The sequence below is a fragment of the Nonomuraea sp. NPDC049624 genome, from assembly GCF_040675255.1.
Taxonomy (GTDB): domain Bacteria; phylum Actinomycetota; class Actinomycetes; order Streptosporangiales; family Streptosporangiaceae; genus Nonomuraea.
The window spans coordinates 1-55292 of sequence record NZ_JBFAOR010000024.1; the positions used below are offsets into that span (position 1 = coordinate 1).

Here is a 55292-nt window from a genome sequence, read left to right on the forward strand (position 1 = left end):
CCGTTCCGGGACACTGTGGGCACCCTGCTGGTGGACGACGTGCGGCCGTACTACGAGCGGCTGGTGGCTGAGGGCGCGGAGATCGTGTTCCCGCTTCAGGACGTGCCGACCGGAGCCGGTTTCAACGCCCGGCACCCCGACGGGACAGTGGTGGAGTACGTCCATCACCGTCCCATCTAGAACGGGCGACCAGCGCGCTTCAGCTCGCGGCCCGGGACGAGGTGGCCTGCGTCCTCACCGACCTGCAGAAGGCAGGCCCCTCACCCGGAGGTCGCCGAGTACATCGAACGGCTCCCCGCCACCTTCGAACCGTACGGCGGACGCCACCTCGTCCAGGCCACCCGCCACGAGGTGAAGGAGGGCAGCTGGCCCGGACATGTCGGGATGCTCGGCTTCCAGGATCGCCGAGGCGCGGGCGTGGTGGGATTCTCCCGCGTACCGGGAGATCGCACCGCTGCGCTCACGCCCCATCGAGACCGACCTCATCCTGGTCGACGGCGTGCCCGAGAACTACGTCCCAACGACGGTCGTCACCGCCCTACGGGAGGCGACGACCCCGCCTGCATAGGTCATCGACGGCTGCTTGAGGAGTACCAGTGGACATGTCTGCGGGCGGAACTCCTGTCCTGTGTTCGGCATACCGCGTCGCCGTGGCCTCCTGACCACCGCGGGTCGTGAACACAGACGGCACGAGCCCCGTCGACTCCTTCCTCCAGGGCCTTCGCCGTGGGGCGCCATCCCTCTGACCCGCAACTTGAAGGCGGGCAGACGCGGAGCCTGTGGCGGGATGGCGGAGGTTCACTTCAGGACTTGTGGATGGGGACCGCGCACGTAACTCCGCACCCGCCGCGGCCCCGCGGATCAGGAGTCGGGGATCGACGACTTGCCCATCGCTGCTATGCGGGCGGGGTTGCCGTCCACGTCGACGGGGTTCAGGGTGAGTTTGATCTTGTGCGAATCGGACCGGCCCTTGGCCTTCTTGGCTCCGACCGAGATGACGCTGATCTTGACGCCGCCCTCGCCGCTGACCTCGTTCTTGACGTCCACGAGGAACTCCAGCTCCACGGGGCCCAGCCCGAACAGCAGTTCCTGACCCTCGCCCTCGTGCATGGCTCGGGTGAGCTCCCGCCTGATCTGCCTGATGGTGGCGCTGAGGTCGGCGAACTGGTCGTCGGTCATGGGGCTCCAATCGTGGTCAGCGGCCGACATGGATATGTGCGGCCCACAGCGAGGGGATGTGCGGGTAACGTTCACGCAGCCGGCGCGCGGCGGCGTTCAGGGCTCGCGCCGAGCGGTCCACGTCAAGGGTTCCGTTCGCGTCCGCGAGTTCCTCGTAGAAGGCTTGTGCGAGGTCGGCGTAGGCGCGGTCGTCGACCTCCCACAACGTGGCGATCGCCTGCTGGGAGCCGCTGAGCTGCGCCGCCACCGCCAGGTTGATGGGCTCGCCGGCGGCGCCCGGCGCCGCCGTGGTGCAGGCGGACAGATACGTCAGGCGGCTGGGCGCGGCCATGTCCCGCAGGCGTAGCAGCCCGTCCGACAGCAGGAGCGAGCCGGCTGTGGCGTCGTCGGCGTCCGTCCTGCTGTGGCCCGCGAAGTGCAGGACGTCGGCGCCCGGCAGCTCTTGCAGGAGGTGTTGCCTGGTGGCCTGCTCTCCCTCGAGGATGACGGCGGGGTCGAGGAGGCGGGCGACGGTGAGCGCCTCCCGCTCGGCCCCCGGCATCCGCATGGGGCTCTCCGCGGGCTGCGGCAGCACGACCAGGGCCGAACGCGGTCGGCCCGCGGGCGTGGCCGAACGGGAGCGCGTCAGCGCGCCGATCGTCGCCGTGTATGAGGAGACGACCGAGTCGATGGCGGAAGTCTCCGGGAGCCACCCAGCCGCGTGCAACGGCAGTACGCTCAGGGGCCCCGTCGGCACCCACCACACGCGCGGCATGCCCTCGGCTGCGCGCAGGTGCGGCCGCAGCGCCTCCAGTACCGGGCTGACCACGACTTCCGCCAACCAGGCCAGCGTCTCGGCCAGCGACTGCTCCCGGCCCAGCCGGTCACGCAGCGGCCGGTAGGCGGTGGTGAGCTCGGTCAGGAAACGGCGTGCACGCTCGGTGGCCGCCGCACGATCGAGGCCAGGCAGGCGGATGACGAGAAACCCGTCCGTCGTCACCGCGATCGCGTCGCAGCGGTGTCCGCTCATGTTCAGAACCACAACGGGCCCCTCGGCCGCGGCCTGGAGGAGATCGCCGACCGCCGGCGGGCGCAGGAACCCCGCCATGCCGGGCAGGGCGCGTGCCTCCTCCACCAGCCGCTCGAACTCCTCCGCCTCCCGGCCTGCGGGTTCACGTGACGATGGCTCGTCCACGGCGATCCGCAGCGCCGACAGCCGCTCCGCCAGCTCAGGTGCGCGCGCACGCAGCGTGCGAAGATCCTCCTGTACACCCAGGGCCTGCGACAGCAGCAGCCCACGTCCCTGCTCCAGCAGTGTGAGCGCCTCCTGCGGCCGTCCCGTCTCCAGCGCGCACGCGGCGGCGTCGCCGGCCAGCTCGGTCAGGCTGTCCTCGCGCCTCCCCCTTGCATGCCAGAGCCGGTCCGACATGGCCAGCGGGACCAGCTCGATCGCGGCGCGGAACGCGCCGAGCGCGCGCTCGTAGGCGCCGCCCGCCATGGCGAGCCGCCCGTACTCCTGCCAGGCCAGCACGCGCTCCGCGATCGGCTCGTCGAGCCGTCCGGCGATCGCGGCGAGCGCCTCCAGCGCCCCTTCGAAAGCAGCCGGGTCTCCCGAGCGCTCCCAACGCCCGCGGTGCTGCGCGGCGAGGTCGGCGAGGTCACGGGTGAGCCGGAACCGGGCTTCGCGCAGCGTGTCGATGAACGCCTCGTGCTGCCGGCGCGCCTGCTGAGGGGCGATGGCCGCCGCCAGCCGGATCAGCGCCTCGGCCTCGTCCAGGTCGTCCGCGATGCCGGCGGACCACGAGCGTCGCAGCAGGACCTTCGCGAGCAGGGCGAGGGCCCAGTGCCGGTCCGGGTCGCCCTCCGGCATCGCGCGGACCGCCCTGCGGGCCACGTCCACGGCTTCTTCGAGATCGCTGGGGTTGTCGAAACGCTCGAAGCGTTCCTCCAGGGCGTGGCCGAGCTGCACGAGGGCGAGGGCTCCGTGGCTGCCCGGCATGTCCAGGCCGACGAGCCGGCGCGTCAGGTCGAGCAGGAAGTCGAGGACGGCCGGTTCCCCGGTCGCCTCGTACGTCCGCAATACGGCGTGACGGAGCCGATCGAGCGCTACGGCATATTCGGGCGCATCAGCGGAGGTGACGGACAGGCCTTCCCCTGCAGCCGTCAGGTAGGCGCGCAGGTCATCGCTCTCGCCCGACCGCTCGAAGCGGGCCCCCAGCATGTCGGCCAGACGGCCGGCGACCAGCGGGGCGTCCGCGGAGTCCGCCGGCATCGCCGCGGCCACGCCTCGCATGATCTCGATCGCGGCATCGACGTCGGCCTGCTCGCCGACCGCCAGGAACCGGTGGAAGAGCAGCAGTCCGAGTTCGGCGGGGGCGCTCGCGCCGGCCGACAGATCCAGGTTCGCTCTGACCAGGCTGATGGACTCGTCCAGGTCGGCGAGCGACCCCGATCGCTCGTACCTGAGCCGCAGCGCCCCGCTCAGACTGATCCACAGGACGTCGCGCTCCGGCTCGGCCTCGGACACGACCGCGAGCCCTTCACGCAGCACCCCGATGGCCGTCTCGAGGTCTTCGTCCATGCCGAGACGCTGGAACCGGTCAACGAGGAGATCGCCGAGCGTCGCGTAGACGAACAGCGAGTGGGTCGCGAGGCCGTCCTGTTCGTGCATGAGCCGGGTCAGGACGGTGATCGCGGTGTCCGGCGGCTGCTCGACGGCCGCCGCCACCAGGAACCGGGCGCGGTCCTCGTGGTCGTTCGGCAGCAGCTCGGCGGCCTCGATCAGGAGAGCGGCGACCCGGTCGAGCCCGGGCCTGTCATCGTCCCTGTCATCGTCCCTGTCCTCGTTCCTGTCGTCGTCCGCGACGACCGCCCGCTCGAGTTCCGCCTGCGCCGCCAGAGCGTAGGCGAGAGGAATCCGGTAGGGGTCCGGTTCCGCTTCCGCGAGCCGCCGATGGACGTCCACGATTTCGCGGGCCGTCGCGAGAGCGCCCTCATCGTCGCCCTGGCTCCGCTGCCTGCCGCGGCGTTCGGTGAGCGCCGCGGCGAGCGCCGGCAGGGCCGACTCCGGGGTGTGCTCGGCGAGGCCACGATAGAAGGCGACCGCCTCATCGGGATATTGGTGAGAGAAGGCGGCGTCGTGAGGGGGATTGCGGGATTCGTCCAGTTCCTCGATGACCTCCGCTGCCTCGCCGTCACGTCCGAGCAGGCCCAGCGCCTGCGCTTTCAGCGCGGAGAACTTCGCCCCGCCGGCCCTCCTGCGGCTCCTGGACCCGGCGAGCAGCTCGAGGCCGGCTTCGGCCGTGGCCAGTGCCTCCGCTGCCAGGCCCGCGCGGAGCTGGACGTCGGCCAACAGGAGGAGCACACGCAGCTGGGCGTCCCGCAGAACGGGCGTGCTGCCCGTCTCGGCGACCGCGTCCCACAGGACGAGCAGGGCGGACGGTGCGTCGGCCATGGCGTCGCCGAACCGTCCGAGCGCGGCGGCCGACTCCGCCCGCACGGTCAGCGCGCGAGCGAGCCCGAGCGGTTCGCCGCGCAGCCGTTCGTAGACCTCGACGGCCTCCCGCGCCGCGGCGGACGCACCCGCGTGCTCCTCGACCTCCATGAGCTGCTCGGCGTAGCTCACGAGGTTGGCGGCATACTCGGGGAGATAACCGTGGTCAGGACGCATGAGAGGCTCCTCCCGCCGCGGCGCTGCCCCGGCCGGTCAGCTTGCGGTACAGCTCCAGCGCCACGGCCCTGGCGGCGAGCGCCTCATCGTGGCGCTGGGCCTCCCGCATGTGATCGCTCAGGTTCTGCCACGCCCTGGCCAGCTCCGGTCGGTAGTCCGTCCTGCCCTCGCTCACCAGCCTGCCGTACACCGATATGGCGAGTCTGGTCAGTGGCTCGACCAGCAGGTTGAGCGCGGGCGCGCCGGCGGGGAAGGAACCGGCCAGCGCGACCAGCGCGGCCTCGTCAGAGGCGGAGACGCCGGCCACGCCGTCCTCCAGCGCCGCGATCAGGTATCCCGGCTGCTCGGTCTCGATGACGACCTGCAGGGCGACGGGGCCGTATCTCGCTAGTTGCCCGACCACCTGCTCCTTGAGCAGCCGCCCGACGTGGGGGTGGTCGCCGCTCGCCCGGGCCAACACGTGGAAGGCCTGGTGGAGTTGGGTGAGGGAGGCGGCGGCCAGCGGTTCGTCGATCAGGTCGGGCCACTCGCGCAGATGTGTTCCCACGAGATACTCACCCAGGCGGTCCGGCTCCAAGGGGCCCCACTCCCCCTCCTGGGACGGATAGAGCGTGCTCAGCCACTGGTGGACGACGAGGAGTTCGTTCTCCCCGAGATCACGCAGGCCGAGGACATGGCTGAGCAGTGCCACGGCTTGGGACTTGCTCGACGCCCCGAACAAGGTGGCGATCGTCACCGTGTTGCGCAACGTGTCGTCCGACAGAAAGGCGAGGCCCATCGCGTCCGCCGTACGCCGCCAGTAGCGGTTCTCATGCACCATGAGGATCTTCTCGTGCGGCGTACGGCTGCGCGCGGCGGCCGGTGCGGGGCCCGCCTGCAGCAACCCCACCAGGGCACTCAGATGAAGGCGCATCAGCGATCCGTAGCCGGGACCGCCCAGATCGGGCGGCGCCACCTGGGCGGCCAGGTCAGTCCAGCACGTCTCCTGCAGGCCCGACACCCGATGGAGCTGGGCGGCGATGTCGACCACCGCCTCCCTGAACGCCGTCTCACGTGCTCCCGTCCACGCCGGCAGGCCGGTGATCGGGTGGAGCTCGGCGAGTTCGAGGGCGTACTCCATCAGGTCGGACTTCGCGGTCAGCCGCTGCCACCACTGCCCGGCCGAGCGCGCCAGCATCAGCACGCGCACTGCGCTGCCGTCGTCGATCCCGACGTTCTCGATCAACCGGCGGACGACGTCAGGCCGCGTTTCGGCGTAGTCGACCACGAGCAGCAGGGGCAGGTCACACGCGCGTAACCGGCTCAGAGGCTCCTCCGGCAGCGCCGCCGCGTTCTCGGCCACCACCTGTCCGGTCACCCAGCCCTCGCGGCGCAGGTGGGCGACGAGCTGGCGCGCGAGCCGCGTCTTGCCCAGCCCGCCGGCACCGAAGACGAGCCGGGCGTCGAAAATCTCGTCCGTGGAGCACCAGCCGATGAGTCTGGCCAGCTCGTCGTCCCTCGGAGTGAACCACCGCACCGCCTCGGCGTCGGCGCGCAGGAGCGCCGCGGGAGAGCGCGGGCGGCGCCGGTCGGCCGGAGGGGAGAACAACCTGGCCAGCTCGGCTGGTTCGAGGACCGCCGGCACCGCGATCGCGTCGAGGAAACCGGGCTCGGCGAACAGGGCCTCGGCTCGCGTGGCGAGCAGCCTGGCCCCGCCGTATCCCTGATGGTCGGCGACCACCACGCCGATCAGCATGTCATCGGCGAACAACGCGGCACCGGACATCCCCGCCCAGGGCGACCCGGCGCCTGTGCGCTTGGGCGGGTTGAGCACCTGGAGGTGATAGCGGCGCTGCTTGGCGCCCGCCTCCGGGTTCACCCGGCCGCCGGCCTGATCGCGCTCGCGCACGCCGTCCGGCTGGGCCAGCACCTCAGGGAAGCCCGAGGCCTGGCAGACCACCTCCGCCCGGCGGCTGACCAGGCGTCCCCAGCGCACGGGCGCGACAGGTGGATCGGCCCAGTCGTCGTCGGTGATCTCCAGGACAGCGACGTCCACCTGAGGGTCGGGCGACGACCAGGTGCACGCGGCGGACCACAGGCGCGTCTTGTCGGCGGTCCTGACCTTGATCTCGGCCCCGGGCCCGGGGCGGCCCGTCGCGGACAGCACGTGCGTGGAGGTGATGAGCAGGCGCGGGGCGATCAGGTAGCCGGAGCCGGACGACCAGGACGCGTCGGCCTGCCGGGACCATACCTCGGCGACGCGTTCGACCGTGGTCGGCATCTGTTCTCCGGCTGCGGGGGGAAGCTGACAGCAGAATACGGGCTACCGCATCAGCGCCGGTAGGTTCCGGAGAACCAGGAGTCGCCCTGGCAGCGCACACCGAGGCGCTGAGCGACCACGCCGACGCCATGGACAAGATGCGCGTGGCATGGCTGCCACCGCACTTCAACGTTCCCCGGGCAGGACGTCCCTGCTCGCCCTCTGCCTGGGCTACTTCCTGGACGTCACGGTGGTCACTGTGGCGATCCCGCCGATCGGCGACGACCTGCGTGCCAGCCTGCCGGTTCTGCAGTGGGTCGTGGACGGCTACACGCTCACGTTCGCCCCTTCGGTGTTCTTCCTGGACGTGTCGTTCGGCGTGCTCGGGCTGGTTCTGACCGGCCGGTACGTCTCCGCGCCCGCGGCGGGCGATCGGCGTGCCGGGTTGGACGTCGGGGCGCGGGCGATCGGGGCGCTCGACCTCGGCGGACTGCTGGAGCGCCGCTCACGGGCTCCCATGGTGCCGCTGGGACTGTTCCGCGAGCGCGGCTTCTTCGGCCCCGTGGTCGTCGGAGTGCTGCTCAACCTGGGGTTCTGTGGGCTGCTGTTCGCCGTGCCGCGGTACTTCCAGCGGGTTCACGGGCTCGGCGCCCGGCCGGCGGGGCTGGCCATGCTGCCGATGTTGTCCTCGCCGCTCGGCGGCCGGCTCGCGGCTCGTTCGGGGGCGTGGGTGCCAATGGCGTACGGGCTGGTCATCGGCGGGGCCGGGCTGCTCGGCCGGCTGGCGCCCGGGACGGGAACCGGCTACTGGGCGCTGGTCGCGCCGCTGGTGCTGGCCGGGTTCGGGACCGGCCTCACGCTGCCTGCCGCCACCTCGGCGGTCATGGAGGCCGCGCCGGCGGCGCTCGGCGGGGCGGCGTCCGCCGTGCTGAACCCCGCCGGACGGCGCAGCGGCCTCACCCGCCGGGCGCCCGCGCCGGGCTGGGCGCCGCCCGAGGGGATCCGGACCGGCTGATCAGGCGCCGTCCCAACCGCTGCGCCGGTAACTCCACCCACCTCCAGGTCAGCGCGCACAGCCCGAGCAGCGCCGCGTACACCGCCGCCAGCAGCGCCAGGCGCGCCGCCACCGGCACGGCCGGCGGGTCCGGCAGGAAGAACTCCACGCTCTCCAGCAGCAGCGGATGCATGAGGTAGATCGAGTAGGACACCAGCCCCAGCCAGGTCAGCCACGACGGCATCGGACGGCGGCGCAGCGCCGTCGCGGCGGCGAACGTCAGCCAGGCCGCCGCGGTCGCCACCTGGGTTCCCGGCTCGGCGCGCGCGAGCCATAACCCCGCCACCGGTACCAGCGCCACGGACGCGAGGTGCCGGTGGCCGAATTCGCCGGTCTCGACCCGGTACAGCGCGGTGCCGGCGAACATGGTCGCCAGGATGAACAGCCCCTGCCACGGACCGGGATAACTCTGGTTGACCGCCAGCAGCAGGAGGACCGTGGCCGCGACGGCCACAGCGCCCGCCTGCCGCGTCCGCCTGCCGCCGGACAGCACCGCGGCCAGCCCGGCCCCCAGCACGGCGCTCACGACGACCACGACGGTGAGCATGCGCCCCGCCCCGCCGGCCGACAGGAGCGTCACCGGCAGCATCCCGGCGCCGAGCACCGCGGCCGCCGCGAACGTGAGCGCGGCTGCGGTGCTGCGCCGGTGCACGCGCAGGGTGAACATCGCCGTCAGCAGCAGGTAGAAGGCCATCTCGTACGACAACGTCCACAGCACGTTGACCAGGTTCGGGACGTACAGCAGGTTCTGCAGCATGCCGGCGTGCGCCAGGGCCAGCGCCACCGTCCGGGTGCCCCACCAGACGTGCAGGTCGTCCCAGCCGGCCGCCACGAGCAGCAGCATGCCGGCCACGCACACGATGAAGAGCGGCCACAGCCGGAAGATCCGCGAGATCCAAAAGGCCCGCAGGCTGCCTCGCCGCTCCAGCGACGCCGGCACGATGTAGCCGCTTACCAGGAAGAACACCAGCACGCCGTACCAGCCGGGATCGAAGACGGCCTTGACCGGCAGCCGCGCCTCCGGCCACAGCGGCTTGAGCGCGTGCTCGAAGACCACCACCATCGCGGCCAGCCCGCGCAGCGCGTCCAGCCAGGCCAGACGCCGGGCGGCCCGGGGACCGTTCAACGCCACCCCCACCTGACCTCCAGCGCGTCCCGGCCCGGCGCGCCGCTCAGTCGTACCACTGGGGCTGCGGGTACGGGCTGGGGGCGGGACCCGCGTCCGCGCCGGGGATCACGTACAGGTCGACGGTGTCGGAGCTGTGCAAGCGGGTGGACGCCACGATCCAGTCGTCCTTGACCCGGCCGGTGGGGACGGCCTCGTCGAACCATGACATGCTCCCGTCGTCCTTTTCCGCGTACTTCCAGAACAGCCGGTAACCGGCCTTCAGGCCGCGCCGGCCCAGCTCGGCCCGTACGTCGGCGACCGTCCTGCCGTGGCTGGTGTAGCCGGGCAGGGCCTCGTCGTCCTCCGGGTCGACCGGGCCGTCATCGGCGTACGGCTCGCCGGGCCTGGCAGGGCGGCCGATGCCGAACACCACCCGCCCGGGGAAGTCGGCCGGCATCCAGACCTTCCCGCAGAACGCCGACGAACACGGCGTGATCCCCTGGGTGCCGATGCTGCCGTGCCACTTGAAGCCGTCCGGGACGACGGGGCCGATCAGCTTGCCCACCTCGGACGGCGCCACCGGGATCACCTTGACCGTGACGTTCAGCCCGACCGCCCGGAACGCCTCCTCGAAGCGGCGGCGGTCGGCCGTGGGGTCGGTGATGGTCACGCTGAAGTACGGGCCGGCGTTCTCGATGGAGACGGCGGCGTTGGCGTAGCTGGTCACCGGACCGCCGACCACGCTGGTGCCGACGGCGACGGCCGCCGCCGCGGCCACGGTCGCGAGCCCCAGCACCAGCCGTCGGCGTCGGCGGCGGGGTGTGGTCACGACGGCGGGCTCGCGCTCCTCCGACATGATCGCGTGCATGAGCTCCTGCGTCTCCGGCGCGGACGCCTCTCCTCTGAGATCCTGGTCATCGACGCGGGCGAGATCGGCGAGGTTCACAACGGGCTCCCTTCGAGGGCGACGGCGCGAGGGTGGTCGAAGCCGGCCTTGGCCAGATCCCGGGCGAAACGCCTGCGGGCGCGGTAGAGCCTGATCCGTACCGCGTTGCGGGAGATGCCGAGCACGCGGGCGATCTGCCCGTGGTCCAGCGCCTCCCAGGCGACCAAGGAGAGCAGCTCCCGGTCGTCGTCGGACAGGCCGCGGAAGACCTTTCCCATCTGGGACATCTCGTCCTCCGGCGAGCGGGCCAGCGCGGGGAAGGCGGCGAGCCGCTCGCGCAGGGCCGCCGTGCGCTGCTCGTGGCGCTCCTCGCCGCGCCGGTGGTTGGCGAGCACCCGCCGCGCCACGCCGTACAGCCACAGCCGCGCCTCGTCCCCCTCGGGCAGTTCCTCGATGCGACGCCACGCCGTGGTGAACGTCTCGGCCACCACGTCGGCCGCGTCCTCGGGGTGCGGGCAGCGCCGCAGGACGTACCCGAGTATGGGTTCGTAGGCGGATTCGTAGATCTCCACGAACCGGCTACGGGGATCGGCTCCCATCCGGTCTCCTTACCTGGATCATCTGTCACTTAAGTTCATGTCCAGGACTTTGGGGGCATTTCCCCGGCCGTATGCCGCGATACGCCGACGTGAGCGGCGGGGGGGCCACCTCTTCCTGCGCAGCCTTCTGGATTGACATTGCTAGCTATTTCAGTCATGTTTGAAATAACTAGCCAATGGATGCGGAGCAAGCCATGGAACACGTGACCTTCAACAGCGTCGGCACCCGCTGCGCGGGTGATCTCTACCTGCCCGAGACGAGCGAACCGGTCCCCGGGCTGGTGCTCGGGCACAGCGGGGTGATGGTCAAGGAGGCGCTGGCGTTCTTCGCGCCGTACTTCGTGAAGGCCGGCTTCGCGGTGCTGGCCATCGACTACCGCACGGTCGGCTCCAGCGAAGGCGAGCCGCGCGGCCTGGACTACCCGGAGCGGCAGGTGGAGGACTTCCGCAGCGCCGTGTCCTACCTGCAGACCCGCCCCGAGGTGCAGCCGGAGCGGATCGGGGTGTGGGGGGTGAGCATCGGCGGCTCGGTGGCGGCCCAAGCCGCCGTGCTCGATCGGCGCATCAAGTGCGTCGTCGTGCAGAGCCCCAGCGTGTGGGACGGATGGCGGTACATGGAACGCCTTCTGGGCCGTGCCGGTGTCCACGCGCTGCGCGACCAACTGCAGCAGGACTGGCAACGGCGCTACGAAGGCGGGCAGAGCGCTCGCGTGCCGCACCTGACGCTGGAGGGCGACAGCGTGAAGGACACCCCGGACATGTCGACCCGCCTGTTTCCCACCTACCGCAACGAGAAGACCCTCGACTCAGCCGAGCACCTGCTCACCTTCGCACCGGAGAATCTCATCCACCGGCTCGCGCCGACGCCGCTGCTGATGATCGCCAACGGTGGCTGGGACCCGTACCACATGCTCGAGGAGGCGCAGAGCGCCTTCGCCAAGGCGGGCGAGCCCAAGCGGCTCGCGGTGCTGCCCTACGACGTGCTCGGGCTCTACACCGGCCCGGGCCTGGAAGAGGCGATGGCGCTCGCGATCGACTGGTTCGACCTCTACCTGCGCAGGACCCGGCTCGCGGACATCACCCCGACACCCACCTACGAGTCGGTGGCCGCCATGACACAGTGAACCGGCACACGATCAACAAGGAAGGACGCGACGATGACCGCTGGGGAACAGCAGGACCGGCTGCTTCGATGGGTGGAGCGGGTGGCCGCCTTCTGCGTCGAGGAGTGGGGGCTGCCGCCCATCACCGGACGCATCCTCGGCTGGCTCATGATCTGCGATCCGGCCGAGCAGTCCGCCGGCCAGATCGCGGACGCGATCCAGGCCAGCCGGGCCTCACTCACCTCGAACATGCGCTTCCTCACGGCCATCGACCTGGTCAAGAAGGTGAGAAGGCCCGGAGATCGCGTCTCCTACTACCGCATCGAAGACGACGCCTGGCAGAAGGTCATCCAGCGCAAGCTCGACAGCCTGAGCGCGTTCGGCGAGATCGCCGACGAAGGGCTCGACATCGCGGGCGGCGAGGGACACCGCACCGAGCGCATCAAAGCCGCCCACGACTCCCTGACGTGGCTGCAGAACCTCGCGGCCCGTCATCCGCTACGCCGTTAAGGAACCCCCATGCACCGCTGGCAACCCAAGCTCGGGCTGATCCAGGAAACGCTGCTGCTCACTCTCCACGCCAGAGCTCTGGACGCCGGACTGCCCAGCCCCATCCTCGGCGACACGCTCTCCGCCGAACTGGCCCGCAGAATCGATTACGACTTCGGCAAGCTGAAGGTCAAGCCCAGCCTCGTCCTCACCACGGCACTGCGCGCCAAGAAGCTCGACGACGTCGTCCGCGCCTACGTCGCCGCTCATCCCGGATGCGTGGTGCTCGACCTGGGCTGCGGCCTGGACACCAGGATGTCCCGTTGTGATCCCCCGCCCGGCGTCGACTGGTACGACATCGACTTCCCCGAAGTGATCGACCTGCGATCGGAATGCCTGCCCGGCCGTTCCCACCTGGTCGGAGCCGACCTCACCGGCTCCGACTGGCTCACAGCCATCCCCGGTGACCGGCCGGCGATGATCGTCGCCGAGGGGCTGCTCCCCTTCATGCCCGGCGACTCCTTCCAGGTGATGACCCGCGCGCTGACCGGCCATTTCCCTTCGGGGGAACTCGCGCTCAACGGCTACACCCGCTTCGCCGCCTGGGCCATGAAGTACCACCCGACCATCAAGGCACTCGGCATCAAAGCCGCCCAGGGCTTCGACGACCCGCACGAACCCGAGTCCTGGGACGCCGGCCTCGAACTGGTCGAGGAGCAGATTCTCACCCGCGCTCCGGAAGTGGCCCTGTTCCCGCAACCGCTGCGCGCACTGACCCGGCTCACCGCCGGCAGCACGGCCCTGTCCCGCCAAGGGGCGCGCATTCTCCGCTACCGGTTCTGAGCGCGGGCGGGCGGCGACAAGCCGCGTTCCCTCAGCTTGTGGACGTGGCCAAGGGGCCGATGGCGAGCCATGCCCCAGCCGGCAGGGCTCGGCTCGGATGGACCTGCTGGTCACCCAGCACGCTCACTGACCCTTCTGAGCCGTGACTAGGGTGCTGTGGTGAGCACATCCCGATCCTCCTGGCGCAACACCACCCATGACTGGGCGGCCGACGTCGACCTCGGCCACCTCGCCGACATCCGAGGAAACCCGGCCGAGTTCGCGCCCGGCGGCGTCCGGCACCTGATCCTCGAAGTCCTCGCCTACCCGGCCGACGAGGCGGCGAGCACGGGCGCCGGACGCTGCACCGTCACCCTTCACCCCGACGGCTCGGTGTCCGTGGCCGACGAAGGGCGAGGCACCGACACTCGTCTCGATGAACGAAGGCGGCCGGTGAAGAAGCCCGTCATGGCGTCCAAGGACCTGCGTTTCTTCGACGACCCCGGCGCGGAGACTCTCCCCGACGGGCATCCGCGCCGCGGCATGTCCGTCGTCGCCGCGCTCAGCGAGTGGCTCATCCACACCAACCGCCGCCTGAATGGGTCCTGGACCCAGCGGTACGAGCACGGCGTGCCCGTCACCGGCCTGGAGCCCATCGCCGGCGACGGCGCCACAGGGACGACTGTGCACTTTCTGCCCGGCGTGCACCTGCCCCCACTTGCCGACGACCTGGGCCGCTTCGCGAATGCATGGCCTGGCCTGGTCATGACCGTCGACGACCGCCGTGGTGGCTGACTGATTCTGATTTGGCCGTCCACCTTGGCCGAGAGCAGAACCAGCACCCGGCACTTCTCGTTCAGCTCTCCTCGCCCACACCGATCGTCCGGCACGTCAGGGGATCTGGGCCTCGATGTGGGCGAGTTGGGCGGCGAGGGTCTCCTCGAATGCGGCGCGGCGGTCTGCGCCGAGGGGGCGGATGTCGCGGGCGAAGTGGGCCAGGGCGGGGAAGCGTTCGGGGTCGGCGCCGAGCACCGCGACGCGGAACTGCTCCATGGCCTGTTCGTACTCTTCGGGCGTGATGGTGCTGATGCCGGCCTCGGAGGCGATCAGCGCGGCAAGGAGGATCACGATGCGGTGGTATCGCACCGGAATGTCCTCGTCGGGCAGGCCGGACGTGCGCAGGGCCTGCAGCAGTTCCTCCATGACCAATCGGGATCCGGCGCCGCCGGACCCATAGCGTCCCCACACCGTGGCGAGTTGGAGTTGCTCGCCGAAGGCCTCGCGAAGGCGCAGGGCCAGGGCGGTGATGCGCTGCTTCCAGTCGCCGTCGGGGCGGTAGCCGTCCATGGCGGCCAGCAGAATCCGGTCGGCGACCGCGCGCAGCAGTTCGGTCTTGTTGCGGAAGTGCCGGTAGAGGCTGGAGGAGTCGGTCCCGAGCACCGCTGCGAGCTTGCGCACGCTGAACGACTCGGCGTCACCCGTGCGCAGCAGTTCCGCCGCCGTGTCCAGGATCTCCTCGGTCGACCATCGCCGTCGGCCAGTCATCACGCCCCTCTCGTCCGGGCTCAGCCTACCTTATGCACTTGGCGATGCACGCACCGCGTGCATAATGGGGGCAACACACGGCCCAGCCACAACGGCACACCCGGCATCCGGCCGGGAGGGGGAGAAGGGCACATGAGTGAGACCACCATTGCGACACGGCCGCCGGAGCCGGACTTCTCGGCAATCACGACCGAGGAACTGCGCGCCTACCGCGACGCAGAGAACCGCTGGCGGGCGTCCGGCACGGCTCGGGTAATCCTCGGGGAACCGAATCCCGGCGCCGCGATCGTCTGGCAGCAGGTGGCACTGCCCGGCCGCTGCACGGAGGCGGCTTCGTGGGCACGGCGGCGCAGTGCGACTGGACCAACAGCCACCTCGCCGTGGGACTGCCCGCCCTCGTCGTCTCGGTCGAGCACCGCCTGCTCGCCCCCGGCAGCCCGCTCGCGAACGCCGCCGACGACGGTTGGGACGTGCTCCAGCACGTGCTGCGGCACGCCGCGCAGTGGGGTGTGGACCCGGCGCGCGCAGCCGTCTTCGGCGAGAGCTGCGGCGCGCTGATCAGCGCCCTGACGGCCATCCGGGCCAGGGAGGCCGGCCTGGAACTCAAGGCGCAGGTGCTGGTCAACCCCGTGGTCGACATGACCGGAACGATGTTCGACCATCCCTCGATCACCGAGTACGCATACAGCCCGGCCCGGGCCCTGCCGCAACTGCAGCTCATCCAGCGGCTCGCCGTCCCGCCAGGAGCCGACACCGGCCCGGTCTCGCCGCTGTACGCGGGCGACCTGAGCGGGCTCGCCCCGGCGCTCGTGGTCGTGCCCACCCGGGACGCGCTCGCCGACCACGGCCGCCGCTACGCCGAGCAGCTGCGCGAGGCAGGGACCCCCGTGCGGCTCACCGAGTACCCGGGAGCAAAGCACGCGTTCCTCACCTTGCCCGGCGTGGAACCACAGGCCGAAGCCGCCCGGGCGGAGATCCTCGCGTTCCTCCGCGCGGCCCTGGCAAAGTGACGGAGGAACAATGCTCTCCACTCTTGGACCTGACGGCCCGGCGCTCTCCCGACTCGGCCTCGGCTGCATGAGCATGACCGGCACCTACGGCCCCGCCGACCCGCACGAGGCCTCAGCCACCCTGCTGGAGGCCCTCGATTCGGGCGTCACCATGTTCGACACCGGCGACTTCTACGGCGACGGAGCGAACGAGGAACTCCTCGGCCAGACCCTCGCACCGCACCGCGACCGCGTCGTGCTGGCCACCAAGACCGGAGTCCGCCGCACCGCCGAAGGCCTGGTCCCCGCCGGCTCACCAGGCGATCTGCGGCGGGCCTGCGAAGCCTCGCTGCGCCGGCTGCGCACCGCCACGCCGAATCTCAAGACCACCTTGCCGCCGAGTACCAACCTCTCGCCTGACCTGAATACGCCCCCTCGGAGGCGACGTGACCCGGCCCCGGACGCCTCCAGCAAGCATCCAACTACCAGCACCGCCGAGAGCCCCGGCCCCCTTGAACTACGAGGGGGCTGGGGGTCTCTCCGTGCGCGGCTCTCTCCCGCCAGGAGCGGGGGGTTCCCGGACTTTCCCGACAGGCCCACGCACGCGTACGCGAGGGGAGTTTCGGGACTTTCCGGCCCGGCTTACGCGCGGGCGCGCGCGAGGCCGGAGATGTTTGTGACCTGCAACGCAGCTTGACCGGGGAATCAGCAACATTATTTGGCCGCATCTCACCCGTAGCGACGGGGCTGGGACCTGATACATCGGAACCGGGTCGTGCGTTAAGCCCCTTGTCCGCGCGAGTCTCCGGAGAAGCGCTTGCGCGCTGCCAAGCCGGACGCGATTCCGCCGCCCGCAGGCGCTGACAGAAAGGAAGGTGGTGAGCGTGCGTGCCCGGGGCGGCCCGTCACGGGAGCGGACGGTCGCTGAGCCGGCAGCCGCGTGGCCGCTCGGGGCGTTCGCTGGTCCAGCCCGCCTCAGGTGCCCATGCCTGATAGTCCATGAACGTCCCCTTGGCGAGCCCCTCCGTGCTCTCGGCCGCGATCGCGACGTCTACCGCCAAGACGGTGCCGGTCCGCGGGTCGAGGATGGTGGTGTACCGCTGCGCCACCTCGTCATCGGTACCGAATCCGGCCGTGAAGCCCTCGCTCTTGATGAAGGTGACCTCGATTCCCGTCCGTCCCAGAGGGTCGGTGATCGAGCCGCGCACCTTGGTCGTCGGCAGTCCGGCGAGCAGACGCAGGGTGGCCGCCCTGACCGAGGGCTTGACCGGGAGCTCCAGAAGGTGGGAGGAGGTGGAGAGGAATTCTTCGAAGCTCTCCTTGGGCCGGCTGGCCTTTCGGGTCTTCCAGTAGGTCCGCAGTTTCTCCCGGAGTTGCTCGGCGTCGCCGGGCAGCGCCGCGAGGTCGGCCAGCGTGAGCTCACCGAGCCGTCTGTCACCGAGCACGCCGCCCGGCTCGGCCGCGCGCGTGTAAACACACTGTGACGGCTTGAACCGCAGCTGGACTTTCGCGCAATCGCCCGCCATGCCGCCCGGCGTGCACACGCGCTGGACCGTGACCGGAGAACCCGCCGCTCGCCACGCACGCTCGTCGGCTTCGGTGGCGGGACGGACGAACTGCTGCCGCTGCTCCGCCTGAACGGGGTCGCCGGGGTCGCGCGGTTGCCAGAGGTCGATCCGTGACGAGGACAGGACGTTGAACGTTTCGCCGCCCGCCCGGACCCTTATCAGCCCATTGTTGAGCAGCGGCCTGCGCCAGTAGTCGCCGCGTTCGTCCGGCAGTTTCGCGACCCGGTCCGCCAGCTGGAGCAGGGCATCGTTGCCGGCTGGGGGCGCGAGCACCGTTGGGGGAACAGCGGTCATGTTCGACACCAGCGTGACGACGGCCATGACGACGGCGATCGTTGTCGCGGCCGCTCCCAGGGTCCATCCCCAAGTGAGGCCCCGCCGATTCGCTCGACCTGGCCGTACCGGCTCGCGCTGGGCGGCGGCAAGCCGGAGGCGGGCCTTCTCGACCACCTCCGCCGAGGGCGGCGGAGCGTCAGGCAGCGCTCTCGCCAGGAGTCTCAGCTCATCCATGGATCTCCTCCAGAGGGTTGACGTCGCCGAGTGCCTTGCGGAGTTGCTTGCGAGCGCGGTTGAGCCGGGAGGCCACCGTCCCCGCTGGGACCCCCAGGGCGGCGGCGACCTCGGCGTGGCTGAGGTCGCCCAGCACGCTCAGCAGCACGACGTCGCGGTCCCCACGATTGAGCCCGGCCAGCGCCCCCGCCAGCTTGCCGGTCAGCTGGCCCGCGGCCACGCGGGCCAGGGCTGCGTCCTCGGGACTGTGCTCGGGACTGTGCCCGGCGCGCTCAGCCGTCCGGCTGAGCGCCTTCCATCTACGGATCTCGGTACGGCGGTGTCGTGCGATGAGGTGGGTGGCGATGCCGTACAGCCACGGACGCACCCCGCCGCGCGAGGCGTCATAGCCACCCCGATAGGCCGCCAGGAACACCTCGGCGGCCAGGTCGTCAGCGACGTCGTCGGACAACCGCCTGACGATGTAGCGGTGGATCTCGGAGAAGTGCGCATTGAAGATCTGCTCGAAGTCCACCCGTAGATCGGGTGGGTCGGCCAGGTCAGGTGGAACGGCCATGCAGGCGTCTCCGCTGGGTCAAGTGAACGATGGTCGCCCTTTCTTGCCCGAAGTGCCTTGCTGCTTTCACGGACGGTCGCTGAGCCTCTCGCCCATGTCCGCCGGAGGCTATCCAGGTCCGTTCAGTCACCGCCTGATCGCCCGCGATGCTCTCGTCATCGGCATCAACTGTCCACCCCGCTGGCCGCATGTCACCCGTAGTGATGACTCCTGGTCGTCTCGAATCCATGCTTTCGAGACGCGACCCCGGCGCACCCTGGCAGCGACATCCCCGCAGGTCGGCCAGTCTCATGAGTTGGTCCCGAAAGTGGTTCCCGTAACCTTGTGATGGCGTCAGCTCTCGATACCGCGAGGTTCGTGGACTACGGCCATGCCCGGTCAGCACTACTGCTCAAGATCTCACCCGGCAGATCGACATCCTCAAGGCCGCCGGCACCCCCGACGAGCTCATCTGGTCCGACCGGCGTACCGGGGCCACGATGGTCCGCGACGGCCTGGAGGACCTGCTGCGCCGCGTCCCGCCGCACGCCGGTCACCGGATCACCGTCGTCACCCTGGACCGGCTCGGGCGCGACATGCGCGAGTGCCTCAACCTGGCCCACGAACTGACCGAGCGCGGGCCGGAGACAGCCGCCCGGCTGATGCTCTGCCACGTCTGGGAACCCGCCTCAACTGCGAAGCCATCATCATCCCCGACGCGGGGCACCATCCATGGCTGGACGCACCGGACCAGTTCGGTGTGGCTCTTCGCGCCGCAGTGGCGAGGCAGACCCGAGTCCAAGCCTCCGCTGGGGCGACCGAGCGCGTGGCCGTACGGCCGGACCGCTGCCGTCCATCAACCCGGCGTCCCGCGGGAACCTGCCGTCCTTCCCAGCGCGCGGATGCGGGCCCGAGCGCCGGCTGCCGGGCAGGCCGGTCTCAGGCGCCCTTGCGGAGAAGTTCGGTGATGGTGAAGCCGACGCGCTGGGACACCTGGCCGTCGGCGAGCGGCACGTTGAGCGCCTTGGCCAGCTCTGCCCCGTACAGGTCGGCGGTGGCCTCGCACACCTGGGCCAGCGTGGCCGTCGCCGACCTGCCCCTGTGGTGGCCGACCGCGATCGTCACCGCGCCGGCCAGCGCCGCCGGCCACCACAGGGTGACCGCCGCGACAGCCAGGTACAGCACGCCCCAGGCGGCCGTGGTGGCGGCGCCGGTCAGGGCGGCGCGGGCGTCGCCGATCGTGGTGCGCGCGTGGTCGGGGACGACCAGCCACAGGCGCGGCCAGGCGGCGTCGAGGTCGATGCCGTACCGGTTGCGCACGCGGACGGCGACGGCGTCGAGCTGGTCGCCCATCCAGGTGGGCCGGAACGGGCGGGCCAGCGCGATGGCGTTACGGCGCGCGGCCAGCTCGCCCCGGCGGCGTTCGAAGTCCGCGGTGCTCTCGCCCTCGGCCGCCGTCGCCGACTCGTAGGCGCGGTGGGCGTCGTCCCAGCGCCGCCTGCGGCGTTCGACCAGGGGGCGGGCCAGCGGGCGCGGCCCCCGCGCGAACCAGCAGCGCACGACCGGCCCCGCCAGCGCGTTCGCGGCCAGCCCCGCCCCGAACGCGCCGAGCAGGAGGGCGACCAGCAGCAGCGCCTGCGCGACGGGCTGGCCGTCCATGGCCCTGGTCTGCGCGGTGGCCCGGGCGGCCAGGAACGGGACGTCCCACGGGCGCCGGTGGCCGAGGACGGCGGCGACCCAGAGCACGCCCTCGAACAGCGCGCCGGGCAGGACGAGCACGGTCAGCCAGCGCTCGGCGAGCTTCTGCCCGAGGCTCGACAGGAACCCCGTCATCCCGGCGCGTATCTCAGCGGCAGCTCGTAGACGTCGCACGCCGGTATCGCGCCGCCGGGCTCGGGCCGCGCCTCGCGCCGGCAGCGGCCCAGCGGGCAGCGGTACCCGCCGGGCGGCGGCGGCAGGTCGCCGGCCGACGGCAGGGCGGGGACGACCGGCTTGCCGCGGGCCAGGACGTCGAGGCCGAGCATGCGGCTCAGGTCGTCGACGACCTCCCGGGGACGGCGCTCGCCGCCGCGCAGGGCGCGCCTGGCCTCGTCGAGCTCGGCCGACCACCCCTCCGCCCCAGCCATGCGGACCAGTCGGGGAAGGCTCTCGCACAGGGCCGCGAGCGCGCGGCCGTCGTCCGGCGGATCTGCCATGGCTCGGTGTCTACCACCCGCCCGGCGACGCGGGCAAGACGGACGGACGGTAACACCCACGTCGCGCAAAGCGAAGCGCAGGAGAGCGCTCCGACGCGCTCATACGCGATGCGACGAGGACGGCCCCGGCGGGAGGACACCGATGCTCCGACGAAGCCGAGCCGTCCGAGCCGCCCGGCACGCGGTGTGGGTCATCCGCGAGCACCCGTCGAGCCAGGACCTCCAGCAGCTCGACCAGGCGCTCGCGACGCTCAGGGACGCCCTCGACCGGCTGCCCGACGACCATCCCGAACGGGCGGAGTGGCTGTCGGCGCTCGGCGACGGGCTGTCGATGCGGTTCGACCACATAGGACGGATCGAGGACATCGACGACTCACTCACCGCCCACCGCGACGTCGTGCGGCTGGCCGGCGGCGGCGACGCCGGAGCGGCGGCCCGGCTGAGCCGCGCCGCGGCGCTGCTGAACACCTACGACCTGCACCGCCCGGACCACGGCATGGCGGCGGAGAACCGCAAAGTGCTGGAGGAGGCGGTCGCGCTGCTGCGCGAGCTGCGCGACGGCCCGGAGCTGGATCCCGAGCTGCGCGACTCGGCGATGGCCAACCTGGTCCTGGCGCTGGAGCGGCAGGCCGAGCTCGACCCGGAGCGGCTCAGGCAGTACCAGGACGAGACCCACACGATCCTGAGCCGGCTGGTGGCCGAGACCGACCCCGGCCACACCTACTACCTGTCGCGGGTGGTCAAGCTGGCCATGCTGCTCGCGCGGCGACAGGACCTGCCCGGCCGCGACCGGCGCCTGCGCGACCTGCTGGAGATCGTGCGGCGGCGTTTCCCCACGGCTTCGGAGCTGGAGCGGCGCAGCATCAGGGCGGGGCTCGGCTGGCTGCTCGACCACGGTATCGAGGTCTCGGAGCAGACCTTCACGGCGGACCGGCTCATCCCCCACATCCGCGAGCAGCTGACGCTGCTGCCGCCCGAGCACGCCCTGCGGACCGCCCACCTGGTCGAGATCGCCTACCAAGCCTCGATCATCGCGATGATGTCGGGCCGGCTCACGCTGCTCGACGAGGTCATCGCGGCCATGCGGGCGACCCTGGCCGGCCTGCCCGCCGGGCACCCGGCGCACGGCGAGCTGCTGTCCGCGCTGGGCACCGCGATGGGACGCAGGATGCAGGCGACGGGGTCCGCCGCCGACCTCCAGGCGACCCAGGACCTGCTCCTGGCGGGCGTCGAGCGCCTGCCCGAGGGCGACCCGGAGCGCGGCCTGCACCTGGCCAACCTCGCCAACACGTACTTGATCGCCTACCGGATCACCGGGCGCGAGGAGCACCTGGCGGAGTGCCTGCGGCTGTGCCGGGAGGGGGTGGCGGCGACGCCGCCCGACCACGCCAACCGCGGCATGGCCCTGACCGGCCTGGGCAGCGCCCTGCACGCCGCCTTCGAACGCGGGCACCGCGAGCAGGACATCGACGCCGCCGTCAGGGCGCACTCCGAGGCGGTGCGGGCCACCCCCGACCATCACTACGACGCCGCGCTCTACCGGGCCAACCTGGGCGGCTCCCTGCTCGCCCGGTTCGAGGACCTCGGGGTGGAGAAGGACCTGGACGACGCGATCGAGGCGCTGCGCGAGTGCGTGCGGCTGACCCCGCCCGAGCACTCCCTGCGCGGCTCCTACCTGTCGAACCTCGGCAGCGCCCTGTTCCGCCGCTACGTCCAGTACGACGACACGGCGGCGCTGGAGGAGGCTCGGCTGATCCTGCGGGAGTCCGTCGCCTCGGTGCCGAAGGACACGCCGGACAGCGGTCTGGCCAGCCGGAACCTGGCCAACGCGCTCATGGTCCACGACCAGGCGGCGGCGTCCGGCGACGCGGTGGAGCTGCTCCGCGCCGCCCTGTCCAGGCTCGGCCGGACGCACGTGAGCCGGGCGGGCATGATGGCCAGCCTGGGGATGGCGTTGGTCGCGCGGGCCGAGGCGTCGCTGGTGACGGACGAGGAGCGGAGGGTCGCCCGCCTGCTGCTGCGGCTGAAGGGCGACGAGAGCCCGGCGCCGGCCGACGCCGACGCGCTGGCGCGGATGGTCCACGAGCTGCGGGACGGCCCCCGGCCGACCCACGTGGCCGACGATCTCGACGAGGCCGCCGACATGCTGCGCGACGCGGTCGCCGCCGGGCCCGTCACGCACGCCGAGTATCCCCTGTGGCTGTCGATGCTCGGCCTCTGCCTGTCGATGAGGGCCAAGGCCACCGGCGAGCCGGCCCCGTACGCGGAGACGGTGCGCCTGCTGCGCGAGACGCTGGACCTGATCTCCCCCGGGCAGCCGCTGAGGGCCAGCGTGCTCAACCAGCTGGCCCTGCTGCTCGACCGGTGGGCCGACGACGAGCCGGCCGACGCGCGGCGCCTGCGCGCGGAGGCGATCGAGGCGTTGCGCGAGAGCGCGGCCGTCGAGGCGGCCCCGGCGACCACGCGCGCGGGCGCGGCCCGGTTCTGGGGGCGTCTCGCCGCGGGCCAAGGGGATTTCGCGCTGGCCGTCCAGGGTTTCGCGATCATGGTCCGGCTGCTGGAGGCGTTGGCCTGGCGCGGCCTGAACCGCGGGGACCAGGAGCGGCTGCTGGCGGAGTTCCAGGGGGCGGCGAGCGACGCGGCCGCCTGCGCGCTGGAGACCGGCGACGCCCGCCTGGCCGTCGAGCTGCTGGAGCAGGGCCGGGGCGTCCTGCTGGCGCAGGCGCTCGACGCCCGGGCCGACCGGGACCGGCTGGCCCGGGAGCTGCCCGAACTGGCCGGCCGCCTCGCCGAGGTGTACGCCGAGCTCGACGTCCGCTCCGCCGACATGGACCGCCGGCACCTCGCGGCCCGGCGGCACGCCGCGCTGGTGACGGAGGTCCGCCGGCACCCGGGGTTCGCGGACTTCCAGCGGTCGATGGACTTCGGGCGGCTGGCGGCGGCCGCCTCGGACGGGCCCGTGGTCGTGGTCAACGTCAGCACCTACCGCTGCGACGCGCTCGTCGTCGAGGCCGGGGAGGTGACCGTCGTGCCGCTGCCCCGCCTGACGGCGGAGGCGGCCGAGGCCCAGGTGACCGGCCTCACCGAGGCGATCGACGCGCTCGGCGGGGCGGCGGTGGAGTTCGAGGAACGGCTGACCGCCCGGCAGACCGTCCAGGACACCCTGCGCTGGACCTGGGAGGCCGTCACCGGGCCGGTGCTCGACCGGCTGCCCGGCGCGCGGCGGGTGTGGTGGTGCCCGACCGGGCCGGCGGTCTTCCTGCCGCTGCACGCCTCCGGCGACCACCGCACCCGGCACGACGCCCGGCCGAGCACGGTGATGGATCGCGTGGTGTCCTCCTACACACCGACCGTGCGCGCGCTGGCCCACATCCGCGCGCTGCCGCCGCCCGTGTCGCGGCCCGACGGCCGGCCGCTGGTCGTGTCCATGCCGGTGACGCCGGGCGCGGCCGACCTGCCGGGCGCGGCCCGCGAGGAGGAGATCTTCCTCGGCTGCTTCCCCGGCGCCCGCCTGCTGCGCGGCGCGAGCGCCACCCGCGAGGCCGTGCTCACCGTGCTGCGGGCCAGCCCCTGGGCGCATTTCGCCTGCCACGGCGCGCAGGACACGGCCAGCCCGTTCCACGCCTGGCTGGTGCTCCAGGACGGGCCGTTGACGGTTCGCGACCTGGCCGCGCTCGACCTGTCCGAGCACGCGCGGCTGGCGTTCCTGTCCGGCTGCGACACCTCGCGCGGCGACGAGCGGCTCTCCGACGAGGCGATCACGCTGTCGTCGGCCGTTCACCTGGCCGGGTTCCGCCACGTGATCGGCGCGCAGTGGCAGCTGGAGGACAGCACGGCGCCCGACGTCGCGGACCGCGTCTACCGGCGGCTGGGCGACGGGCAGGGCGGCCTGGACCCGTCCGGCACGGCCGGGGCGCTCCACGAGGCCGTGCTGGAGCTGCGCGAGCGGATGCCGTACGCGCCGCTCGTCTGGGCGTTGTTCACTCATACCGGACCCTGAGCGGGGAGGCCCCTGTGAAGTTCCTGCGGTCGTTGGCGGTGCCCGCTAGCGCGTTCGCGTTCTACCTGCTGTTCAGCGGCGAATGGCGCAACCTGGGGACGTGGGTCGGCACGGCGGTCACCTGGCTCCTCGGCGTGCCGTGGGCGCTGGTGCTGGCGGTGAGCCTTCCGCTGATCTTCGTCGGGCTGGCGATCAGGATGCTGGCCGGCGGCCTGCAACAACTCGCCGCCAACCAGCCCAAACAGGGGCAGACCCTCGGCCGGCCGGCGGAGAAGCCGGACGAGCGCTTCGACCGGCTCGGCGGCCTCGACGAGGTGAAGGCGCAGCTCGAACCGGTCGTGGCCTGGCTGCGCAAACCGCACGGCAAGCTGGGCGCGGACGTGCCGCGCGCGGTGCTCATCACCGGGCCGTCCGGGTGTGGCAAGACCGTGCTCGCCCGGGCCGTCGCCGGTGAGGCGAACGTCCGCCTGTACGCCTACTCGGGCGCCGAGTTCCACGAGATCCTCATCGGCATGGGCTCCAGCCGGATGCGGCAGGCCTTCCAGGAGGCGAGCAGGAGCGCCGGGAGCGGCAGCCCGGTCGTCGTCTTCATCGACCAGATCGACCTGATCGCCGTCGAGCGCAGCAGCGAGCCCAGCTCCGGCGTCGGCGGCGAGTCCGAGGCCCACCGCACGATGGCGCAGCTGATGACGGCCATGGACGACCTCGGCGCCAACGGCAGGGTCTACGTCATCGCGGCCACCAGCAGGCCCCGGGTGATCGACCGGGCGCTGTTCGCCCCCGCCCGCTTCGGCCTGCGCATCGACCTGGAGCCGCCGGACGAGGCGCAGCGCGCCGACATCCTGCGGCTGCTGCTGGCCGAGCACGACCTCACCGCGGCCGTGGACCTCAAGGCCATCGCCGCGGGGGTCGCCGGGTTCACCGGCGCCGAGCTGCGGCAGCTCGTCCAGTGGGCGGCGGCCGCCGCGGGCGCCCGCGCGTCCGCCCGGCTGACGCTGGACGACTTCATCGACGCCAAGACGCGCATCCTGCCGCGCGTGGACCTGCGCGACCCACCCGACATCGTGCGGCACCTGGACAGCAGGATCGAGGGCCAGCGCACCGCCAAGGAGCGGCTGTCCGTCGCGGTCAGCAACCACTACCTGCGACTGACGATGGCCAACCGGTTCGAGGCGCCGCCGGTGGCCATCCGCAAGGCGAACGTGATGATGCTCGGCCCGACGGGCACCGGCAAGACGATGCTGGTCGAGACCATCGCCCGCCTGCTCGACGTGCCGTTCGTCATCACCAACGCGACCGTGCTGAGCAGCACCGGCTACGGCGGGACGACGGTGGAGAAGATGCTCTACCGGCTGCTGATCGCCAGCTCCTTCAATCTGCGCCGGGCGGAGTACGGCATCGTCTGCGTCGACGAGTTCGACAAGCTCGCCCTCGGGCACGGCGAACGCAGCCGAGCCTCCAGCGGGGCCGTGCAGCAGGAGCTGCTCAAGCTCGTCGAGGGGTCGGTGGTGGACGTCCCCAAGGGCGGCTCGGAGCTGTCGGCCAATCTCGACTTCTACCAGTTCGACACCAAGAACGTGCTCTTCGTGTGCCTGGGCGCCTTCAACGGACTGGCCGAGCACGTGGCCCGCAGGCTCAGCCTGCCCGAGAACGCCCTGGGCGACCGGGCCGCGCTCATGGACCACATCCTGCCCGAGGACGTCATCGAGTACGGCTTCCTGCCCGAGCTGGTCGGCCGCTTCCCGGTGATCACCGCGACGCTCCCCCTCGGCCACGCCGAGCTCGTCAGGATCCTGCAGAACGAGCACAACGGCCTCACCCACGAGTACGCCGGACTGCTGGCCTTGCAGGGCAGGAACGGCACGGTCTTCACCCAGGACGGCGTCGAGCGCGTCGCCGAGGAGGCGCTGCTGCGCGGCGTCGGGGCGCGCGGGCTGCGCGGCGTCCTGGAGAACGCGCTGGCCGCCACGATGTTCGAGCGGCCCGAGCCCGGCGCGCCGCCGCTGATCGTCGACGCGGCGCTGGTGGGCAGGGGACTGAACGCCGCCGCCCTGGCCTCCCCGTCCGCCGGCGGCCGCCCGCTGACGCCGCACCAGGTGGCGAGGAAGCTCGGCGACCTGCTGCCGGGGGCCGTCCGCGCCAGGGAGACCCTGGCGGTGGTCAGCAGCAGGCACTACGGCTCCCCCGGCGGCGACGCCGCCCGCCAGTGCGTCGTCCTGGTCGACCCGCGCACCGGCCAGCGCACCGCCCTGGTCAGGGCGCTGGCCGAGGTCTGGGACGTCCCGTGGGCGGTGCTGGACGGCTCCGCGCTGACCGCGGGCGACGCGGAGGCGGTCAACGAGGGCGGCGGGCAGCCGTGGTGGGCGACGGAGATCGTCGAGGAGCTGGTCTCCCGCTCCTCAGGCCGGCCGGCGGCGATCCACCGGGGCGTCGTGCTGGTGGACGCCGTCGACGTTCTGCTCGCCGGGCGCTCGGGGCGGGCGCTGACGGGCGTGATCAGGCCCCTCGTCGAGGGCCGTCCGCTGCCCGGCGGCTTCCCCACCGACCGGCTGATGGTGGTGCTCGCGGGCACCTTCCCGCCGCCCGGACAGGACGACGGCGGCGCCGACGCCGCCGACGCCGCCGAGGTGGCCGAGGAGGTCAGGGCGCACTACCCGATGCCCGCCTGGCTCGCCGACCGCGCGGTGCTCGCGGTCACCGACCTGACGCACGACCATGAGGGACTGCTCGACTTCATCCGCCGCCAGGACCACGAGATCCGCCGCAAGTACCAGCCCATCCTCGACTCGCGGCACCAGGTCGTCCCGGTGAGCGCCGAACTGCACGAGAACCTGGCCCGCCGCGCCCAGCGGGAGGGCTGGCGACTGGCCGACATCCCCGCCCACCTGGAAAGCGCCCTGCTACGCAACCTCGGCGAACCGTAGCCCGCCCGAACGTCCCTGAGCCGTTTCGAAACCCGGTGGCCGTTCCGAAGACGGACAGCGAGAATACGATCATGACTAGAGGCACGGTGAAGTTCTTTCTCCTTGAGAAGGGTTGGGGAGCGATCTCCTCCCCCGACCTTCCGGCAGATCGTGATGCGTTTGTGCACTTCAGCGATATCGCGGCGAGTGGGTATCGCGTTCTGGAGGCAGGTGACGAGGTCGAGTTCGACGTCGTCAAGCGGTCGCAGGACAGCTTCGATTACGTGGCCGAGAACGTCCGCAAGCTGTAGAGGAGCATCCTGGGCCTATGCGGGGGTGGCGCGCCCGCGACGCGGCGTTCGCCGCCGTTGCGCTCCTGCCAGAACCGGTACACCTCGACGGCGTCCGCGCGCGGCTCGTGGCGCATCGGCAGCCGGCGCTGCTGCCAGGGCTTGGCGAACTCGTCGTAGAAGGTGCCCAGCTCGAAGTACTTGCGGTCGTCCACGTAGTGGGGCTCGTAGGCGTCGCGGGTGGTGAGGAAGACGACCTCGGCCGGGGAGCAGTAGTACAGCGCGCCCAGGCACATCGGGCAGGGGTGGGCCAGCACGTAGATGGTGGCGTCGGTCAGGTGCTCGGTGCCGAGCCTGGTGCAGGCCTCGCGGATGGCGAGGATCTCCGCGTGGGCGGTCGGGTCGCCGGTCTGGGCGACCTTGTTGGCGCTCTCGGCCAGGAGCTCGCCGTCCCTGACGATGACGGTCGCGAACGGGCGGCCGCCCTCGGCGACGTTCTGGCGGGCGAGGTCGATGGTGCGCTGGACGAAGTCCATGAAGGTCCTCCGGAAGTGGCCGGGCGGGCCGCCGTCGGGGCGGCCTCGCGGGGACGGGAGACGGGCCCGGGACCGGGCCCGTGCAAAGGGATCGGTCGGGACGGCTCGGTCAGAAGGGCTTGGTCGGCAGGTACTTGCCGTCCAGGGTGATGACGGCACGCTCGCCGCCCTCGGGGTCGGCCACCTTCTTCACGTCGAGCCGGAAGTTGATCGCGGAGATGATGCCGTCGCCGAACTGCTCGTGGATCAGGGCCTTGAGGGTCGTCCCGTAGACCTGGAGCATCTCGTAGAAGCGGTACATGGTCGGGTCGGTCGGGATGCGGTCCGGCATCGAGCCGCGGATCGGGATGGTCTGCAGCAGCGAAGCCGCGTCCTCGCCCAGGTCCAGCAGCTCGGCCACGGCCCGGGCGGAGCTCTCCGGCAGCGGGTGCTGGCCGAGGACGGCGGCGGTGGTGAAGGCCACCGACAGGCCGGCGGCGTCGGCGATCTGCTGCCAGGACAGGTCCTTGCGGGTCTTGGCCTCGACGGCGGCGGCGGCCAGGGCCTGGCGGGCGGTGGGGTCGAACTGTGCGTGCACCATGTGTCGGTACGTCCTTGTCTTCAGGTTGGATGCGGGCTTCCAGCAGCCGGGTCAGGCCGTGCGCGCGGCGCCTACGGCGGTCAGGTCCTCCACGCGGCCGGTCGGGATGTCGTAGACCCAGCCGTGCAGGGCGACCTTCCCCGCCGCCAGCGCGCGGGCGACCGAGGGGTGGGTGGCCAGGTTCGCCAGCTGGGCGAGCACGTTCTGCCGCACCAGGGCCGGCACGTCACCGTGGGCGGCGGTGCGGGCCCGGGAGGCGTCCGCGTGCCGCAGCCAGGCGGCGACGGTCGGGGCGCCGCTGAGGTCGTGCCCCTCGGCGAGCGCGGTCATCGCGCCGCACGCCGAGTGGCCGCAGACGACGACGTCCCGCACCCCCAGGGCGGCGACCGCGTACTCGATGCTCGCGGCCACCCCGTCGGCTTCGGGACGGTAGGCGGGCACCAGGTTGCCGGCGGTGCGGATGACGAACAGGTCACCCGGCTCGGTGCCGGTGATCAGCTCGGGGACGACGCGGGCGTCGGAGCAGCCGATGAACAGCGTGTGCGGTGTGTGCTGGGTGGCCAGACGGGCGAAGAGCTCCGCCTTGGCCGGGAAGACGTCCCGCTGGAAGCGGGCGACGCCCTCGGCGAGGTCCTGCATGGTCACTCCCTTCGGCGATGGCCGGCCCTTGCGGGCTGCTGTCATCCAGCATGCCTGACCTGGTCCTATAGCGTCCAAGAGGCGTTCCGCCTGGTATTCATTGGCCTCATCTATAGTTTGTCCATGGCCGCTCTCGAACTGCGTCACCTGCGCTACCTGCTCGCCGTGGCCGAACACGGCAACTTCACCCGCGCGGCCGAGGAGCTGCACATCTCGCAGCCCACGCTCTCCCAGCAGATCAGGCAGCTGGAGCGGACCGTGGGCGTGCAACTGCTGGACCGCACCGGCCGCGCGGTACGGCTCACCGACGCCGGAGCCGTCTACACCGACCACGCCCGGCGCGCGCTTCGCGACCTGGCCGCCGCCGAGCGCGCCGTGCACGACGTCCAGGATCTCTCCCGCGGTCACCTGCGGCTGGGCGTCACCCCGACCTTCACCGCCTACCTGGTCGGCCCGCTCACCGCCGAGCTGCACGTGCGCCACCCGGCCGTCGACCTCACTCTGACGGAGATGACCCAGGACCGCATGGAAGCGGCCCTGCTCGCCGACGACCTCGACCTCGGCATCGCCTTCGCCGGCCCGCACCTGCCCGGCGTCATCCCCACCGCGCTGTTCACCGAGACCCTCAGCCTCGTCACCGGCACCCCGCACCCCCGGACGCCGACCGCTCCCCTACCGGTGCGCGCGCTCAAGGACGAGCGGCTCGCCCTGCTCAGCGGCGACTTCGCCACCCGGGGCCACATCGACGCCTACTTCGCCCGCCACCGGGCCGCTCCCCGCATCGCGGTCGAGGCCAACTCCATCCAGGCGCTCACCGAGATCGTGCGCCGCACCACGCTGGCGACCGTCCTGCCCGACGCCATCACCCACGGGCACCCGCACCTCACGCCCGTCCCCCTCGACCCGCCGTTGCCCAGCCGCACCGTCACCCTGCTGCACCGCGAGGGCGCCTACCGCAGCGCCGCCGCCCGCGCCTTCACCGAGCTCACCGGGGACTTCGTCCGCTCCGCCGGCTACACCCCGCCCGCGTGAACCCCGGCGCGCAGCGCACCGGCGTCGGCCACAAGCCCGACACATGCCCGGTCCCCGCACCGGGGCTGGACGCCCGGCTCAGCGGTGAGTGATCCACCAGAACAGCAGGCCGACGAGGCCGCCGCCGGCGGCCTCCGCAGCCCCGCGGGCCAGGGCGACGGCGAGGGTGCGGCGGAGGCGGGCGGAACGGCGTCGCGACGCGGAGGGGGCGCGGCGGGGTGCTCGGTTGTCGGTCATGCCGACCATGACACCGGGGCCGGCGGCGAGGGTGAAGATATGCCGGACAGGTCCGGATTCGCGGGATTAAGCTGCTGGTGGCGGTGATCCGGAGCGGTCCGTCCCGGATCCGGAAGGGCGGTCCTCGCTGGGCGGAGAGGCGGACGTGGTGGCGGATTCACCGTTCCGGCCGCAGGGGTCGGGCTCACGGGTCCTGGCCGAGCTGGCGCGGCTGTGGGACCAGGCCCGCGTCCACAATCCCGGCCGGGTGACGCAGAAGGAGCTCGCCCGGGTCTCGGGGGTGCCGCACACGACGGTGAACGGATGGGCGACCGGGACCGCCGAGCCGCGGAATCTGGACCAGCTCGTCCAGGTCGGCGCGACTTTGGCCGCATGGGCGGACGAGCCCCGCCCGTCGGCGCGGGACTGGGATCGGCTGATGGCCGCCGACCGTGCCCGCCCGGCTCCCGCCCCGGCCGGGAACGGCCCAGTCGGGATCGCCCCGGCCGGGAACGGCCCGCCTCCGCCCGCGCCCGCGGAGCGGGTTCGGGTGGGCGTGATCCCGCAGCCCGCCGACTGCTTCCAGGACCGGCAGGTGGCCGAGCTTGTGGAGGCGGCGGCCGGCGAGCGCGGGACGCCCGCCCAGGTGCTGGCGGGGACGGGCGGGGTGGGCAAGACCCAGCTGGCCGCCGCCCACGCCCGTCGCGCCTGGCGGCAGGGGGTGCAGGTGCTGGTGTGGGTGGAGGCCGCCACCCGCGACGGCATCGTGTCCGCCTACGCCCGCGCCGCGGCGCGCCTGGGCCTGTCACCGGCCGGCCTGGACGATCCCGACCAGGCGGCGCGGGAGTTCCTGGTCTGGGCCGAGACCACCGGCCGGTCCTGGCTGGTGGTGTTGGACGACGTGCGGCGTCCCAAGGATCTGGCCGGCCTGTGGCCGCCGTCGGCGGTTTCGGCGGCGGGCGGACGGGTGCTGGTCACCACCCGGCTGCGGGAGGCGGCCCTGGCCGGGGCGGACCGGCGTACGGTCGGCGTCGGCGCCTTCACCCCGGCCGAGGCCCGCTCCTACCTGAGGGCCAAGCTCGGCGACGACGTCCCGGTCGCCGACCTGGACGACCTGGCCGCCGACCTGGGGTTCCTGCCGCTGGCGCTGGCCCAGGCGGCGGCCTACGCCGCCAACGCGGCCATCGGCTGCGCCGAGTACCGGCGACGGCTGGCCACGAGGTTGCTGGACCATGCCGTGCCCGGCGAGGACCACCTGCCCGACGGTCATCGCCGGATCGTCACGGCCACCTGGGAGCTGTCGATCGACGAGGCGGGCCGGGCCGCGCCCGCCGGGCTCGCCCGCCCGCTGCTGTGCCTGACCAGCGTCCTGGACGCGGCCGGCATCCCGCAGGCGGTGCTGACCAGCCCGCCCGCCCTGGCGTACCTGACCGGCCACCTGCCCGCCCAGGCGGCCCGCGGCGGTGGCGGCGTGGACGAGGTGATCGTGGACGAGGTACTGCGGGTGCTGCACCGGCACAGCCTGCTCGACCACGACCGCACCGCAGCCCACCGCGAGATCCGCGTCCACCGGCTCGTGCAGCGCGCCACCCGCGAGAACCTCATCGCCCGGCCCGAGCTCGGCCCCCGCCTGTTCGCCGAAGTCGCCGGCGCCGCCGCCGACGCCCTGCTACGCGTCTGGCCGCCGGTCGAACGCGACCGGCTCGGCGAGATCCTGCGCGCCAACACCGCCGCCTTGCACCAGGCCGCCGGAACCGTCCTGTGCAATCCCGGCGCCGGCGCCCATCCTGTGCTGTTCCAGGCCGCCGCCAGCCTCGGTCACGCCGGACGGGTCAGCGCCGCCGTCGCCGCCTCCGCCGGCCTGCACGCCACCTGCCTGCGCGACCTCGGCCCCGACCACCCCGACACCCTGGCCATCCGCGGCAACGTGGCGGGATGGCGGGGGCGGGCAGGGGACGTGGCGGGCGCGGCCGCCGCGCTCGCCGAACTCCTGACCGACATGGAACGCGTCCTGGGCCCCGACCACCCCGCCACCCTGGCCACCCGCACCAACCTGGCGGGCTCGCGGGGCCAGGCGGGGGACGTGGCGGGCGCGGCCGCCGCCTTCGCCGAACTCCTGACCGACATGGAACGCGTCCTGGGCCCCGACCACCCCGACACTCTCGCCGCCCGCCACAACGTGGCGTCCGCGCGGCGCGAGGCGGGGGACGTGGCGGGCGCGGCCGCCGCGTTCGAGGAGTTGCTGGCCGATCGCTCGCGACTGCTGGGCCCCGACCACCCCGACACTCTGGCCACCCGCAGCCACGTGGCCTTCTTTCGGGGTGACGCGGGGGACGTGGCGGGCGCGGCCGCCACGTTCGCCGAACTCCTGACCGACATGGAGCGGGTGCTGGGCCCCGACCACCCAGAAACCCTCGCCACCCGCGCCAACCTGGCCGGATGGCGGGGCCAGGCAGGGGACACGGCCGGCGCGGCCGCCGCCTTCGCCGAACTCCTGACCGACATGGAACGCGTCCTGGGCCCCGACCACCCCGCCACCCTGGCGGCCCGCGCTCACCTGGCGTCGTTCAGGGGCCAGGCGGGGGACGTGGCGGATGCGTACGCCGCGTTGGAGGAGCTGCTGGCCGATCGCCTGAAGGTGCTGGGCCCCGATCACCCCAGCATCCTCACCACCCGCAGAAACCTGGCGAGATGGCGAGGCGAGGCGGGAGACGCCGCTGGTGCGGCCGGCGCCTACGAGCGGTTGCTGACCGATCTCCTGCGGGTGCTGGGCCCCGGCCATCCCTACACCGTGGCCGCCCGCGAAGAGCTGGCGTACTGGCGAGAGGCCAGCCGGCGGTAGGAACGCACGGGTCCCGCCACCTGGCCAGACCCTTTTCCGGCTCGATTCCTGTGCCCGCGGGGCCAAGCATTCCTGGCCTCGACACTTTTCGTGTCGAATCGAATACTGAGCGTGACAGACTCCTCGGACGGAAGGATCCCCCCATGCCCACCGCCCGCATCGCCGCCGGTCAGACCACCCCCGGACAGGGCTGGCAGGCTTACGGCTCCAACGGCATCTACATCGACGTCGACACCAGCTCCGCGCACTTCACCGGGCGTCCCGTCTACGTCACCTCCGTCAGCAGCACGGGCGGCAACCAGTGGAACCTGGTCGGCCCGAGCGCGGTCTACGACGCCACCGCCACCAAGTTCCGCGTCTACGTGCAGTGGCGTGACGCGTCGGCGCTGTCCCCGGGCACCGCCCAGCAGTTCGGCTGGTACATCCAGTGGATCGGTTACGACAACCCCTGACCCGCGGCTCGCACGGCCGGCCGGCGCCCGGACGGGCCCGGCCGGCCTCGCCATGAGGGGCAGGGGGCTCGCCGCCGAGGACTTCGCCGTGCTCGATCGATGGTTTCGAGCTCTGTGAGCCATCGAGGAGATCGTCGAAGCTGGCGTCCCGTCGCGTGGTGAGCATGAGTGATCGCTCATGGCGGGGGCGTGGTTCGGCATTGGCGCTCGTGGCCGGGCCGTCGCATAGTGAGGGCCATGCACAGATCCCTGCGCGTCGCGGTCATCGGCGACCGCGACCCGGCGTTTCCGCCGCACCTGGCCACCGACGACGCGTTGCGCCATGCCGCCGCGCACCTCGGCATCACGGTGGACGTGCGCTGGCTCGCCACCGAACCGCTGGAGTCCGACCTGGCCGAGGTCAAGGCCGCCGACGTGTTGTGGTGTGCGCCCGGCAGCCCGTACCGCAGCCTGAGCGGCGCGCTGGCCGCGCTCCGGCACGGCCGCGAGCACGGCGTCCCCACGTTGGGGACGTGCGGCGGCTGCCAGCACATGGTCATCGAGTACGCACGCCGCGTGCTCGGCTACGAGGACGCCCAGCACGCCGAATACGACCCGTACGCCTCGACCTTGTTCGTGTCGGAGCTGACCTGCTCGCTGGCGGGCAGGACCATGCCCGTGACTCTGGCTTCCGGTTCCCGGGTGGCCGCGCTGTACGGGCGGACCGAGGTCGAGGAGGAGTACTACTGCAACTTCGGCCTCGCCCCCGGCCGGCAAGCAGTCCTGCACGACGGCGGCTTCCTGGTCACCGGCGTGGACGGCGACGGGGAGGCCCGGGTGCTGGAGATCCCCGGGCATCCGTACTACGTGGCGACGCTGTTCGTGCCGCAGGCGCGCTCGCGTCCCGAGGAGCCGCACCCCTTGGTGGCCGGGCTGCTGCGTGCGGCGCTGTGACGTTCACCCAGCTCAGGATCCTGCAGGCGGTCGCGCGGGCCGGCAACATGACCAGGGCCGCGGAGGAGCTGGCCACCACCCAGTCCGCCGTCAGTCACGCGTTGCGCGCGCTGGAGAGCGAGCTCGGGGTGGCGCTGCTGGTACGAGGCAGCCAGGGAGTGCGCCTGACCGCGGCCGGGCGGGCCGTGTGCCGCCGCGCGACGCTCATCCTCACCCAGGCGGAGGCGCTGGAACAGGAGGTGGCCGCGATCCGCGGGCAGGAGCGCGGCAGCCTGCGCGTCGGCGTCATCCCCAGCGCCAACGCCCGGCTGCTGCCGCCCCTTCTGCGCCGATTCGCCGAAGCGCATCCGCGGGTGCGGCTCGCGGTCATGGAGGGCTCGGACGACGAGGTCCTGGAGTGGCTCGCGACCGGGGCAGCCGACATCGCCACCGTGTCGGCCGCGGTCAGCGAGGTCCCGCGTCCCGCCGAGGCGGTGGCGCGGCCGCTGGCCGTCGACCGGATGTTGGCCGTTCTGCCCAGCGGGCATGAGCTGAGCGTCCGGCATTCGCTGCCGGTGGCCGAGCTGGCGCGGCACCCGTTCATCATGTCCACGGGCGGGTGCGAGCCGCTGATCACGGCGATCGCGCGGGCGGCGGGGGTGAGCCTGAAGTGTCACTACCGGGTGCGTGACACCAGCAGCATCCTCGCCATGGTCGCCGAAGGGCTCGGGCTGAGCGTCGTCCCCGAGCTGTCGCTGCCCGCCCGCCTCGCCGGCGTGCACGCGATCCCGCTGGAGCCCGCCGCCGAGCGGACCGTCCTGCTCGCCCTGCCCGCGGACCCGCTCCCCGCAGCCGTCGCCTTCGCCGAACTGGCCACCGCCCACCATGCGGCGCGCCCGTGACTCCACGGCAGCCGGTGAACGGCACCAGCGGTCGGCGCGGCGTGCGTACGGCCTGACGGCGAGCGGAACGGGGACGGGATCGGCCGGGCCCCCGGCGCGCGTCTTTCGCCGTCGCCGGGCGATCGGCGGTCCTGGGCGCGGGCGGGCAGGCGCCCGCGCCCCGGGGGTCAGTTGTTCGCGATGAAGTCGGTGACCAGCCGGTTGAACTCGTCGGCGTGCTCGATCATCGCCCAGTGCCCGCAGCGGTTGAGCAGCACCAGGCGGCTGTCCGGGATGTTGGCCAGCAGGTACAGGGAGGTCTCGAACGACACGACGCGGTCGTCGCGGCCGTGGATGAGCAGGGTCGGCGCCTGGATCTTCGGCAGCAGCTCGGGCTTGACCCACTTGGGCAGCGGGGCGCCCTTCGGCAGGCCGTCCACGTAGTTGCGCAGGTGGGCGGGGCGGGCGAGCGCGGCGTCCGAACGGGCCTGGCACAGCTCATCACCGTCCACTACGGCGCCGACGTCACGGGCGCGCGGACCGTCACCGACGTCCGCGGCGAGGGCCGCGACCTCATGCGGCACATGATCCGCTCGTCGTTCGCCGGCGAGGGCGAGGAGACCGCGGACGCGGTCGCGGACGCCCTCGCCCACTTCGGCATGGCCGGATTCGACGGCGCCTTCGTCTCGCTTCAGTCCGGGGACGGCAAGCCGATCGCGGAGTTCATGGAGCAGCTCGCCGACGCCCTGGTGGCGATCGGCGAGTCGCTGATCGCCGGCCGCCGGGGCGCGCCCGGCGGCTGACGGTCAGGCGGACTGCTGCTCGCGCCCGGCGGCCTGACGGTCAGGCGGACTGCTGCTCGCGCCCGGCGGCGAGCGTGAGGGCGATGTCGACGATCATGTCCTCCTGGCCGCCGACCAGCCGGCGGCGGCCGCACTCCATGAGGATGCCGCGCACGTCGACGCCGTACCGCGCGGCGGCGGCCTCCGCGTGCCGCAGGAACGACGAGTAGACGCCGGCGTATCCCAGGGTCAGCGTCTCCCGGTCGACCCGCACCGGACGGTCCTGCAGCGGGCGGACGATGTCGTCCGCGGCGTCCTGGAGCTGGAACAGGTCGCACCGGTGCTCGAAGCCCGACAGGTCGGCGACCGCGACGAACGCCTCCAGCGGGCAGTTGCCCGCGCCCGCCCCGTGACCGGCCAGCGACGCGTCCACCCGGTAGACGCCGTTCTCGACCGCGACGACGGAGTTGGCGACCGACAGCGAGAGGTTCTCGTGGGCGTGGATGCCGATCTCGGTCCCGTCGTCGAGCACGTCGCGGTACGCGCGGACCCGCGCGGCCACGTCGTTCATGGTGAGCCGGCCGCCGGAGTCGGTGACGTAGACGCAGTGCGCGCCGTAGGACTCCATGAGCTTGGCCTGCCGGGCCAGCTCCTCGGGCGGGGCCATGTGGGAGAGCATCAGGAAGCCGGACACGTCCATGCCGATCTCGCGGGCCGCGGCGATGTGCTGGGCGGAGATGTCGGCCTCGGTGCAGTGCGTGGCGACCCGGACGGACCGCACGCCGAGGTCGTAGGCGCGCTTCAGCTCGTGGACGGTGCCGACGCCGGGCAGCAGCAGCGTGGTCAGGCGGGCGTTCTCCAGCACCGACGCCGCCGCCTCGATCCACGCCCAGTCCGTGTGCGAGCCGGGACCGTAGTTGAGCGACCCGCCGGCCAGGCCGTCGCCGTGCGCGACCTCGATCGCGTCGACGCCGGCCCGGTCCAGCGCCGTGACGATGCGCTTGACGTCCTCCAGGCCGATGCGGTGGCGGACGGCGTGCATGCCGTCGCGCAGGGTGACGTCCTGGACGAAGATCGGGGTGGTCATCGAAGGCCCGCCTTCCGTGCGGCGATGCGTTCCGCGACCCGCAGGCCGGCGGAGGTCATGATGTCGAGGTTGCCGGCGTAGGCCGGGAGGTAGTGCGCGGCGCCCTCGACCTCGAGGAAGACCGACACCTGGTGGGTGGGCCGCGCCGCGCCGGCGGCCAGCAGCGTCTCCACCGGCTGGTCGGCGGGCACCTCGGTGATCTGCACCTGCTGCTTGAGCCGGTAGCCGGGGACGTAGGCGGCGACGTCGGCGACCATCTTCTCGACCGACCGGCGGATCTCGTCGTGGACGGCCGGGTCCGGCGCCGCGACGAGGCACAGGACGGTGTCCCGCATGATCAGCGGCGGGTCGGCGGGGTTGAGGATGATGATCGCCTTGCCGCGGCGCGCCCCGCCGATCTGCTCGATGGCGGCCGAGGTGGTCTCGGTGAACTCGTCGATGTTGGCCCGGGTGCCCGGCCCGGCCGACTTCGAGGCGATGGACGCGACGATCTCGGCGTACTCGACGGGCGCCACCCGGCTGACGGCGGCGACGATCGGGATCGTGGCCTGGCCGCCGCAGGTGACCATGTTCACGTCGGGCGCGTCGAGATGCTCGTCGAGGTTGACGGCGGGGACGACGTAGGGGCCGATCGCCGCCGGGGTCAGGTCGATCAGCCGCTTGCCGAGCGGGAGCAGCCTGGCGGCGTTCACCTCGTGCGCCTTGGCCGAGGTGGCGTCGAAGACGATCCCGATCTCGTCGAAGTCCGGCAGCCCGATCAGGCCGTCGACGCCCTCGGACGTCGTCGGGACGCCCATCCGGGCGGCGCGGGCCAGACCGTCGGACGCCGGGTCGATGCCGACCATGGCGCCCATCTCCAGGTGCCGCGAGCCGCGCAACACCTTGATCATCAGGTCGGTGCCGATGTTGCCCGAGCCGATGATCGCGACCTTCGTCCTGCTCATGCTGCTGCTCCTTCGGTGAAGCGGACCGTCACCGTGCCGAGGCCGGACAGGGTGGCGGTGACGGTGTCGCCGGCGGCGACCGGCCGCATCGGGCCGAGCGCGCCGGACAGGACGACCTGGCCCGCGCGCAGCGGCTCGCCGAGGTCACGGGCCATGCGGGCCAGCCACACGACCGCCTCGATCGGGTCGCCCAGGCAGGCCGCGCCGGTGCCGGTGGAGACCTCCTGGCCGCCGATGCTCATCGACATCGCGACCTCCACCGGGTCGAACTCGCCGAGGGTGCGGCGTTCCGTCCCGAGGACGTAGGCGCCCGCGGAGGCGTTGTCGGCGACCGTGTCGCCGAAGGAGATGTCCCACCCGGCGATCCGGCTGCCGCAGATCTCCAGCGCGGCGACGGCGTACTCGATCGCGGCGCGGACCTGGGGGGCGTCGAGCGGGCCCTCGTCCAGGTCGGCGCCGAGCACGAACGCGATCTCCGCCTCGGCCCGCGGCTGGAGGATCCGCGTGACCGGGATCGCGTCGCCGTCGGCGTAGGCCATGTCCTCGAACAGCACGCCCAGGTCGGGCTGGTCGACGCCGAGCTGGCGTTGCACCGCCTCCGACGTCAGGCCGATCTTGCGTCCGGTGACGCGCGCGCCGGCGGCCAGCCGGGAGGCGGTCAGCGCGGCCTGGACGGCGTACGCGGCGGCCAGGTCGTCGCGGCCGATCAGGTCCCGCACGGGGGCGCACGGCACGCCGGACGCGGCGGCGCCGGCCAGCCGCCCGGCCGCCGCGGCGATGTCGGACGGGCTCGCGGCGGCGGGCCCGTTGGTTTCGTTCATCCCCCCACTGTGCAGGCAGGATGCCGCCCCAACCAGCACATCGTCTCGTTCAGCGATACGCTGTTCGGGTGACCGATCGGGCCGACCTCGACACCGTGCTGGGCAAGGCGGTGACGATCCTGCGCGCCTTCCGTCCCGACGACCGGGTCGTCAGCCTCGCCGAGCTGGTGCGGCGTACCGGCCTGCACAAGGCGACCGTCCACCGGCTGTCGGGCGATCTGGTCGCCAACCGCCTGCTCGACCGCGCCGACGGCGGCTACCGGCTCAGCCGCGGCCTGTTCGAGCTCGGCATGCTCGCCTCGCTCGAACGCAGCCTGCTGGAGCTGGCCATGCCGTTCCTGCAGGATCTCTACGAACGCACCCACGAGACCGTGCACCTCGGCGTGCGCGAGGGGCACGACGTCGTCTACGTCGCCAAGATCGGCGGGCACCGCCAGGCCAGGGCGCCGTCGCGCACGGGCGGCCGGATGCCGCTCCACTGCACCGCGATCGGCAAGGCGCTGCTCGCCTACGCCGGGCCCGACCTGCGGCGCGAGGTGCTGACCGGGCCGCTGGAACGGCGTACGCCGCACACCGTCGTCGTGCCGAGCATCCTGCGCGGCCAGTTGCGGCGCGTCACGGAGACCGGGGTCGCGTTCGAGGCGGAGGAGTCGGCCGTCGGGCTGGTGTGCGTCGCCGCGCCGGTGCTGGGGCGCGGCGACGAGCCGCTCGCCGCGATCAGCGTGGCCGGCCCCACCGGCCGGTTCCGGCCCGAGGGGCACGTCGCCGCGGTGCGCGCGGCGGCGGCCGCGCTCGGCAGCACGCTCACCCGGCGCGACCTCCTCCGGTGAGGCGGACGGTGTACCGGTGGCTCAGAGGGCGCGGCTGATCGCGTCGGCCGCGGCCGTGAGCGCGGTGACGAGGGGTTTGATCTCCTTCGGGGAGTAGCGGACGCTGGGCATCGAGATCGACAGCGCCGCGCCGGTCGCGCCGTCGCGGCCCTTGACCGGGCATCCCACCGCGACCACGCCCCGCTCGGTGCGCTCCAGGTTGAGCGCGACCCCGCTGTGCCGCACGGACCGCAGGTCCCGACGCAGCCGCGCCAGGTCGGGCAGTTCCTCGGCCGGGTCACCCCGGTCGCCGGGGGCGTAGAGCTGCGCCAGCTCCTCGTCCGACAGGGCCGCCAGCGCCACCAGGCCGCCGGTGGCCTGGTGGGCCGGGAAGACCATGCCTTCACGACTGCCCACCCGCAGGGCCTGCCCGCACTCGACCGAGGCGATGAAGCGCACGTTGCGCCCGGTGCGGATGCTGAGGTTCACCGTCTCGTCGATCCGGTCCACCAGGGCCCGCATCTCGCCGAGCGCCGCCGCCCGCAGCGCGCCGACGTCGGACTGCGCGCGCTCGGCCAGCGCCAGGACGGGGCCCACCCGGTAGCTGCGGTCGTCGTTCTGCACCGCGAAATCGCGGTACACCAGCGCGGTCAGCAGCCGGTGGGCCGTGGAGCGGGCCACGCCGAGCCGCTCGGCGGCGGCCGAGACGGTGATCACCCCGTCGAGCTGGAGGATCTGCGCGAGCCGCAGGGCATGGTCGACGCTGGTGGGCGCGTAGGCCGGCGGGGTCTTCATGGGCTTGGCCATGGAACCGATCCTGGCACAAGAATTCCGCTGTGCAGAATCCTCTTTTCCAGCCCGGCCGCCTGCGCGGATAGTCGGGGCCATGCCCCACGTGAACGCCGGCGGCTCGCCGGTCAAGATCGCCGCCGTGGACCGGCCGGACCAGCCCTCGCTCAGCCCCGAGCTGGAGGACCTCTACCGAGGCTTCGAGAAGGCGCTGCTCGTCCCGTTGTGGACGGAGATCGGCGACCTGATGCCGCCGCACCCGCGCTCCAGCGCGCAGCCGCACCGGTGGGAGTGGGGCACGCTGCTCGACCTCGCCGGCCGCGCCGGTGAACTGGTCCCGGTCGGCCGCGGCGGTGAGCGCCGGGCGATCGCGCTGGCCAACCCCAGCCTGGGCGGCAAGCCGTACGCGACGCCGACCCTGTGGGCCGCGATCCAGTACCTGATGCCGGGCGAGAACGCCCCCGAGCACCGGCACAGCCAGAACGCCTTCCGCTTCGTCGTCGAGGGCGAGGGCGTGTGGACCGTGGTCGAGCGCGACCCGGTGCCGATGCGCCGCGGCGACTTCCTCCCCCAGCCCGGCCTGCACTGGCACGCCCACCACAACGCGGCCGACACGCCCATGGCCTGGATCGACGGGCTCGACATCCCCTTCCAGTACGGCGTCGAGGCGCAGTTCTTCGACTTCGGCCGGGACACCCTCACCGAGGAGGAGCACGCCACCCCCGGCCGTTCGCGCGCCGAACGGCTCTGGGGGCACCCCGGCCTGGCCCCGGTCTCCCAGCTCCGCCTGCACGAGGGCACGCCGCTGCTCTGCTACCGCTGGACCGACACCGACGCCGCGCTGACCGACCAGCTCGCGCTGGAGCGGGAGGGGCACGCGGGCCCGATCGAGCCCGGCCACGCCCTGGTCCGCTACATCGACCCGACGACCGCCGGCGACGTGCTGCCGACGATCCGGGCGCAGTTCCACCGGATCACGACGGGCGTGGAGACCGCGCCGTACCGGGAGACCGGCTCGTCGGTCTACCAGGTCTTCGACGGGTCCGGCCAGGTCACCGTCGGGGACCGGTCCTGGCGGGTGAGCCGCGGCGACCTGTTCGTCGTGCCGTCCTGGCAGCCGCTGTCGATCCGCTCGGAGGCGTCGGCCTCCGACTCCGACTCCGGCGCGCTCGACCTGTTCCAGTTCAGCGACGCCCCGATCTTCACCAGGCTCGGCCTGTACCGCAGCCACACCGAGGAGAACAGCCGATGAAGCTCGCCACCGTCCGCCTGGACGACCACCGCACCGCCGCCGTCCGCGTCGAGGGCGACGAGCTCGTCGAGGTGGGCCGGGCCGACGTCGGCGCGGTGCTGGCCGCGCCCGGCGGCCTGGAGGGCGCCGCGGCGGCCGACGGCCCGCGCCACCCGCTCGCCGGCGCCGACCTGGCCCCGGTCGTGCCGCGGCCGAGCAAGGTCGTCTGCGTGGGGCTGAACTACCAGAACCACATCAAGGAGATGGGCCGGGACCTGCCCGAGTACCCGACGCTCTTCGCCAAGTTCGCCGACACGCTGATCGGCGCCGCGGACGACATCCGGCGTCCGGCGGAGACCGACCAGTTCGACTGGGAGGCCGAGCTCGCCGTGGTCATCGGCCGGCCGGTGCGGCGCGCGGACGAGGAGCAGGCAGTCGCCGCGATCGCGGGGTTCACCGTGCTCAACGACGTCACCTGCCGGGACTGGCAGTTCCGGACCCGGGAGTGGCTGCAGGGCAAGAACTGGGACTCCACCACCCCGATCGGCCCGTTCCTGGTCACCGCCGACGAGACCGGCCCGCGGCCGGCGCTCGACGTCCGGTGCGAGGTGGACGGCCGGGTGATGCAGTCGGACAACACCGGCGACCTGCTCTTCGACCCGGTCCACCTGGTCCGCTACGTCTCGACGATGGTCCGCCTCAACCCGGGCGACGTCATCGCCACCGGCACGCCGGGCGGCGTCGGCCACGCCCGCAAGCCGCCGGTCTTCCTGCGCGGCGGCGAGCTCGTCGTGACCGAGATCGAGGGGCTGGGCCGGCTGGAGAACCGCGTCGTCGGCGAGGGCGCGTGATGGCGCGCGACCTCGCCACCACGCTCGCGTGGGTCGAGACGGGCACCGGCCTGTGCGCGTCGGCGATCGCCGGTCTGTCCGAGCGCGAGTACGGCGCCGCCTCGGCCCTGCCCGGCTGGACGCGCAAGCACGTCGTGGCGCACCTGGCGGCGAACGCCGAGGCGATCGGCAACCTGGTCCGCTGGGCGCGCACCGGCGAGCCGAGCCCGATGTACGCCTCGCCGCAGGAACGCGCCGCCGGGATCGAGCGGGGCTCCCTGCTGGACGCCGGCGAGCTGACCCGGTGGTTCACCGAGTCGGCCGCGACCCTGGCCGCCGCCATGGCGGCCCTGCCCGAGGAGGCGTGGCGGGCCGAGGTGGTGACCGCGCAGGGACGGACCGTGCCGGCGAGCGAGATCCCCTGGATGCGCAGCCGGGAGGTCATGGTGCACGCGGTGGACCTGGCCGCCGGGCTCACCTTCGCCGACCTTCCCGACGGCTTCCTGCGGGAGCTGCGGGAGGACATCCGCGCCAAGCGCGGGCCCGGCGCGGTGCCCGACGTCGAGGGGTCGCTGCCCGACGTGACCGCCTATCTGGCCGGACGCCCGGCGGGCGGAGTGACCGTCGCCGGCGGCGGACGCCCACCGACCCTGCCCCCGTGGCTGTGACGAGAAGGAAGATCCTATGGGCACCCTCCCCTCCACCCGTGCCGACGTGATCGTCGTCGGGGGCGGCATCGGCGGTCTGTCCGCCGCCCTCGCCCTGGTCCGCCAGGGCCTGCGGGTCCGGGTGTACGAGCAGGCCTCGGCGTTCGGCGAGGTCGGCGCCGGCCTGCAGCTCGCCCCGAACTGCACCCGCATCCTGGACCGTTACGGCCTGCTGGCCGAGGCGTCCGCGCTCGGCGTGCTGCCCGAGAGCATGGTCATGAAGGACGCCCTGGACGCCGCCGAGCTGACCCGGCTAGACCTGCGCGACGTCGAACGCCGCTACGGCTACCCCTACCTGGTGATCCACCGCAGCGACCTGCACGGCATCCTGCTGCGCGCCTGCGAGCGGGCGGGCGTCGAACTGCTCACCGACGCCCGCTGTACCTGGTACGAGAACGTCGACAGCGGCGCCCGGGTGCGCTTCGCCGACGGCGTCGTGGACGAGGCGGACGTGGTGATCGCCGCCGACGGCCTGCACTCGATCGCCCGCGAACTGCTGGTCCAGGACGAGCCGGTGAACTCCGGATATGTCGCCTACCGCTGCGCGGTGCCGTTCGAGCAGGTCGCCGGCAACGACGTGCACGACAAGGACGTCGTCGTGTACGTCGGGCCGCGTTGCCACTTCGTGCAGTACCCGCTGCGGGGCGCGGAGACGTTCAACCAGGTCGCCGTGTTCGAGTCGCCGAAGGCGCTGGCCGGCGAGGACGACTGGGGCACCCCCGACGAGCTGGACGCGGCGTTCGCGGGAACCTGCGACCAGGTCCAGCAGGGCCTGCCGCTGATGTGGCGCGACCGGTGGTGGCGGATGTTCGACCGCGACCCGATCATGACCTGGGTCACCGGGCGCATCGCGCTGCTCGGGGACGCCGCGCACCCGCCGCTGCAGTACATGGCGCAGGGCGCGATCATGGCGATCGAGGACGGCTGGGTGCTCGGCGAGCACGTCGCCGCCCAGCGTGCCGAGGGCCGCCCGGTCGCCGCGGGAGTCGACTGGGACCGGGCGCTGGCCGCCTACGAGGCGGTCCGGCCCGAGCACTGCCGCCGGGTGGTCGGCACGGCGCGGGCGTGGGGCGCGTTGTGGCACCTGGAGGGCGTCCGGAGACTGCAGCGCAACGCCCTGCTGCGGGAGCGCGACGTCCATGACTACTCGTTCGTGGACTGGATCTTCGGCCCGACGGCGCTGACCCCCGAGGACGAGCCGGAGATGTTCCGCCCGATCCCCCTCGACTCCGCGCCGCTGTGAGGCGTCAGGTCGCCAGGCCCCGGCGGTAGGCGTAGACCACCGCCTGCACCCGGTCGCGCAGGCCGAGTTTGGCCAGGATGCGTGACACGTACGTCTTGACGGTCTCGTGGCTGATCACCAGCGCGGCGGCGATCTCGCTGTTGGACCGGCCGTCGGCGATCAGGCGCAGCACCTCCAGCTCGCGCGGCGTCAGCGCGGTCTCCCCGGACGGCGGCTCGGCCGGACGGATGCGGGCCGCGTACCGGCCGACGAGCCGGCGTGTCACCTCGGGGGCCAGCAGCGCGGCGCCCGAGGCGACGGTGCGGATGCCGTGCAGGAGCTGCGCCGGCGGGGCGTCCTTGAGCAGGAATCCGCTGGCCCCCGCGCGCAGCGCCTCGTAGACGTACTCGTCGAGGTTGAACGTGGTCACCACGAGCACCTTGACCGGGTCGTCGACCCCCGCGCCGGCCAGCAGCCGGGTGGCCTCGATGCCGCCGAGCACCGGCATGCGCACGTCCATGACGACCAGGTCGGGGCTCAGCCGGCGGGCGAGGTCCACCGCGGCGCGGCCGTCGCCGCACTCCCCCACCACCTCCAGGTCCGGCTGAGCGTCGATGATCGTCGCGAAGCCGGTGCGGATGAGCGCCTGGTCGTCGCAGACCAGGACCCGGATCGGCGCGCTCACGACGGGCCGCCCGCGGGGACCCGGGCCCGCACCACGAAGGCGCCGCCCGCCTGCCGGCCGGCGCTGAACTCGCCGCCCAGGGCCTCCACGCGCTCGCGGAGCCCGGCCAGGCCCCGCCCGCTCCCGCCCGGGGCGGCGGCCCGGGAGCCGGGCCCGTGGGTGCTCACCACCACGCTGATCTCCTTCCCGCCGTGACGCACCCGGACCGTGGTCGGGCTGCCGTGGGCGTGTTTCAGGGCGTTCGTCAGGGCCTCCTGGACGACCCTGTAGGCGACCAGCTCGGCGCTGCCCGCCGGTTCCGCCCGGCCGCCCTCCTCGGCGAACTCCACCGGCTGCCCCGCCCGGCGGGTCCGCTCCACGAGGGTGTGCAGGTCGGCGGCGGACGGCAGGCCGTCGGGGTCGTGATCGGCCTTGAGCAGGTCGAGCATGTGCCGCAGGTCGGCGATGGCCCGGCGGCCGGTGTCGGTGACGGCGTCCAGCGTCGCGTCGAGCCGTTCCGGGACGGCGGTCAGGTAGCGGGCGGCCTCGGCCTGCACCACCATCGCCGTCACGTGATGCGTCACGACGTCGTGCAGCTCGCGGGCGATCCGGGTGCGTTCGGCGGCGCGGGTGGCCTCGGCGACGTGGCGGCGGCGTTCCTCCTCCGCGGCCCGGGTCGAACGCAGCCAGGCCCCGATGCCCCAGGTGAGCGCCAGTGCCAGGTAGAACACCACGTACCCCTCGACCCGCTCGTCCGCGCCGAGCCGGTCGAGCGCGAGGGCCAGCGGCACGTACGCCAGCGAGAGGAGGACCACGGTGGGGCGCCGGAACCGCTCCAGGTGGGCGCCCGCGCTGATGAGCGCGACGGGCAGCACGTTGCTCGCGAACAGGTGGTAGGCACGCAGCTGGTCGAGGACGAAACCCAGCGACACCAGCACGAGGCACACCGCCGGCCACCGCCGCCGGACGGCGAGCGGCAGGCACTCCAGGGCGATCGCCACCAGGGCCACCGCGTCGAAGGGACGGGCGGGCAGGTCGCCCACCTGCGTGCCCTTGTCGTGCAGGCCCGGCAGCAGCGACGCGACCGCCACCAGCAGCCCGAACGGCAGATCCCGGACCACGACGTCGCACCGCCGCCACAACTCCGTGGCCCGCCGCAGATCGATCACCGGGCGAGCGTAGCGGGACAGCGGTGGTGCGGGCGCCGATAAGCCTGCTTTGTCCCCCGTGCGAGCTACCGGGAAATGTCCACCGTGCGGTGACGATCCCGGCGCCGCACGGTCCGTAACGTTGCGGGGCGGCCACGGCGTTCCGCCGGCCCTTCCCGCTCGTATCCCCGCCGTGCGCATCGCCCTCGCGGCGGCCGGCTCACTGGAGGACCTCATGCTCGCCAAGATCAGGACACCCCTCGCCGCCGCGCTGTGCTGCGTCGGTCTCGGCGTGGGGGTGGCCGGCTGCGACGGCGACGCGATGGAGAACTGGGACCCCTTCGCCGCCTCCACGCCCTCCGCGCCCGCCGCGCCCTCCACGAAGGCGTCCGCGGCCGCGCCGATCTCCGGTCCTGAGAAGATCACCGTGGCGGGCCGGTCGGTGAACGTGTCCTGCTCGGGCGAACCGGTCGAGGGCGGGCCGGTCGTCGTCCTGATGCACGGCGGCGGCGACGGGCTGGACAAGATGGCGCCCCTGCAGAAGACGTTGAGCGGCAAGCACCGGGTCTGCTCCTACGACCGGCTCGGCGCGGGCAAGAGCGACCAGCCGGACGGCCCGCAGGACCTGGCCGCCAGTGGCCGGATCCTGACCGGCGTGCTCGACCGCGTCGCCGGGAAGGCCCCGGTCGTCCTGGCCGGTCACTCGCTGGGCGGGCTGATCGCCGCCCGGTACGCCCCCGACCACCAGGACCGGGTCAAGGGGCTGGTCCTGCTGGACGCCACCCCGCCCACCATGATGAACGACATCGAGAAGGCGATCCCGAAGTCCGCCGAGGGCCCGGCCGCCGAGCTGCGCGCGCAGAACCTGGCGATCTTCCAGGGGCAGAACCCGGAGAAGCTGGTCATCGCCGACGGCGCGGTCCGCTCCGCCGGTGACATCCCGGTCGAGGTCGTCCGGCACGGCAAGCCGTACCTGGAGGCCCTGCCCGAGTACGGGCCGCGCCTGGAGCGGGCGTGGGCGGCCGGCCAGCGCAAGTGGCTGGCGCTGTCCGGCCGCAGCAGGCTGAGCACCGCCGCGGGCAGCGGGCACTACATCTACGTCGACGAGCCCGCCGTCGCCGTCCAGGCCGTCGACCGCGTCGCCGAGGAGGCGCGGGGCCGGTGATCCGGCCGGTCGCGGCGATCTGGTAGAACGCTGGATCATGACAGCAGCGTTCATCAGGTTCGTCCCTGACGATGTCGACGACCTGGTCGCCTTCCTGACCGGCGAGGACTGGCCCTTCCACGTCGGACGGCCGGAGGCCGAGGCCGTCCGGCGGCGGGCCGCCGACGGGCACTACGACGACGCGGACGAACGCACCTTCTGGGTGGTCTCCGAGGGCCAGCGGGCCGGGTTGATCAGGTTGCAGGACCTCGCCGACGAGGGGCCCGTCTTCGACCTGCGCATCAGGGCCGCCCACCGGGGACGCGGCCTCGGCGGCCAGGCGGTGCGCTGGCTGACCGGGCACCTGTTCACCGAGCTGCCGGGGATCACCCGGATCGAGGGCACCACCCGGCAGGACAACCTGGCCATGCGGGCCGTCTTCCGCGGCGCGGGCTTCGTGAAGGAGGCGCACTACCGCCGGGCCTGGCCGGGACGCGACGGACGCCTGTACGACTCCGTCGCCTACGGAATCCTGCGCTCGGACTGGAAGACCGGCGAGGTCACGCCGGTGGCCTGGGACGACGAGGCCCGCCCCTGACGGGGGGACGGCCGCCGTCGTGGCCGCCGTCGTGGCCGCCGTCGTGGCCGCCGTCGTGGCCGCCGTCGTGGCCGCCGAACGAGCGGCGGTAGGCGGCGGGCGTGGTGTGCACCAGGGAGTGGAAACGTCTGCGGAGGTTGGTGGCCGAGGACAGGCCGACCCTGACCGCGATCGTCTCCACGGGCAGGTCGGTCTCCTCCAGCAGGGCCCGCGCCGCCGTGACGCGCTGCTGGAGCAGCCATCGGCCGGGGCTGACGCCGAGCTGGCCGGCGAACCGGCGGGCCAGGGTCCGCGGGGAGACCCCGGCCCGTGCGGCGAGGTCGTCGAGGGTGAGGGGCTCGTCCAGCCGTTCGGCGGCCCAGTCGAGGAGCGGCGCCAGCGACTCCGGCCGGCGGTCCGCGGTGGGCGCGGGGGGCGCGGTGCTGTACTGGAGCTGGCCGCCCTCGCGGTGCGGCGGCATGACCATGTGGCGGGCGATGTGCGCGGCGTAGGCCGCGCCGTGGTCGGCGCGGGCCAGGTGCAGGCACAGGTCGATGCCGGCGGCGGTGCCGGCGCTGGTGGCGAGGTCGCCCAGGTCGATGTACAGGGTGTCGGGTTCGACCTGTACGTCGGGAAAGCGGCCAGCGAGCTCGGCGGCGAGCCGCCAGTGGGTGGTGGCCCTGCGGTGATCGAGCAGTCCGGTCGCGGCGAGCAGGAACGTCCCCGAGCAGATCGCGACGATCCGGGCGCCTCGCCGGTGGGCCCGCCGGATCGCGTCGATCACGGCGGGCGGCGCCGGGTCGTCGCGGCGGTGCCAGCCGGGGATCACCACCGTGTCGGCGGTCTCCAGCGCCGGCAGGCCCGCGCCGACCGCCATGTCGTACCCGGCCAGGGTCGGCACGGCGCCCGGACGTTCGGCGCACACCTGGAACGAGTAGCGGGCGGGCAGACCCGGCCGGCGCACCCCGAAGACCTCCGCCGCGCACGCCAGCTCGAACGTGGACTGCGGCGGCAGGACCAGCGCCACCACTCGCTGAACGCTCATGGCAGGAAAATACCGCCACGCGTCAATCCAGACACTGGGCGGGGCAGGACGTCCGCCGCGACGATGGGGGCATGACGCAAGACGCGAACGACGTCCAGATCCTGAACGTCGACGAGGTGGAAGCCGTCGAGGTCGTCCCCGGGATCGTAAGGCGGCGGCTGCCCGCCACCGACCGGGCCCGCGGCTGGATGTACGACTTCGCTCCGGGCGCCGAATGGCCCGAGGTGGACGTGCACGACGGCGAGGAACGCTACTACGTGATCTCGGGCGAGTTCATCGACCGGGGGCACCGGCTCGGGCCGGGCAGTTACGTCGTGTTCGCGCCGGGCAGCACGCATCGCCCGCGCACCGAGACGGGCGCCCGCATGCTGGGCATCAGCATCCTCACCCCGTAGGGCCGCCGCCGGCGGGGACCGGCGGGCGGCGTCCAGCGTCCGATCGCGGGGGCGGCGTCAGTCGCGCGGGCGGCGGACGCGGGGAACGGGCTGGCCGCGGCGGGCGGCCTCGGCCTCCAGCCGCTTCCGCAGCAGCCTGCCCTGGCCGAGGAACGAACGGCTGCGCTCCCGGCGGCTCCCCGCGAGGCTCCAGTCGTTGAGCGCCCGCTCCACCTGCACGCTCAGCCGGTCGCCCGCGCCGGTGGCCCGCCCGACCAGCACGACGTTCTCCTGCCACTCCATGGCCGGGCCGTGCCGATGGAAGGTCAGGCACACCGGCCCGTCGGCCGCCTGGACGCCCGCGGGCAGCCGCAGGTCGAAGCCGGCCTCGGTCCGTACGGCCGAGCGGGTGCGCACGGCCAGCGGCATGCCGTCGGCCACCATGGTGACGACGGGCTCGCCCAGACGGGCGGCGCGGACGGCGAACGGCCGCCAGTCCGCCGGCGGGGCCGACCGGCTCGGCAGCCGGGGGCTGGTCGGGGCGGGATCGGAGGCGGGCACGGCGACGTCCGGAGGGGCCGTCCAGATCTCCGGCGTCCTGGACAGGTCGCCCTCGGGCCACCAGACGATCCGCTCGGGGGTGACCTCCACCCAGATGCGGGCGAAGTACCAGCCCAGCCGTCTCACCAGGAACCACGGCATCCCGGCGAACCCGGCGCCGGTCTTGGCCAGCGACTCGCGGACGTACCGGTCGGTGCCGGCCTGCAGGTCCGCGTCGCGCACGGCCGCCCGGCCCTGCACCAGGACGACGGGCGGCCGGTCCGGGCCGCCGCCCTCCGCGCCGGAGCACAGCAGCGCGACGCGCGGGTCCCGGCGGGCGCGCTCGGCCTTGTCCGGGTAGGTGAGCCCGGTGCTGACGTCGATCGTGCCGCCCGCGCCGGCGTACGGCGTGACGGGCCAGGTGACGGGGCGGCCGTCGCGGGTGAGCGAGGCGTACTCGCAGACCAGGGCGCGGCCGAAGACCTCGGCCGCCAGGCGCGGCGAGACGGTCGGTGCGGATGCGGTCATCACGGCTCCAGGATCAGGTCGGCGGGGGTGGTGCCGTACAGGCGGGTGAAACGCCGCCGGTAGGCCGGCCACCAGAACAGGCGGAACATCAGCCGGGCCACGACCGGCAGGTCCGCGTACGAGGCTGCGAGCAGGCGGGCGTCGGCGCCGGAGGCGAGCCAGCCGAGGATGACGGGGACCCGGCGGCGGCCGAAGTCGTCCATCGCCTGGCGCCGGTCGGCCTCGACGTCGCCGGGGGTGAGGTGGGCGAGCATGAGCGGCACGGCGACCCGCTCCTCGTGGTCGAGGTGCTCGTTGACGAGCTCGTGCAGCCGCCGCAGGACGGGCGCGCGGCCGGCCAGGGGCACCCCGCGGTCGGCGGCGGCCTCCATCAGGGGGTCCAGCGACGAGTGCTCGGACTCCAGCTCGGCCAGCGCGTCCGCCGCCTGCGGGGCGCGGACGGTGAGCTTGGGCCACAGGGTGGCGTCCTCGTGCGAGTGGTGGGCGTGCAGCATGTCCAGCACGAGCGCGAGCTGCTCCTCCAGCAGTTCCTCGTGCGCGTCGTCACGCGGGTCGCCGCACGCATCGGCCAGGCGGCCGAACTCGGCGCGGAAACCGGCGTGCATCATCAGGAAGCCGGTCAGGTGGTCTGGTGTGATCATCAGTCTGTTCCCTCACGTGTCGGGAACAGCGTGCGCGCCGGGCCTCTACGTGCACTTGGCGAGGGCTTGGCGGGCCCTTGTCAGCCAGTAGGCCGCTCCCGCCCGCTCCAGCTGGCGCACCGCCGCGGTCAGGTGGGCCCGGGCGCCCTCGCGGTCGCCGAGCGCCAGCAGCGCCTCGCCCAGGTGGCCGTCGTACGCGCCGTCGACGGTGGTGCAGGCGCCGTTGACGTGCAGCAGCCCGGCGAACGGCCGGAAAGCGTCGTAGACCTCCCGGACGACGTCCGCCTCGCCGAGCCGGATCGCCGCGTGCAGCCGGCACATGGCGGCCATCGCCCAGTGGTAGTCGCGCGGCGGCATGGGCGTCTCGCGCAGGAGCCGCCGGGCGCGCTCGGGCTCGCCCAGCTCCGCCAGCGCGTACGCCAGCGCGTAGGCGGGCCCCGCCAGGCCGGTGTGCCGGGCCATCTCCTCGATCCAGGCCGCCTCCTCGCCCAGGCGCTCCTCCTGGATGATCGTCTCGGCCCGTCCGCCGAGCATGCTGAGCTCGAAGTAGGCCAGGTCGGCGAACGACAACATCGCCCTGACGGGCTCGAAGTGCCGGGCCGGGTCCGGCACGCCCTGGAACAGGTCGAGCCCCACGTGCGCCACCGCGGCCTGCAGCGCCAGCGTCGGATTGTGCAGGCCGCGCAGCAGCGTGCCGATCTCCGCCAGCAGGTCGCGGGCCTGCGGCATCCTGCCGTGCTCCACGTGGTGGCCGACGAGGTGCAGCTGCGCGATCACCCTGAGCTGGGGCGACAGGTCCGGCTCGGCCAGCAGGCGGCGGGCGGTCCCGGCACGCTCCTCGACGAAGTCCTGTCCCTGCAGCGCGATGAGCCGCAGGTGCAGGACGCGCCGCAGCAGGGCGGGGTCGTCCAGGCGCTCGGCCGCCGCCACGGCCTGCGAGGAGACCGCGCCGACCTCGTCCTCGCGGCCGGTCTGGGCGAGCACGACGGCCCTGACGGCCTGCGCCGTCGCCCAGTCCGGCGTGGACGGCGGCAGCCCGCGCGCGGCCCGGTCCGCCGCGTCGCGTACGGCGGCCACGTCGACGCCGTACCGGAAGGGCACCCAGATGCCGTGTCCCATCGCGATGTCGGCGGCTCTGACGGCTTTGTCCAGGTCGTCGCCGGCCATGGCGAGCGCCTGCTCGACCGCCTCGTAACCCTCGTCGAACCGGCCGGCGGCGTAGCGGCTCTCCGCCAGCCCGACGGCCAGCTCGAACCGCTCGGCCGCGCTCGCGCCGGCCGGCTCGGCGGCCGCCAGCGCCTCCTGCCAGGACACGGCCGCGTCGTCGGGCGCGTGCCGCCGCAGGGCCGCCCGCGCGGCGCGGGCCGCGTAGTCCATCGCCATGCGGGCGGGCTGCGCGCCCAGCTCCGCCGCCGCCAGCCAGTGCCGCGCGATCACCGCCGCGCGCTCGTCGCGGTCGTCGCGGTCGCCATGCACGGCGGTGAGGGCGGCCGCCACCTGCTCGTGCACCCGCGCCCGCCACAGCCGCGACCGGCGCGACAACAACGCGTCGGTCACCAGGGCGTGCGCGAACTCGTAGCCGCCCAGCCGGTACGACGACTCCCGGACCAGCCCCGCGCCGAGCGCCGCGTCGAGCGACGGCAGCAGGTCGCCGACCGTGCCGCCGGCGACCCGGGCCAGGACGACCGCCTCGAACTCGTCCCCCATCACGGCGGCCAGCTCCAGCACGCGGGCCGCCTCCTCCCCCAGGCCCGCCACCCGGTGCAGCACGACGTCCAGGACACCCTGCGGCAGCCCGTCGCCGGCCCTGGCCAGCTCGGCGAGGAAGAACGGGTTCCCGGCCGTGCGCCGGCGCAGTTCCTCGGCCCCGTCGCCGCCCGGATCGCGGCCGGACAGCTCCTTGACCAGCGCGCGGACCTCCTCGGCGGCAAGCCCGTCCAGCCCGAGCCGGCGCGCGCCGAGCCGGGACAGCGCCGACAGCGTGGCGGTGAGCGCCGACGCCTCGTGCCGCCGGAAGGTCGCCACCAGCAGCAGGCCCGGCCGGGCGGTGGCGGCCACGTGGACCAGCAGCCGCAGCGTGGCGTCGTCGGCCGCGTGCAGGTCCTCCAGCACGACGACCGCCGGCCCGACCGCGGCCAGGAACGTGCCGACGGCCTCGAAGAACCGCAGCCGCGCCCCCTGCGCGTCCGACGCCGGGACCGCCTGCGGGCCGCCCGACAGGAACGTGCCGACCTCGCCGGGCAGGGCGGCCCACGGGGCCACGGCGGCGAGGTCGCGCAGGACGCGTTCCCAGGGCCACAGGGCGGGCGCGGTCTCGTGGTCGGGGCTCGCCCCCCAGCCGACCGGCACGCCGGCGCTCGCGCGGAAGCGCCTCAGCAGGCTCGTCTTGCCGACGCCCGGCTCGCCGTCCACCAGCACGACCTGCCCGGCGGCGGACGCCGCCGCGGCCGCCTCGGTCAGGAACGCGAGCGGGCTCTCCCGGCCGACGAACACCGGCAGGTCCGGCACGGGCTCGCCGCCGCCGGGCGGCGCCGCGGGCACCGGCGTCCACGGCGGGGGCGGCGGTGGGGACTTCGGCGGGGTGGGCTGCGGGGTGGCGGGACGGCCGGACGGCAACAGCGTGGCGTCCTGGCGCAGCACCGCGGCTTCGAGCTCGCGCAGCCGCGGCCCCGGGTCGATGCCCAGTTCGCCGGCCAGCACGTCACGCACCCCGCGCAGGCATTCGAGGGCCGCCGCCTGCCGGCCGGCGCGGTAGTGGGCCAGCACCAGCAGTTCCCAGGCGCGCTCACGCAGCGGGTGCTCGCGGACGAACGGGTCCAGCCGCGCGACGACGTCCGTGTGGCGGTCCAGTTCCAGCAGGGCCGCGGCCAGCGCCTCCACCGCGTCCAGCCGTACCTGCTCCAGGCGGCCGATCTCCGGTTGCGCCCACTCCTGCGCGCGCACGTCCGCGTACGGGTCGCCGCGCCACAGGCCGAGCGCCTCGGCGAGGTCGGCCGCCGCCTGCTCGTGCCGTCCCGCGGCCAGGTGGGCGGAGCCGGCCGACACGAGCGTGCCGAAGTCCGTCGTGTCGAGGACGAGCCCGTCGGTCATCAAGCCGTAGCCGTCGGCGGCGCTGACCAGGACGGCCGGGGTCGTGCCCGGCCGCCGGTCGGGCTCCAGCCGGCGGCGCAGGTTGGAGACGTACACCTGCAGGCTGCCCTGGACGCTCGGCGGCGGGTCGCCGGCCCACAGCCGGTCGGCCAGCAGGTCGGCGGGGAGCACGCGGCCGGCGTGCATCGCGAGGAGGGCGAGCAGGGCCCGCTGCTTGGGCGGCCCGACCGGCACGGCCCGCCCGGCCACGACGAGTTCCATGGGCCCGAGGACGTTCAGCCGCACGCGCCCATGGTAGGGGGCGCCTGTCAACCGGTCCAGACGCGACATTCACGGCGCCGACGGCCTGGCCCGGAACGCCTCGCCGGGTCCGCCCCCGCACGGTTTTGCCAGCCCCGGACCGTCACGGTTTGTCAGGCCCGGACCAGCACCCTTGCCGGGCCCGGGGGCGGCCCTGACGGCGGCGGGTCAGGCCGGGGCGGGCCGGTCGAGGGCGGCGAGCTTGGCCGGGTCGACGACGATGTGGATGCCGGTGATCCGGCCGCCGGCGACGGTGAAGGCGATGG

The 55292-nt window shown here is 73.2% G+C and carries 52 protein-coding genes and 2 pseudogenes (1 of these 54 running past the window's edge); 27 read left to right on the forward strand and 27 right to left on the reverse strand.

What is annotated here, in order from left to right; genetic code table 11:
* On the forward strand, nucleotides 1-180 hold a 180-nt coding region (locus tag AB0J76_RS47955), incomplete at its 5' end, for a VOC family protein (protein ID WP_352330923.1).
* Between the two features lie 99 nt (nucleotides 181-279).
* Nucleotides 280-568, forward strand: a pseudogene (locus AB0J76_RS47960) (DUF1330 domain-containing protein); the annotation flags it as partial.
* 293 nt (nucleotides 569-861) lie between these two features.
* Here the strand turns inward: AB0J76_RS47960 and AB0J76_RS47965 are convergent.
* The 3 genes from AB0J76_RS47965 to AB0J76_RS47975 are packed head-to-tail and all read right to left on the reverse strand — an operon-like array spanning nucleotide 862 to nucleotide 7088.
* Nucleotides 862-1179 carry a trypco2 family protein gene (locus AB0J76_RS47965; RefSeq protein WP_352328349.1) on the reverse strand — a complete coding sequence of 106 codons (318 nt, stop codon included), beginning with the start codon at nucleotides 1177-1179 and terminating at the stop codon, nucleotides 862-864.
* Nucleotides 1180-1195: 16 nt separating this feature from the next.
* Nucleotides 1196-4828, reverse strand: coding sequence for a CHAT domain-containing protein (locus AB0J76_RS47970; protein WP_364394076.1), 3633 nt, complete (start codon nucleotides 4826-4828; stop codon nucleotides 1196-1198).
* A complete protein-coding gene (locus tag AB0J76_RS47975; protein WP_352330896.1) occupies nucleotides 4818-7088 on the reverse strand; it encodes a serine protease in 2271 nt (756 codons plus the stop codon). The genes AB0J76_RS47970 and AB0J76_RS47975 overlap by 11 nt, the downstream gene beginning before the upstream one ends.
* A gap of 148 nt (nucleotides 7089-7236) precedes the next feature.
* Between AB0J76_RS47975 and AB0J76_RS47980 the strand changes: the two genes are divergently transcribed.
* Nucleotides 7237-8082 (forward strand): MFS transporter, encoded by an 846-nt coding sequence (locus AB0J76_RS47980; protein WP_364394080.1) that lies wholly within the window; start codon nucleotides 7237-7239, stop codon nucleotides 8080-8082.
* Here the strand turns inward: AB0J76_RS47980 and AB0J76_RS47985 are convergent.
* Genes AB0J76_RS47985 through AB0J76_RS47995 form a run of 3 tightly spaced genes read right to left on the reverse strand, consistent with a single transcriptional unit; the run spans nucleotide 8024 to nucleotide 10714 of the window.
* On the reverse strand, nucleotides 8024-9247 hold the full coding sequence (locus AB0J76_RS47985; protein WP_352330946.1) for an acyltransferase: 1224 nt from the start codon (nucleotides 9245-9247) through the stop codon (nucleotides 8024-8026). The two genes, AB0J76_RS47980 and AB0J76_RS47985, sit on opposite strands and share 59 nt — an antisense overlap.
* A 46-nt stretch (nucleotides 9248-9293) precedes the next feature.
* Nucleotides 9294-10175, reverse strand: a complete 882-nt coding sequence (locus AB0J76_RS47990) for a hypothetical protein (protein ID WP_352330947.1) — start codon at nucleotides 10173-10175, stop codon at nucleotides 9294-9296.
* Nucleotides 10172-10714: a sigma-70 family RNA polymerase sigma factor gene (locus AB0J76_RS47995; RefSeq protein WP_364394084.1), complete on the reverse strand. Its 543-nt coding sequence runs from the start codon at nucleotides 10712-10714 to the stop codon at nucleotides 10172-10174. The genes AB0J76_RS47990 and AB0J76_RS47995 overlap by 4 nt, the downstream gene beginning before the upstream one ends.
* Before the next feature lie 194 nt (nucleotides 10715-10908).
* Between AB0J76_RS47995 and AB0J76_RS48000 the strand changes: the two genes are divergently transcribed.
* The 4 genes from AB0J76_RS48000 (at nucleotide 10909) to AB0J76_RS48015 (ending at nucleotide 13923) form a co-directional block, all read left to right on the forward strand.
* Nucleotides 10909-11838 (forward strand): alpha/beta fold hydrolase, encoded by a 930-nt coding sequence (locus tag AB0J76_RS48000; RefSeq protein WP_352330608.1) that lies wholly within the window; start codon nucleotides 10909-10911, stop codon nucleotides 11836-11838.
* Nucleotides 11839-11871: 33 nt separating this feature from the next.
* Nucleotides 11872-12327 (forward strand): transcriptional regulator, encoded by a 456-nt coding sequence (locus tag AB0J76_RS48005; RefSeq protein WP_352330606.1) that lies wholly within the window; start codon nucleotides 11872-11874, stop codon nucleotides 12325-12327.
* A 9-nt stretch (nucleotides 12328-12336) separates the two neighbouring features.
* Entirely contained in the window at nucleotides 12337-13149 is an 813-nt protein-coding gene (locus AB0J76_RS48010; protein WP_352330604.1) for a class I SAM-dependent methyltransferase, read from the forward strand.
* Between the two features lie 159 nt (nucleotides 13150-13308).
* Entirely contained in the window at nucleotides 13309-13923 is a 615-nt protein-coding gene (locus AB0J76_RS48015; RefSeq protein ID WP_352330602.1) for a hypothetical protein, read from the forward strand.
* Nucleotides 13924-14019: 96 nt separating this feature from the next.
* On the opposite strand, the gene AB0J76_RS48020 is transcribed toward AB0J76_RS48015, so the two are convergent.
* Nucleotides 14020-14673, reverse strand: coding sequence for a TetR/AcrR family transcriptional regulator (locus AB0J76_RS48020; RefSeq protein WP_364394144.1), 654 nt, complete (start codon nucleotides 14671-14673; stop codon nucleotides 14020-14022).
* Nucleotides 14674-15008: 335 nt separating this feature from the next.
* Here AB0J76_RS48020 and AB0J76_RS48025 point away from each other — a divergent pair, with 335 nt between their 5' ends.
* Together AB0J76_RS48025 and AB0J76_RS48030 are read left to right on the forward strand one after the other, a co-directional pair.
* Nucleotides 15009-15683 (forward strand): alpha/beta hydrolase, encoded by a 675-nt coding sequence (locus AB0J76_RS48025; protein WP_364394090.1) that lies wholly within the window; start codon nucleotides 15009-15011, stop codon nucleotides 15681-15683.
* A 10-nt stretch (nucleotides 15684-15693) separates the two neighbouring features.
* Nucleotides 15694-16359, forward strand: coding sequence for an aldo/keto reductase (locus tag AB0J76_RS48030; protein ID WP_364394093.1), 666 nt, complete (start codon nucleotides 15694-15696; stop codon nucleotides 16357-16359).
* A gap of 208 nt (nucleotides 16360-16567) precedes the next feature.
* On the opposite strand, the gene AB0J76_RS48035 is transcribed toward AB0J76_RS48030, so the two are convergent.
* Entirely contained in the window at nucleotides 16568-17740 is a 1173-nt protein-coding gene (locus AB0J76_RS48035) for a CU044_5270 family protein (protein ID WP_352331142.1), read from the reverse strand.
* Nucleotides 17733-18296, reverse strand: a complete 564-nt coding sequence (locus tag AB0J76_RS48040) for an RNA polymerase sigma factor (protein WP_364394096.1) — start codon at nucleotides 18294-18296, stop codon at nucleotides 17733-17735. The genes AB0J76_RS48035 and AB0J76_RS48040 overlap by 8 nt, the downstream gene beginning before the upstream one ends.
* 389 nt (nucleotides 18297-18685) lie before the next feature.
* On the opposite strand from AB0J76_RS48040, the pseudogene AB0J76_RS48045 reads away from it, so the two are divergent.
* Nucleotides 18686-19243, forward strand: a pseudogene (locus tag AB0J76_RS48045) (recombinase family protein); the annotation flags it as partial.
* On the opposite strand, the gene AB0J76_RS48050 reads toward AB0J76_RS48045, so the two are convergent.
* Together AB0J76_RS48050 and AB0J76_RS48055 are read right to left on the reverse strand one after the other, a co-directional pair.
* Nucleotides 19215-20108: a hypothetical protein gene (locus AB0J76_RS48050; protein WP_352330364.1), complete on the reverse strand. Its 894-nt coding sequence runs from the start codon at nucleotides 20106-20108 to the stop codon at nucleotides 19215-19217. The pseudogene AB0J76_RS48045 and the gene AB0J76_RS48050 overlap by 29 nt on opposite strands.
* The gene (locus AB0J76_RS48055) at nucleotides 20105-20470 is read right to left on the reverse strand and encodes a hypothetical protein (protein ID WP_352330362.1); all 366 of its coding nucleotides are present in this window, start codon (nucleotides 20468-20470) and stop codon (nucleotides 20105-20107) included. The genes AB0J76_RS48050 and AB0J76_RS48055 overlap by 4 nt, the downstream gene beginning before the upstream one ends.
* Before the next feature lie 142 nt (nucleotides 20471-20612).
* Between AB0J76_RS48055 and AB0J76_RS48060 the strand changes: the two genes are divergently transcribed.
* From AB0J76_RS48060 to AB0J76_RS48070, 3 genes are all read left to right on the forward strand, one after another.
* Entirely contained in the window at nucleotides 20613-24470 is a 3858-nt protein-coding gene (locus tag AB0J76_RS48060; RefSeq protein WP_364394101.1) for a CHAT domain-containing protein, read from the forward strand.
* Nucleotides 24471-24484: 14 nt separating this feature from the next.
* Nucleotides 24485-27394 (forward strand): AAA family ATPase, encoded by a 2910-nt coding sequence (locus AB0J76_RS48065; RefSeq protein ID WP_352327930.1) that lies wholly within the window; start codon nucleotides 24485-24487, stop codon nucleotides 27392-27394.
* A 71-nt stretch (nucleotides 27395-27465) separates the two neighbouring features.
* Complete coding sequence (locus AB0J76_RS48070; RefSeq protein WP_352327931.1) at nucleotides 27466-27684, forward strand: cold shock domain-containing protein; 219 nt, start codon at nucleotides 27466-27468, stop codon at nucleotides 27682-27684.
* Here the strand turns inward: AB0J76_RS48070 and AB0J76_RS48075 are convergent.
* The 3 genes from AB0J76_RS48075 to AB0J76_RS48085 form a co-directional block, all read right to left on the reverse strand.
* Nucleotides 27654-28199: a nucleoside deaminase gene (locus AB0J76_RS48075; RefSeq protein WP_352327932.1), complete on the reverse strand. Its 546-nt coding sequence runs from the start codon at nucleotides 28197-28199 to the stop codon at nucleotides 27654-27656. The genes AB0J76_RS48070 and AB0J76_RS48075 overlap by 31 nt on opposite strands.
* A gap of 109 nt (nucleotides 28200-28308) precedes the next feature.
* Entirely contained in the window at nucleotides 28309-28779 is a 471-nt protein-coding gene (gene cynS / locus AB0J76_RS48080) for a cyanase (protein ID WP_352327933.1), read from the reverse strand.
* A gap of 51 nt (nucleotides 28780-28830) precedes the next feature.
* Nucleotides 28831-29418, reverse strand: coding sequence for a carbonic anhydrase (locus AB0J76_RS48085; RefSeq protein ID WP_352327934.1), 588 nt, complete (start codon nucleotides 29416-29418; stop codon nucleotides 28831-28833).
* A 123-nt stretch (nucleotides 29419-29541) separates the two neighbouring features.
* On the opposite strand from AB0J76_RS48085, the gene cynR reads away from it, so the two are divergent.
* Complete coding sequence (gene cynR / locus AB0J76_RS48090; RefSeq protein WP_352327935.1) at nucleotides 29542-30450, forward strand: transcriptional regulator CynR; 909 nt, start codon at nucleotides 29542-29544, stop codon at nucleotides 30448-30450.
* A gap of 78 nt (nucleotides 30451-30528) precedes the next feature.
* On the opposite strand, the gene AB0J76_RS48095 is transcribed toward cynR, so the two are convergent.
* Nucleotides 30529-30687, reverse strand: a complete 159-nt coding sequence (locus tag AB0J76_RS48095) for a hypothetical protein (RefSeq protein ID WP_352327936.1) — start codon at nucleotides 30685-30687, stop codon at nucleotides 30529-30531.
* Nucleotides 30688-30832: 145 nt separating this feature from the next.
* Between AB0J76_RS48095 and AB0J76_RS48100 the strand changes: the two genes are divergently transcribed.
* The 4 genes from AB0J76_RS48100 to AB0J76_RS48115 all read left to right on the forward strand — a co-directional run bounded on the left by AB0J76_RS48100 (nucleotide 30833) and on the right by AB0J76_RS48115 (nucleotide 35774).
* Nucleotides 30833-33508, forward strand: coding sequence for a tetratricopeptide repeat protein (locus AB0J76_RS48100; protein ID WP_364394109.1), 2676 nt, complete (start codon nucleotides 30833-30835; stop codon nucleotides 33506-33508).
* A 143-nt stretch (nucleotides 33509-33651) separates the two neighbouring features.
* Entirely contained in the window at nucleotides 33652-33960 is a 309-nt protein-coding gene (locus AB0J76_RS48105; protein ID WP_352331471.1) for a hypothetical protein, read from the forward strand.
* 237 nt (nucleotides 33961-34197) lie between these two features.
* A complete protein-coding gene (locus tag AB0J76_RS48110; RefSeq protein WP_352331281.1) occupies nucleotides 34198-34893 on the forward strand; it encodes a hypothetical protein in 696 nt (231 codons plus the stop codon).
* The gene (locus AB0J76_RS48115) at nucleotides 34890-35774 is read left to right on the forward strand and encodes a LysR family transcriptional regulator (RefSeq protein WP_352331282.1); all 885 of its coding nucleotides are present in this window, start codon (nucleotides 34890-34892) and stop codon (nucleotides 35772-35774) included. The genes AB0J76_RS48110 and AB0J76_RS48115 overlap by 4 nt, the downstream gene beginning before the upstream one ends.
* A gap of 167 nt (nucleotides 35775-35941) precedes the next feature.
* Here AB0J76_RS48115 and AB0J76_RS48120 read toward each other — a convergent pair whose 3' ends face one another.
* A complete protein-coding gene (locus tag AB0J76_RS48120) occupies nucleotides 35942-36337 on the reverse strand; it encodes an alpha/beta hydrolase (RefSeq protein ID WP_352331095.1) in 396 nt (131 codons plus the stop codon).
* Here AB0J76_RS48120 and AB0J76_RS48125 point away from each other — a divergent pair, their 5' ends adjacent.
* Nucleotides 36338-36556: a hypothetical protein gene (locus AB0J76_RS48125; RefSeq protein ID WP_352331093.1), complete on the forward strand. Its 219-nt coding sequence runs from the start codon at nucleotides 36338-36340 to the stop codon at nucleotides 36554-36556. It abuts the gene before it with no gap.
* A gap of 40 nt (nucleotides 36557-36596) precedes the next feature.
* Here the strand turns inward: AB0J76_RS48125 and dmpG are convergent, their stop codons facing one another.
* The 3 genes from dmpG to AB0J76_RS48140 are packed head-to-tail and all read right to left on the reverse strand — an operon-like array spanning nucleotide 36597 to nucleotide 39387.
* Nucleotides 36597-37622, reverse strand: coding sequence for a 4-hydroxy-2-oxovalerate aldolase (gene dmpG / locus AB0J76_RS48130; protein WP_352331091.1), 1026 nt, complete (start codon nucleotides 37620-37622; stop codon nucleotides 36597-36599).
* Nucleotides 37619-38566 carry an acetaldehyde dehydrogenase (acetylating) gene (locus tag AB0J76_RS48135; protein ID WP_364394116.1) on the reverse strand — a complete coding sequence of 316 codons (948 nt, stop codon included), beginning with the start codon at nucleotides 38564-38566 and terminating at the stop codon, nucleotides 37619-37621. Before AB0J76_RS48135 ends, dmpG begins: the two co-directional genes overlap by 4 nt.
* On the reverse strand, nucleotides 38563-39387 hold the full coding sequence (locus AB0J76_RS48140; RefSeq protein ID WP_352331450.1) for a fumarylacetoacetate hydrolase family protein: 825 nt from the start codon (nucleotides 39385-39387) through the stop codon (nucleotides 38563-38565). Before AB0J76_RS48140 ends, AB0J76_RS48135 begins: the two co-directional genes overlap by 4 nt.
* Before the next feature lie 68 nt (nucleotides 39388-39455).
* On the opposite strand from AB0J76_RS48140, the gene AB0J76_RS48145 reads away from it, so the two are divergent.
* The gene (locus AB0J76_RS48145; RefSeq protein WP_358301814.1) at nucleotides 39456-40217 is read left to right on the forward strand and encodes an IclR family transcriptional regulator; all 762 of its coding nucleotides are present in this window, start codon (nucleotides 39456-39458) and stop codon (nucleotides 40215-40217) included.
* Nucleotides 40218-40238: 21 nt separating this feature from the next.
* Here the strand turns inward: AB0J76_RS48145 and AB0J76_RS48150 are convergent, their stop codons facing one another.
* On the reverse strand, nucleotides 40239-41003 hold the full coding sequence (locus AB0J76_RS48150) for an IclR family transcriptional regulator (RefSeq protein WP_352327257.1): 765 nt from the start codon (nucleotides 41001-41003) through the stop codon (nucleotides 40239-40241).
* A 79-nt stretch (nucleotides 41004-41082) separates the two neighbouring features.
* Between AB0J76_RS48150 and AB0J76_RS48155 the strand changes: the two genes are divergently transcribed.
* The 4 genes from AB0J76_RS48155 to AB0J76_RS48170 are packed head-to-tail and all read left to right on the forward strand — an operon-like array spanning nucleotide 41083 to nucleotide 44996.
* Nucleotides 41083-42237, forward strand: coding sequence for a cupin domain-containing protein (locus AB0J76_RS48155; RefSeq protein ID WP_352327258.1), 1155 nt, complete (start codon nucleotides 41083-41085; stop codon nucleotides 42235-42237).
* Nucleotides 42234-43067 carry a fumarylacetoacetate hydrolase family protein gene (locus AB0J76_RS48160; RefSeq protein WP_352327259.1) on the forward strand — a complete coding sequence of 278 codons (834 nt, stop codon included), beginning with the start codon at nucleotides 42234-42236 and terminating at the stop codon, nucleotides 43065-43067. Before AB0J76_RS48155 ends, AB0J76_RS48160 begins: the two co-directional genes overlap by 4 nt.
* On the forward strand, nucleotides 43067-43714 hold the full coding sequence (locus tag AB0J76_RS48165) for a maleylpyruvate isomerase family mycothiol-dependent enzyme (protein ID WP_352327260.1): 648 nt from the start codon (nucleotides 43067-43069) through the stop codon (nucleotides 43712-43714). Before AB0J76_RS48160 ends, AB0J76_RS48165 begins: the two co-directional genes overlap by 1 nt.
* 16 nt (nucleotides 43715-43730) lie before the next feature.
* Nucleotides 43731-44996: an FAD-dependent monooxygenase gene (locus tag AB0J76_RS48170; RefSeq protein WP_352327261.1), complete on the forward strand. Its 1266-nt coding sequence runs from the start codon at nucleotides 43731-43733 to the stop codon at nucleotides 44994-44996.
* A gap of 4 nt (nucleotides 44997-45000) precedes the next feature.
* Here the strand turns inward: AB0J76_RS48170 and AB0J76_RS48175 are convergent, their stop codons facing one another.
* Both AB0J76_RS48175 and AB0J76_RS48180 read right to left on the reverse strand, forming a co-directional pair.
* Nucleotides 45001-45660 carry a response regulator transcription factor gene (locus AB0J76_RS48175; protein ID WP_352327262.1) on the reverse strand — a complete coding sequence of 220 codons (660 nt, stop codon included), beginning with the start codon at nucleotides 45658-45660 and terminating at the stop codon, nucleotides 45001-45003.
* Nucleotides 45657-46808, reverse strand: coding sequence for a histidine kinase (locus tag AB0J76_RS48180; protein ID WP_352327263.1), 1152 nt, complete (start codon nucleotides 46806-46808; stop codon nucleotides 45657-45659). The genes AB0J76_RS48175 and AB0J76_RS48180 overlap by 4 nt, the downstream gene beginning before the upstream one ends.
* A 172-nt stretch (nucleotides 46809-46980) precedes the next feature.
* Between AB0J76_RS48180 and AB0J76_RS48185 the strand changes: the two genes are divergently transcribed.
* Together AB0J76_RS48185 and AB0J76_RS48190 are read left to right on the forward strand one after the other, a co-directional pair.
* A complete protein-coding gene (locus tag AB0J76_RS48185) occupies nucleotides 46981-47952 on the forward strand; it encodes an alpha/beta fold hydrolase (RefSeq protein ID WP_352327264.1) in 972 nt (323 codons plus the stop codon).
* Nucleotides 47953-47989: 37 nt separating this feature from the next.
* Complete coding sequence (locus tag AB0J76_RS48190; protein ID WP_352327265.1) at nucleotides 47990-48529, forward strand: GNAT family protein; 540 nt, start codon at nucleotides 47990-47992, stop codon at nucleotides 48527-48529.
* On the opposite strand, the gene AB0J76_RS48195 is transcribed toward AB0J76_RS48190, so the two are convergent.
* Nucleotides 48492-49553: a helix-turn-helix domain-containing protein gene (locus tag AB0J76_RS48195; protein ID WP_352327266.1), complete on the reverse strand. Its 1062-nt coding sequence runs from the start codon at nucleotides 49551-49553 to the stop codon at nucleotides 48492-48494. The two genes, AB0J76_RS48190 and AB0J76_RS48195, sit on opposite strands and share 38 nt — an antisense overlap.
* Before the next feature lie 71 nt (nucleotides 49554-49624).
* On the opposite strand from AB0J76_RS48195, the gene AB0J76_RS48200 reads away from it, so the two are divergent.
* Entirely contained in the window at nucleotides 49625-49948 is a 324-nt protein-coding gene (locus tag AB0J76_RS48200; protein ID WP_352327267.1) for a cupin domain-containing protein, read from the forward strand.
* 57 nt (nucleotides 49949-50005) lie between these two features.
* Here AB0J76_RS48200 and AB0J76_RS48205 read toward each other — a convergent pair whose 3' ends face one another.
* The 4 genes from AB0J76_RS48205 to AB0J76_RS48220 all read right to left on the reverse strand — a co-directional run.
* The gene (locus tag AB0J76_RS48205) at nucleotides 50006-50995 is read right to left on the reverse strand and encodes a pyridoxamine 5'-phosphate oxidase family protein (protein WP_352327268.1); all 990 of its coding nucleotides are present in this window, start codon (nucleotides 50993-50995) and stop codon (nucleotides 50006-50008) included.
* The gene (locus AB0J76_RS48210; protein ID WP_352327269.1) at nucleotides 50995-51636 is read right to left on the reverse strand and encodes a hemerythrin domain-containing protein; all 642 of its coding nucleotides are present in this window, start codon (nucleotides 51634-51636) and stop codon (nucleotides 50995-50997) included. Before AB0J76_RS48210 ends, AB0J76_RS48205 begins: the two co-directional genes overlap by 1 nt.
* Before the next feature lie 45 nt (nucleotides 51637-51681).
* Entirely contained in the window at nucleotides 51682-55011 is a 3330-nt protein-coding gene (locus tag AB0J76_RS48215; RefSeq protein WP_364394127.1) for a BTAD domain-containing putative transcriptional regulator, read from the reverse strand.
* 183 nt (nucleotides 55012-55194) lie between these two features.
* On the reverse strand, nucleotides 55195-55292 hold the 3' portion of the coding sequence (locus tag AB0J76_RS48220) for a sigma-70 family RNA polymerase sigma factor (protein WP_364394130.1). Its footprint extends 784 nt past the window's final position; 98 of the gene's 882 nt are visible here — the last part of the coding sequence; its start codon lies beyond the right edge, outside the window; its stop codon occupies nucleotides 55195-55197.

Bases quoted from the DNA above. Each gene is read 5' to 3' on its own strand.
- AB0J76_RS47965 (WP_352328349.1), bottom strand. From the start codon at position 1,179: ATGACCGACGACCAGTTCGCCGACCTCAGCGCCACCATCAGGCAGATC.
- AB0J76_RS47970 (WP_364394076.1), bottom strand. From the start codon at position 4,828: ATGCGTCCTGACCACGGTTATCTCCCCGAGTATGCCGCCAACCTCGTG.
- AB0J76_RS47975 (WP_352330896.1), bottom strand. From the start codon at position 7,088: ATGCCGACCACGGTCGAACGCGTCGCCGAGGTATGGTCCCGGCAGGCC.
- AB0J76_RS47980 (WP_364394080.1), top strand. From the start codon at position 7,237: ATGGCTGCCACCGCACTTCAACGTTCCCCGGGCAGGACGTCCCTGCTC.
- AB0J76_RS47995 (WP_364394084.1), bottom strand. From the start codon at position 10,714: ATGGGAGCCGATCCCCGTAGCCGGTTCGTGGAGATCTACGAATCCGCC.
- AB0J76_RS48000 (WP_352330608.1), top strand. From the start codon at position 10,909: ATGGAACACGTGACCTTCAACAGCGTCGGCACCCGCTGCGCGGGTGAT.
- AB0J76_RS48005 (WP_352330606.1), top strand. From the start codon at position 11,872: ATGACCGCTGGGGAACAGCAGGACCGGCTGCTTCGATGGGTGGAGCGG.
- AB0J76_RS48010 (WP_352330604.1), top strand. From the start codon at position 12,337: ATGCACCGCTGGCAACCCAAGCTCGGGCTGATCCAGGAAACGCTGCTG.
- AB0J76_RS48020 (WP_364394144.1), bottom strand. From the start codon at position 14,673: ATGACTGGCCGACGGCGATGGTCGACCGAGGAGATCCTGGACACGGCG.
- AB0J76_RS48030 (WP_364394093.1), top strand. From the start codon at position 15,694: ATGCTCTCCACTCTTGGACCTGACGGCCCGGCGCTCTCCCGACTCGGC.
- AB0J76_RS48035 (WP_352331142.1), bottom strand. From the start codon at position 17,740: ATGGATGAGCTGAGACTCCTGGCGAGAGCGCTGCCTGACGCTCCGCCG.
- AB0J76_RS48040 (WP_364394096.1), bottom strand. From the start codon at position 18,296: ATGGCCGTTCCACCTGACCTGGCCGACCCACCCGATCTACGGGTGGAC.
- AB0J76_RS48050 (WP_352330364.1), bottom strand. From the start codon at position 20,108: ATGACGGGGTTCCTGTCGAGCCTCGGGCAGAAGCTCGCCGAGCGCTGG.
- AB0J76_RS48055 (WP_352330362.1), bottom strand. From the start codon at position 20,470: ATGGCAGATCCGCCGGACGACGGCCGCGCGCTCGCGGCCCTGTGCGAG.
- AB0J76_RS48060 (WP_364394101.1), top strand. From the start codon at position 20,613: ATGCTCCGACGAAGCCGAGCCGTCCGAGCCGCCCGGCACGCGGTGTGG.
- AB0J76_RS48070 (WP_352327931.1), top strand. From the start codon at position 27,466: ATGACTAGAGGCACGGTGAAGTTCTTTCTCCTTGAGAAGGGTTGGGGA.
- AB0J76_RS48075 (WP_352327932.1), bottom strand. From the start codon at position 28,199: ATGGACTTCGTCCAGCGCACCATCGACCTCGCCCGCCAGAACGTCGCC.
- cynS (WP_352327933.1), bottom strand. From the start codon at position 28,779: ATGGTGCACGCACAGTTCGACCCCACCGCCCGCCAGGCCCTGGCCGCC.
- AB0J76_RS48085 (WP_352327934.1), bottom strand. From the start codon at position 29,418: ATGCAGGACCTCGCCGAGGGCGTCGCCCGCTTCCAGCGGGACGTCTTC.
- cynR (WP_352327935.1), top strand. From the start codon at position 29,542: ATGGCCGCTCTCGAACTGCGTCACCTGCGCTACCTGCTCGCCGTGGCC.
- AB0J76_RS48095 (WP_352327936.1), bottom strand. From the start codon at position 30,687: ATGACCGACAACCGAGCACCCCGCCGCGCCCCCTCCGCGTCGCGACGC.
- AB0J76_RS48105 (WP_352331471.1), top strand. From the start codon at position 33,652: ATGCCCACCGCCCGCATCGCCGCCGGTCAGACCACCCCCGGACAGGGC.
- AB0J76_RS48110 (WP_352331281.1), top strand. From the start codon at position 34,198: ATGCACAGATCCCTGCGCGTCGCGGTCATCGGCGACCGCGACCCGGCG.
- AB0J76_RS48125 (WP_352331093.1), top strand. From the start codon at position 36,338: ATGATCCGCTCGTCGTTCGCCGGCGAGGGCGAGGAGACCGCGGACGCG.
- dmpG (WP_352331091.1), bottom strand. From the start codon at position 37,622: ATGACCACCCCGATCTTCGTCCAGGACGTCACCCTGCGCGACGGCATG.
- AB0J76_RS48135 (WP_364394116.1), bottom strand. From the start codon at position 38,566: ATGAGCAGGACGAAGGTCGCGATCATCGGCTCGGGCAACATCGGCACC.
- AB0J76_RS48140 (WP_352331450.1), bottom strand. From the start codon at position 39,387: ATGAACGAAACCAACGGGCCCGCCGCCGCGAGCCCGTCCGACATCGCC.
- AB0J76_RS48150 (WP_352327257.1), bottom strand. From the start codon at position 41,003: ATGGCCAAGCCCATGAAGACCCCGCCGGCCTACGCGCCCACCAGCGTC.
- AB0J76_RS48155 (WP_352327258.1), top strand. From the start codon at position 41,083: ATGCCCCACGTGAACGCCGGCGGCTCGCCGGTCAAGATCGCCGCCGTG.
- AB0J76_RS48160 (WP_352327259.1), top strand. From the start codon at position 42,234: ATGAAGCTCGCCACCGTCCGCCTGGACGACCACCGCACCGCCGCCGTC.
- AB0J76_RS48165 (WP_352327260.1), top strand. From the start codon at position 43,067: ATGGCGCGCGACCTCGCCACCACGCTCGCGTGGGTCGAGACGGGCACC.
- AB0J76_RS48170 (WP_352327261.1), top strand. From the start codon at position 43,731: ATGGGCACCCTCCCCTCCACCCGTGCCGACGTGATCGTCGTCGGGGGC.
- AB0J76_RS48190 (WP_352327265.1), top strand. From the start codon at position 47,990: ATGACAGCAGCGTTCATCAGGTTCGTCCCTGACGATGTCGACGACCTG.
- AB0J76_RS48195 (WP_352327266.1), bottom strand. From the start codon at position 49,553: ATGAGCGTTCAGCGAGTGGTGGCGCTGGTCCTGCCGCCGCAGTCCACG.
- AB0J76_RS48200 (WP_352327267.1), top strand. From the start codon at position 49,625: ATGACGCAAGACGCGAACGACGTCCAGATCCTGAACGTCGACGAGGTG.
- AB0J76_RS48205 (WP_352327268.1), bottom strand. From the start codon at position 50,995: ATGACCGCATCCGCACCGACCGTCTCGCCGCGCCTGGCGGCCGAGGTC.
- AB0J76_RS48210 (WP_352327269.1), bottom strand. From the start codon at position 51,636: ATGATCACACCAGACCACCTGACCGGCTTCCTGATGATGCACGCCGGT.